The sequence below is a fragment of the uncultured Shimia sp. genome (assembly GCF_947493595.1).
Taxonomy (GTDB): domain Bacteria; phylum Pseudomonadota; class Alphaproteobacteria; order Rhodobacterales; family Rhodobacteraceae; genus Shimia.
This window is the reverse complement of the sequence record NZ_CANLRL010000002.1, coordinates 626083-683753: the sequence shown is the minus strand read 5'-3', so window position 1 is coordinate 683753 and position 57671 is coordinate 626083. Positions and strand designations below refer to the sequence as shown.

Sequence of the window (57671 nt, the reverse complement as noted above, 5' to 3'; positions counted from 1 at the left end):
CACCAGACTGTGAGAGAATTGCGCCACTTTCCAGCCCATTTCCTCCCATCAAACCAATTGGCGTACCTTCTGGGATCACTTCGCCCGCATCGCCATAGACCTGCGCCAACCCGCCCAACACAAAGAGTACGCCGGGTTGCGGCTCAAGGATCATCACATTTCCGTAGTCGAGCAGCGGGCCGCGAAACCGGATTGTCGCCGCCGTGGGCGCAACCACCAGCGCGCTTGGCCGTGTCGCCAATACCAAGCCCGGACGGCGAATCCCTGCGGCATCCGCTTCCCCGGCCCGGCGCAGCACGCTCGCATCCACCGGCAGAAGCAAACTGCCTTTGCGGTCCATCACATCCGGCAGATCAATTTCCTGCATACCCTCGACCTGCAAATCCACCAAGGCGCTGGCAAACCCTTCCAGCGTTTCCGTGGAGGCAATCATCAGAGCGGTTTGAACCGGGTCTTCGATAAAGCGCTTTGGCAAGTCGGTGCGGTCCGCAATGGCTTTGGACAACTCGGTGCGCGCGTCCTGAGCGCCTTCCAACCCGCCTTGCAACGTCTCTGCTGCGCCTTCTTGCAGGCTGCGCAGAATGGTCACCTCTTCCAAATCACGCCGCAGCTCCGCCGCGCTCTTTTCGAGTGCCGGCGTCACATCCGCCAAAATCATCCCGGACCGTGCCGTGCCCATAGGACCACCCGGATGCACCAAAATCACTTCGGGGGGCCCTTTGCCCATGCTCTGCAGCACGCCCAAAAGCCGGGCAATCTCAGCCTCTTGCGCCTTGAGTTGTTTGGACAACTGCGCTTCGCGAATGGCCGCGCGCCGCAATCCCGCCCGCAAAGCAGTCAAGCCAGTCTCATAGGCCTGCACCACACCGGTCAGGGATTTCACCCGATCACGCCCACCTTTGGCCTGAGCCAAGGCGACAGAGGCCGCCTCAAGCTGATCCACAGCCTCCCGCGCCGCCGTGGCCGGATCGGGCTCCGCCCAAGCCGGCCCTGCCATCAACGCCAAAGACGCCGCAAAGATATGCCTGCGCAGCTGTCTCAAACGATCAGGCTCTCTCCGGTCATTTCTTCTGGCTGTTCCAATCCCATCAGCTGCAACAGGCTCGGTGCCAGATCCGCCAGACGCCCGGCCCGCAGCCCAGCACCATCCGGCCCGTTCACCAGCACCACAGGCACCAGATTGGTGGTGTGTGCCGTGTGCGGCCCGCCGGTTTCGGGATCGACCATAACTTCGCAGTTACCGTGATCTGCGGTGACAATCATCGCACCGCCCACTTTTTCCAGTGCTGCCCGCACCTTGCCAAGCCCACGATCCACCGCTTCACAAGCCGCCATCGCCGCCTCAAGGCTGCCCGTGTGGCCCACCATGTCCGGGTTGGCAAAATTGGTCACAATCAGATCGTAACCATGTTCAATCGCCGCAACAAATTTCTCTGTGACCTCATCGGCACTCATTTCCGGCTGCAGATCATAGGTCGCCACCTTGGGGGAGAGCGGCATAAACCTGTCTTCGCCCTCAGCAGGCGTCTCTGCCCCGCCATTCAAGAAGAAAGTCACATGCGGGTACTTTTCGGTCTCCGCCAAACGGAACTGCGACTTGCCGTGTTTGGCCACCCATTCCCCCAGCGTATTTTTAATCTCTTGCTTTGGGTAGGCCGTGGTCATGTAGCCATTGTGCTGCTCGGAATAATCCACCATGCCCAGTACCGCCGCCCATTCAGGGCGTGCAGACGCATCAAAGGCATCAAAATCCGGCTGCGCCAGTGCCGCCAAAATCTCCCGCGCCCGATCCGCGCGGAAGTTCAAACAGAAGAACCCATCGCCGTCCTTCGCACCGGCATAATCGCCAATGGTGGTCGCCACGATAAACTCATCGCTTTCATCGCGCGCATAGGCCGCTTCCACGGCCGCAACACCGTCTGCCGCCTTGTGCGCAGCGTCACCCGAAACCCAAGCGCCAAACGCCTGGCTCACCCGCTCCCACCGATTGTCGCGATCCATCGCATAGTAGCGTCCGGTTACGGTGCCGACCTTCGCGCCCTCCGGGATCTGCGCCTGCAAGGTCTCAAAATACTCCAGCGCAGATTTTGGCGCCACATCACGTCCATCTGTGACCGCATGCAACACCATCGGCACGCCGGCATCCGCAATCGCCTTCATCGCCGCCAGCACATGGGTGATATGCCCATGCACCCCGCCGTCAGAAACCACGCCCATCAAATGCGCCGTCCCGCCGGTCTCTTTCAGCTTCGCAATAAACGCCTGAAGCGCCGCATTCTCAAAAAACGACCCGTCCTCAATAGCCAGATCGATCTGCCCCAGATCCATCGCCACCACGCGGCCTGCGCCGATGTTGGTATGGCCCACCTCGGAATTGCCCATCTGCCCACTTGGCAGCCCCACATCTGGGCCATGAGTAATCAAGGTTGCATGGGGTCCATCCGCCAGCATCGCATCAAAGTTAGGAGTTTTGGCCAGATAGGGCGCGTTTGCCTCAGTTTGATCGGACAGCCCCCAGCCGTCCAAAATGCACAATACAACGGGCTTTGGCGCCATGATCACTTGCTCCAATAGGTAAATCGGCCTCAATTACAGGCGTTCTACCGCGCAGGCTGCCGCGAAGGAACCGGTTTCTGATGGGAACAGGCGGAAAGAGGGAGAGGGGGCCAGCCCCCGCCGCCCATTCGGGCGACTCCCCCGGGATATATTGAGCCAAATGAAGCCGTGACGGTTTTACCGCTGGCCCTCACGCAGCCACCCCATCAAGATAAACCCGGACGCCATAAGCAGCACCAACCAGCCTGGCAACAACGGCGCGCGCGCCACATCCAGTGTCTCAAATGCCTCTCTCGGCGTCAGGCCAATCCAGTTGCGTCCTGCCGCCGGTCGACCTTCGCGCACATTTCGCACGCCCGGCACACCATCTTCTAGTTTCAGCACCCCACCACGTGTGCCCTCTAGCAAGGGCGACAAGACCTCCGCGCTGGCAATCGTGGTCTCAAACTCTCGCGGTGCCGCAGGGCCAAGCCCCACCACAGTTTCCATGTCATCCTGGGCAAGCCGATAAAGCCCCATTTCAGGCCCCTCATAGGTGGTCTCAAACTGCCCCGGCGTGCTCTCTCGCATCTCCAGCGTGACGGCCTCGCCGCTTGGCGTGGTGATGGTCATCGGCCCCACTGCCTCTTCCAGACTGCGCCGTACAATCCGCAGCGTCTGCCCGCTGGGCTCTGCCGAAAGCGCCTCTTCTTCCAACTCGGGCTCGCCCATCATCCAATGCGCCAACCGCCGCAGCAACTCCAACTGCGGGCCGCCGCCCTCGTATCCTCGCGCCCAGAGCCAAGCGTGATCGGAGGCCAAAAGCGCCACACGCCCCTCTTCCACACGATTGAGAACCAAAAGCGGACGGTCTTCGCTGCCGGTCATCAGCACATCTCCGGCCTCTGGTGTCACCTCAATCTGACGCAACCAGCGCCCCCAAGTGTCTTGGTCCGGCAATCCAGCCGTTACCGGATGGCGGGCCCCAAGCTCAGACACCACTGGCGCGTAAGCCTCATCCACCACCCGCGCGGTTGGGCTGGCGGGTAAGACCTCGGCCAATGGCGAGCGATAAATACTATCTGCGGAGGCATAGTCCGGCCCCGCAGCCACCAGCACAGCCCCGCCTTTGCGCACATAATCGGCCACATTTTCCAAATACAAAGACGGCAAAATTCCGCGCCGCTGATAGCGGTCAAAGATGATCAGGTCGAAGTCCTCAACTTTCTCCAGAAACAACTCCCGAGTCGGGAAAGCAATCAACGACAGCTCGCTCACCGGCACGCCGTCCTGCTTCTCGGGAGGACGCAGAATGGTGAAGTGCACCAGATCCACGCTGGCATCCGACTTTAGCAAGTTGCGCCACGTGCGCCCGCCAGGATGTGGTTCGCCGGACACCAACAGTACCCGTAACCGATCCCGAACCCCGTTGATCTGTACCAGCGCCGCATTGTTGCGATCCGTCAGCTCACCATCGGCCATCGGCACCGAAAACTGGATCACATTGCGCCCGCCATGAGACAGCGTCACCGGCAGATCAATATCACGATCGAGCGGCACAGAGAACCGCTGCGGATCGTCGCCGTCGATGGAAATATCCACCTCTACACGGTCTGCATCGGTGGGAGCTGCGCCGGTGTCTTCAATCCGGAGGGTCAGCGCCACCGGCTCCCCCAGAATGGCAAAGGCGGGCGCATTCTTGATGCTCAACCGCCGATCCCAATCGCCCTCACGCCCGGATTGCAGCAAATGGAATGGCGCTGGCAGGTCAGGAGCGCGGTCCATGTCATGCACCTGCCCATCACTCAGCGCGACAATGCCCGCAATCCGCCCGCGCGGCTCCTGCGCCAATGCCTCAGACAGCGCTGCCATCATCTCCGTGCCGCCATCACCATCCGCGTCCCGCACATCAATCCGGCGCACTTCGGTGTTGTCCCGTGCCGCCAGCCGCGCCTCCAAAGCCACCGCCGCGTCTTCGGTCTGCGCCTCGCGATCACTCAAGCGCTGACTGGCAGAGCCATCCACCAGCATCAGCACAATATCACTCAACGGGGCGCGATTTTCGGTCTGCAACACCGGCCCCGCCAGGGCCGCCAGGATCACAAGCCCCGCCGCCCCGCGCCAGGCCCACCCGGCCAATCCACGCCACAGCGCCACGGAAATGGCGAACGCACTCAGCACCGCCAAAACCGCCAAAAGCCAGAGCGGCACAATCGGATCAAACACCACGCCCGTCATTGGCCCAACCGATCCAGCAACGCAGGCACATGCACCTGGTCGCTCTTATAATTCCCGGTCAGCACATGCATGATCAGGTTCACTCCAAAGCGGTAAGCCAGCTCGCGCTGCCGCTCTCCGGCCCGTCCGCGTCCCACCGGGAACAGCGTGTTGCCACGTGTGTCCACCGCCCAGGCCGCACCCCAGTCATTGCCGCCAATCACCACCGGCGTGACGCCATCATTCAGGTTGCGAAACGGCATGCCTTCGATCTTCTCCGCATCCGCCGGGGCCGCCTCCACCCAGACATCGCGGCTCATGTAACGCCCCGGAAAATCCTGCAACAAGTAAAACGTGCGCGTCAGCACGTGGTCCTCTGGCAACGGGTCCAGCGGCGGAATATCCAGCCCTGCGGCCAGTTTCTGCAACTTCCGCCCCGTCGGGCTGCTTGCGCCAAACCGCGCCACATCACTGTCGCGCGTGTCAAATAAGATCATGCCCCCGCTGCGCAGATAGGCATTGAGTTTCGCATATGCCTCCCGCGACGGGCTGGGCTGATCCGGCGTGATTGGCCAGTAGAGGAACGGATAAAACGCCAGCTCATCAGTCTCCAAATCCACCGTCACCGGGTCCGCTGGCTCCACCGACGTGCGGAAATAGAGCACATTGCTCAACCCGCGCAGCCCGGCCAGGGCGACGTCATCCACCTCACGATTGCCGGTGCGCACATGGCCCAGCACCACCTCCTGCGCATGGCTTGCCGTAACTGAGGCCTCCTGCGCAAAACCGTCTGTGGCTGGCACCATCAACGCCAAAGCCACAACCGCCATCCTTGTGCCCCAAAGCCGACCAGAGACAAACAGCGAGGCCAAAACATCCAGCGCCAAAATCACCAAGGCCGCCGCGAGGAAATAGCCCGACAAATCCGTCGTGACCGCCCCGCGCAATCCTTCCACCGGCACTGTCACCGGCCAGGTCGCAGGCGCCAACTCTGTCTCTGGGTCCACCGCATGCAACGCCAAAACCTTTTCTCCGTCACGGTATAAACCGGGCCGTAGGTCCGGCCCCACGCGTCCTTCGGCCAAAGATTCCCCTGCCACACCGGGCAAGGTCTGCGCATCTTCCAAGCGGCCATACCCATCAAGCACCTTCAGCGGTTGCCAAGTGGTGCCCGCCAATCGCGCCTCCGCCTCTTCGCCCACCGCGCTTAACACCGCCAAGCGATCCAACATCTGCACAAACAAGCCGGACAGCGGCAAGCCCGACCACTCCGCATTGGCGGTCACATGAACCAGCACCACCTGCCCCTGCCCCACAGCCTTGCGGGTCACCAGCGGCGTGCCATCGCTCAAGCTGGCAATCACCCGCTCCGCCAAGGTGGGGTCCGGCTGCGCCATCACCTGCGCGGTCACCGTCACCTCATCGGGCACCGGCAAGCCATAAAACGGGCTCTCTACGTCAAACGGCGCCAGCGACTTAGGTTCGCCCCAGCTCATCGCGCCACCGACACTGCGCCCACCCGCGCGCAAGCGCACCGGCAACAGCGGGTCTTCCTCTGTGCGGCTGATCTCACTCGCCGCCAAACGTGGCCCAGCAAACCGCAGCAGCAAGCCGCCCTGCTCCAGCCAGTCAATCATCGCCGCCGTTTCACCCTCAGACAAAACCGCCACATCGGCCAAAACAATCACGTCCGGATTGGCCGGCAGGATATCCGTCAGCGCGCCCTCAATCACATCCGCTGTCGGCACCAAAGCCTGCCGCAGATAGTGCAACGGCGACAACAACTGCAGCCCCTCGCGGTCTTCCCGCCCGGCAATCAACGCCACCTCTCGCCGCCGCAAACTGTCGTCCGAGAGGGCCACTGCACCCGCCGAGCGCAGGCCCGCAACTTCAAACCGCGTCAACCGCGCGCGCAGCTCGCTCGGCAAGACAAGCGCGTTCTCAGTCGACTGCGCGCCTTCTTCAAACACCAACGGCAAGCTCGCCAAAACCTGCTCTGTGCCGCCCGGATCAGTGCCAATCGCCAAGGCCGTCACTTCGCGCGCCAGCGCCGCCTCGCTGCGCTGCGCCGACATCACCAGCTTGCCATCATCATAGGTCGGCGGCATCAGCGCCAAGGCCCCAAACCCAGTTTGCACAACCCGCACGTCGCCTTTGTTTTGCAACACGTCCAACAGCTCCGCACGGCTCGCGCGCGCCACACCGTCTGACAACCACACGGTGTCAAACCCCTCGGACTCCGCCAAGTCCTCGGCAAACGCGCGCACCGCCTCCGCGTCCGGCCCCCAGGCCTCCGGCAGCACGCCCGCCATACGCGATTTCCATGCATCCGCCTGTAGGAACAGCAACGGCTCTGGCGCGCTCAGCCGCTGCACCGCCGCCACGCGCCCATCCCGCGCCGCCTCGTCCAGCAACGCCGTGACCATATCCCGCCGCGCGTCCCAATCCGGCGCCGAGGCCCAACTGCCGTCCATCAATATCAACAGCGGCCCGCTGCCCGCCTCACGGTTCTGCGGGTTCAAAACCGGCCCAGCCAACCCAACAATCACCGCCGCCACCGCCAGCATGCGCAGCAGCAACAGCCACCAAGGCGTGCGATCGGTGACCGTATCCTCGTCGGTGAGGCCTAACAGCAGAACGACACCCGGAAACCGCCGCCGGATTGGCGCAGGCGGGATCGCCCGCAAAATCACCCACAAAACCGGCAAGGCAATCAGCGTCGCCAGCACCCAGGGGGCGGTAAATCCAATGGGAAGGCCAAAGATCATGCCCGCCGCTCCAATGCCTGATGCAACCACAACAGCGCGGTTTGTGCCGACTGCCCAGTGCTATGGTGACCATAGAGCCACCCAGTTGAACGACACAGGTCTTTCAATGCGGCCTGCCGCTCCGCCAACCGCTCCAAATAGCGCAGCTTCAAGTCGTCCGCCTTCTTGGTGTCGTGGCTCACAGTGCCGCCCATGCTCTCAAACACCGCCCGGCCCTTGAAGGGAAATTCCTCCTCCGCCGGGTCCAGCACCTGCAAACACGCGCCCACGACCCCACGATCCGCCGCTTTGGTCAGCGCCACCTGCACCGCGTCAAAATCGCCCATAAAGTCAGAAATAAACACCGCCCGCGCATGCGGCAGCATGGCCCGCGATTCCGGCGTGCCATAGTCTGGGACCTCACCATCCGCATCGTTGCGCAAAAACACCTCGGCCAGCCGCATGATCTGCAACTCACCCCTCCGTGGCGGCAGATCGGTCCCGGTCAACCCCACCCGTTCACCGCTGCGAATGAGCAGGATCGCCAGCGCCAAGGCCAAGAGCCGCGCCCGATCCGCCTTCTGCGGTGTGTCTTTGTCACTGGCAAACAACATCGACGGGGCCGTATCGACCCACATCATCACCGATTGCGCCACCTGCCATTCCCGCTGGCGCACAAACTGCGCGTCCGATTTGGCCGAGCGCCGCCAGTCAATCATGCGCAGGCTGTCACCTGGCTGTACCGGCCGGTATTGCCAGAAATCGTCGCCCATGCCCGCGCGTCGCCGCCCATGCTCGCCGAGCAAAACCGTACCCGCCAAATGCTCCGCATGGGCCAAAAGTGGCGGCAGGCTTGCCGCCTCCGTCTCAGCCTGGCTGCGCAGATAGGGGGCTGCACTCACGCGGCAGCTCCCACATTGTCGTAGCGCGCAACAGTCTCGGCAATCAGCCCCGCAAGGCTCTCACCCCGCGCCCGCGCCGCAAAGGTCAGCGCCATGCGGTGGCTCAACACGGGACCCGCCATATCCATCACATCCTGCGCATTGGGCGCGAGCCGCCCATGCAGCAACGCCTGTGCCCGCACCGTCATCATCAAGGCCTGCGCCGCCCGCGGGCCGGGCCCCCAAGCCACGCTTTCGCGCACGGCGTCAGTGGCGGTTTCATCATCCGGACGACAGGCGCGCACCAGATCAAGGATCAGCTCCATCACGCTTTCCCCAACCGGCATCCGCCGCAGCAGCGTTTGTGCCGCAATCAGCTCTTCCGCGGTGAACACCGCATGCGCCTCTTCCTCTTCCACACCGGTTGTGGCCAGCAAAATATCGCGCTCCGTATCACGATCCGGATAAGGCACATCAATCTGCACCAAGAAGCGGTCCAACTGCGCTTCGGGCAATGGATAGGTGCCTTCCTGCTCAATTGGGTTCTGCGTGGCCAGCACATGGAACGGCGCGTCCAGCGGACGGTCTGCACCCGCCACCGTAACCTGCTTCTCCTGCATCGCCTGCAACAGTGCCGATTGCGTCCGCGGGCTGGCGCGGTTGATCTCATCAGCCATCAACAATTGACAAAAAATCGGCCCCGGCACGAATCGGAACTCCCGCGCACCGCTCTCGCCGGTCTCCAAAACCTCAGAGCCGAGAATATCGGCGGGCATCAAATCCGGCGTAAACTGCACCCGGTTGCCATTGAGGCCCATCACGGTCGAGAGCGTATCCACAAGCCGGGTTTTGCCCAATCCGGGCAGGCCAATCAGCAGCGCGTGCCCCCCACAGAGCAAGGCCGAAAGCGTCAGATCAACAACCTGTTCCTGTCCGATAAAGCGCTTGGTGATCGCCGCCTTGGCCTCCGCCAATTTGCCGCCCAGCTCTTCGATCTCTGCGACAAGGTTGTCTGCATCCGCCATACTGTGTCTCCCGTAACGCTACCTGCTTACGTTGACAGTAACGCGCTCAGATGAAATGGCAAAAGCAATGAGGGAACAATTTCCTGTGAAAATTGACGCAGACACCATCGCCGCCTCCGCCACTGCCGCCGTAAAAGCGCGCGGCCCCGCGCCTGTGCACCTGTGGAACCCACCGCATTGCGGCGATCTAGACATGCGCATCGCGCGCGACGGCACGTGGTTTTACGAAGGCAGCCCGATCAATCGCCCCGCCATGGTGAAGATGTTCTCCAACATCCTGCGCAAAGATGGCGACAACTACGTGCTGGTCACGCCCGTCGAAAAAGTTGGAATCACCGTTGAAGACGCGCCTTTCATCACCGAAGATTTCGAGGTGACCGGCGAAGGTGACACCCAAGTTCTGACTTTTGAAACCCACGTAGGCGACTTTACCGCCGCAGGTCCGGACAACCCAATTCGCGTAGACATCGACCCAGACACGGATGAACCCGCTCCTTATGTGACCGTGCGCGCCAACCTCGAAGCCCGCATCACCCGCAAGGCGTTTTATCGCCTTGTGGAGTTGGGTATTCACCAGGACGTCAACGGCCAAAGCCTATTTGGCGTGATGTCTTCCGGCGTGTTCTTCCCATTTCTTCCCTCCGCCGAGCTGGGCTAAGCAACCTTCCGCCAAACCGTTCAAACTTGCGGAATTTCGGACTGTTTTCACGCAAGCAAAGCTGGAATAACCTTCATCAGAGGAGAACCCCATGCCCAAATTTGCCGCCAACCTGACCATGTTGTTTGCCGAATTTCCGGAGTTGGACCGCTATGAAGCCGCCGCCGAGGCGGGCTTTGAGGCGGTGGAAATCCTCTTTCCTTATGAGACACCCGCGCCGGAAACCCAGCGGGCTTTGCTGCGCAACGGGTTGTCGCTGGAGCTGATCAACTGCCCACCGCCCAACTACACCGGCGGCGATCGGGGTTTTGCCGCTGTGCCCGGCCTTGAGGATCGCTTTCAACGCGATTTCCGCCGCACCTTGCGCTACGCCGACATGCTGCGCGCCCGTATTGTGCACATCATGGCGGGGGCTGCTTCTGGCGATGAGGCCCGTACCACTTTTGTGGAAAACCTGAAATGGGCCTGTGCCTTTGCCCCCAAACAACAGCTCACCATCGAGCCGATCAACGACGTTGATATGCCAGGCTACTTCCTGAACAACTTTGATCTGGCGGCGGAGATTTTGGACGAGGTCAACGCCCCCAATCTGGCGCTGCAGTTTGACACCTATCACGCGCATAAAATCCATGGCGACGTGCTGGACTGCTGGGACAAGCACAAATCCCGTGTGCGCCATATCCAGATCGGCGGCCTGCCAGACCGCAACGAGCCGGTGAAGTCGAAACACTTCGACTACCCGGCCTTTTTTGAGATGCTGGATGAAAGTGGCTACACCGGCGCCGTCAGCGCCGAATACAAACCGGCAAAACGCACCGAACAGGGGCTAAGCTGGTTGAGCTGAGCCCTGTTGGGCGTTGCGCCACCCGCAAGGGCAGCGCAGTGGATATTTATAGTCAAATGAAGCAGGGCCATGGCGCGCCTTAATGCGCCTCCGCCCAATTGGCCCCACGTCCCGCATCCACAATCAACGGCACATCCAGCTTGATGGCAGGCTCAGTGGCCCGCTGCATCACATCCCGCGCCACTTCGATAGTTGCGTCCACCGCAGCGTCATCGACCTCAAAGATCAATTCATCGTGCACCTGCAACAGCATCTTGGCCGGCAGGTCTTTGATGGCCTCCGGCATGCGGATCATCGCTCGCCGGATGATGTCAGCGGCTGTACCTTGGATCGGCGCATTTATGGCTGCGCGATAGGCAAAGCTTGCCCGCGGGCCTTTGGCGTTGATCTCCGGCGTGTGGATTTTGCGGCCAAACAACGTCTGCACATAGCCGTGTTCTTTGGCAAAGGCTTTGGTGTCATCCATATAGGTGCGAATGCCCGGAAAGCGCTCAAAATAGCGGTTGATGAAGTCCTGCGCCTCGCCGCGCGGAATGCGCAGATTGCGCGCCAGACCAAAGCCGGAGATCCCGTAGATCACACCAAAGTTGATCGCCTTGGCGCGGCTACGCACCTCGCTGGTCATCTCCTCCATCGGCACATCAAACACTTCTGACGCAGTCATAGCGTGAATGTCCTGCCCATCCCGGAACGCAGCTTTGAGCGCATCAATCCCCGCCACATGTGCCAGAATGCGCAATTCCACCTGCGAGTAGTCCAGCGAGATCAGCGTCTTGCCTTCCTCAGCCACAAAGGCCTCGCGAATGCGCCGACCTTCCTCAGAACGCACCGGAATATTCTGCAGGTTGGGATCAGTGGAGGCCAGTCGCCCGGTGTTGGCGCCGGTTTGCACATAAGAAGTATGCACTCGCCCGGTGTCACTGTTGATGTGAGTCTGTAACGCGTCGGTGTAGGTCGACTTCAGCTTACTCAACTGCCGCCAGTCCAGCACCAACCCCGGCAGGGCGTGCTCAGTTGCGAGGTCTTCGAGAATATCCACACCGGTGGCATAGGCCCCGGTTTTGCCTTTCTTGCCGCCTGGCAGTTCCAGCTTATCAAACAGGATTTCACCCAGCTGTTTGGGTGAGCCAACGTTAAACGTACCGCCCGCCAGTTCGTGAATTTCCGCCTCCAGCGCCGCCATCTTCTGCGCAAAGGCATTGGACATCCGAGAAAGCGCGTCGCGGTCCACCTTGACGCCGTGTCGCTCCATCTGCGCCAGCACCGGCACCAAGGGGCGCTCCAAAGTTTCATAGACCGAGGTCACCTGCCGCCGGTGCAGCTTTGGCTTGAACAGCTGCCACAGGCGCAGCGTGACATCCGCATCTTCTGCCGCATAGGGCAGCGCATCTTCGATCGGCACCTTGTCAAAGGTGATCATGCTTTTGCCGCTGCCAATCAGCGTTTTGATCGGCACGGGTTGGTGGCTCAGATAGCGCTCGCTGAGCGCGTCCATGCCATGATTGTGCTCCCCCGCATGCAGCGCGTACGACAGCAGCATGGTGTCATCAATCGGCGCCACGGTGACGTTGTAATTGGCAAACACCTTGCAGTCATATTTGGCGTTCTGGAAAATCTTCAGCACCGACGGATCTTCCAGCATCGGCTTTAGCGCATCCAACACCTCGTTCAGCGGCATCTGCCCCTCTTGCAGCTCGTCGCCGCCAAACAGATCGTCGCTCGCGCCTTTCTTATGCCCCACCGGAATGTAGCAGGCCTCCCCCGGCTCCACCGACAGGCAAATCCCCGCCAGTTCCGCGACCATTTCGTTGAGCGAGTTGGTTTCCGTGTCCACCGCCACATAGCCACGTTTCATAATGGCGGCGATCCACCGGTCCAGTGCTGCGCGATCTTTGACCCATTCATATTTGGACGCATCAAACGGCACATCATCCGCCGCAGGTGCCTCATCGGCAACCCCTCCAACAGGCTCCGGAATACTTGGGGCCTCTACCCCCAGCTTGTCAGCCGCGCGCTTAATCTGTGTGCGGAATTCCATTTCCGTGAGGAAGCCCAACAGCACTTCCGGCTCCGGGTCTTGCACCTCCAGATCGTCCAGCGTGAAATCCAGCTCCATGTCGCAATCCAGCTGCACCAACCGTTTGGACAGCTCAATCTGGTCACGTTTCTCAATCAGCGTCTGGCGGCGTTTGGGCTGTTTGATCTCTTCCGCACGGTCCAACAGGCTTTCCAGATCACCATATTCGTTGATCAGCAACGCCGCCGTCTTGATGCCAATGCCCGGCGCGCCCGGCACGTTGTCCACGCTGTCGCCAGCCAGTGCCTGCACATCCACCACGCGTTCTGGCCCAACGCCAAATTTCTCAATAACCCCGTCGCGATCAATGCGCTTGTTCTTCATCGCGTCGAGCATCTCTACGCCGCCGCCCACCAGCTGCATCAGGTCTTTGTCCGAGCTGATGATGGTGCAACGCCCCCCGGCATCGCGCGCCTGACAGGCCAGCGTGGCGATGATGTCATCCGCCTCAAATCCCTCGACCTCTTTGCAGGCAATGTTAAACGCCTTGGTCGCCGTGCGAGTCAGCGGGAATTGCGGCACCAAATCCTCCGGCGCCGGTGGCCGGTTGGCTTTGTATTGGTCATACATCTCGTTGCGGAACGACTTGCCGGAATAGTCAAAAATCACCGCCACATGGGTGGGCGCATCTGGTCCGGAATTGTCCTCGATATAGCGCTGCAACATGTTGCTGAACCCGGCCACGGCACCAATTGGTAAGCCGTCTGACTTGCGCGTCAGCGGCGGCAGCGCGTGATAGGCCCGAAAAATAAAGGCCGACCCGTCGATCAGATGCAGGTGACATCCTTTGCCAAAACTCATGGCGCGCTCCCGTTTTGTTCTGCTTTGGCCCGTTGTGCCACGCCGCCCCGCGCGGTGCCAGTCGAAAACCTGCGCAAAGGGGGCGCTGCCCCCATCGCCGCAGGCGGCGACTCCCCCGGGATATTTAGAGAAGGAGAGGATGAAGGCAGAGAGTGGCGGGACCTGCCACGCAAAAGACGCGGCGGCGCGGCTCTTGCCATCGTCGCAAGGGGCTGATCTATGGAAAATCGAATATGAGGGGAACAGAGATGACGCATCTTTGGGTACGTGCCGAACAGAGGCAAAATGAGGAGCGGGTCGGTCTGACACCCGAAGGCGCAAAGGCGCTATTGGACAAAGGCATCCGCGTGACCGTGGAAGAAAGCTCTGTGCGGGCGATCTCGATTGACGGTTACAAGGCAGCTGGCTGTGACATCGCAGCAGAAAACAGCTGGCCCGAAGCCCCACGTGACGCGATCATCTTTGGCCTCAAAGAGCTGCCCGAAGACGGTACACCCCTGCCACACCGCCACATCATGTTTGGCCATGCCTTCAAGGGCCAGCACTCCGGCGTGGCGTTGTTGAAACGCTTCAAGGCGGGCGGCGGCACGCTGTATGATCTCGAATATCTGGTGGACGACACCGGCCGCCGTGTCGCCGCCTTTGGCTATTGGGCGGGCTATGCAGGCTCTGCGGTCACGCTGAAATCCTGGGCCGCGCAACAACGTGGCGAGCTCTGTGGCCCCGTTGGGGTCTACGCGGGCAAAGACGCCCTGCTGGCCGACCTCGGCGCGGAACTCGACGCGCTCTCCAAAGACCGCCCCTCCGCCATCGTGATTGGCGCGCTGGGTCGTGTAGGCACCGGTGCCGCCGACTTGCTCGAAGCCATGGGCTGCACCGTCACCAAGTGGGACATGGCGGAAACCGCCTCCGGTGGACCCTTCCCGGAAATCTTGGACCATGACCTGTTCCTGAACTGCATCTTTGCCCGCCCCGGCACGCCGGTGTTTGTGCCGCAAGAGGCGCTAAAGGCCGACCGCAAACTCACCGCCATTGGTGACGTGGCCTGCGACCCAGACAGCGATTACAACCCAGTTCCGGTTTATGACCGCGCCACCACTTGGGAGGCGCCTGCTCTGCGCGTGGCCGATGCTCCTGTGCTGGACGTCATGGCCATCGACAACCTGCCATCCATGCTGCCGGTGGAAAGTTCTGAGGACTACGCCGCGCAATTGCTCGAAACACTGATGAAACTCGATGACCTCAGCGACGGTGTCTGGACCCGCGCCGAGGCTGATTTCATCACCCATTCCAAAGACCTCTGAGGGGAGAAGAGACATGACAATCCATTGGTGTGGCACCGGCCTTTCCGCCATTCCCGGCCTGCGTCGCCTGATCGAAGATGGACGCGCGGTCACCGTCTGGAACCGAACCGTTGAGAAAGCGCAGGAAGCTGTTGGCGATCTGACAAAAGACATCCGCGCCTTTGACATCGCAGCTCTAGGAGCTGTGCTTGAGTCTGGCGACGTGGTCGTTTCGATGCTGCCCGGCGACTGGCACGTGCCGTTGGCCGAATTGTGCATCGAGAAAGGAGCGAACTTTGTCAGCTCGTCTTACATTGCGCCAGAGATGAAAGCGCTCAATGCCAAAGCCAAAGAAGCTGGCGTGGCATGCGTGAACGAAGTGGGCCTGGACCCGGGCATCGACCACTTGATGGCGCACGCCTTGGTGGCTGACTACCGCGCCTCTGACGCTTACGATGCGGACAACGCCATCAGCTTCATCAGCTACTGCGGCGGCATCCCCAAAGTGGCCAACCCGTTCCGCTACAAATTTAGCTGGTCGCCCCTCGGTGTGCTAAAAGCTCTGCGCAGCCCATCCCGCTCCATCCGTGACGGCAAACCGTTTGATGTGAACCGCCCTTGGGATGCGATCAGCAGCTATGAGGCCCCACTGGCAACGGCGGAAACTTTCGAGGTTTACCCAAACCGCGACAGCATTCCTTTCATGGAAGACTACAAGTTTGATCCGGACTGGAAAGTCGACACCTTTGTGCGCGGCACCCTGCGCCTGAACGGCTGGACCGAGGCGTGGTCTGACGTCTTTCGCGAAATCGAAACGCTCTCCGGTCCCGAAGGCGACGCACGGCTGAAAGAGATGTCCGATCAGTTCTGGGATGAAAACTCCTATGACGAAGGCGAGCCGGACCGCGTGGTGCTCTGCGTGGGCTTCAAAGCGGAAAAAGACGGCGCAGAGGTTTTCCACAAGACTTACGTGATGGACGCCTGGGGCGACGCACGTGGCACCGCCATGGCCCGCCTCGTGTCGATCCCTGTGTCCCTCGCGATTGAGGCCGTGCTGGACGGCAAAATTGCCCCCGGCGTGCACGCGGCGCCGTCTGAAGAAGCGCTGTTCTCCGAATGGCTCACACACATCGGCACGCTGGCACAGCACATGCAGATCGTCGATCACACGGCTTGATATTGCCTGAAAATCGATCAGCCTAGTTGCTTTTCCTTGCAGCTCAATCAATTTTGAGCTGCAAGACTTAGGAGCGGAATATGTTGGAAACCAAGCACTGGTCAGCACGTGTTGGCGCAAGCCCGGGCGTTTTGGAACAGTTGGTCGCAGCCGCACCTTTTGAACTGCCACAGGCCTATCTTGAGTTCCTTGCGGCAAGCAATGGCGGCGAAGGCCCCCTGTCGGAACAGCCATGTTGGCTGATCCTCGACTCCGCGGAAGATGTTTATGAGACCGAGATAAACCAGACTTTTCACGTTGATTTCCCGACTCTATTTGTCATTGGCGGAAACGGCGCAAGCGAGCTGTTTGCCTTTGCCAAAGACAACAGCGGGGCCCTGAAGGTGGTCTACTTCGACATGTACAATGTAGACCTCGAAACCAGCGTGGTGGAGATTGCACCCTCCTTTGACACGCTCATGGCATACCTCGAGCCCGCAACAACATAGAGTTTTGTCGCGCTGCCACCAACCGCGCGCCCACACCAATCCCCTTGCCAATTCCGCCTGACTGCGAAATCCTGCACCACAACTGTTGGGAGAGGAGCGCGACATGTCATTGGAAACCTGGATCGCGTTTGTTCTGGCCAGCGCCTTGGTTGTATTGATCCCCGGCCCCAACATTGTCCTGACCATCAACCACGCGGTGCGCTCTGGCAAACGCTCAGGCCTCGCGACCATTCCAGGCATCTCCGCCGGGGCCTTGGTCGGCATGTCCGTGTCCCTAATGGGCGCAGGTGCGATCCTCTCTGCCTCCACCACGCTTTTTACGCTGATGAAGCTCATTGGCGCGGTGTATCTGATCTGGCTCGGCATCAGCCTCTGGCGCGCACCCGCTGAGGGCATTGGCTCAAACACAGTGGATCAAAAGCCCCTCAAGCCGCTGTTCTGGCAGTCGTTCCTGATCAGCGCCCTCAACCCCAAAGGCCCGGCGTTTTACATCGCCTTTGTGCCGCAGTTTGTGACCCTGTCGCAGCCGGTGCTGCCGCAATTCGCAATCCTGATCGCCACCTTTGTGGGTGTCGCCACGCTCAACACCGTGTTCTGGCTGCTCTGCGCCAATGGGCTGCGCGGGCTGTTCCAGCACCCGCGCGCCATGCGGGGCCTCAACCGTGTGGGCAGCGGCTGTTTGATGGCGGCGGGCGTGGTGACCACACGGATCTCACGCCACACCTAGCTCAATTTAGGCCGCCTGCGCGCCAATCTCCGCCGCTTGCTTGATCCACTTGTCCACGGCCCCTTGCTTGGGGTCACTGGTGCCATTGAACTGTGTGACTTTCACCGGCTTGATGCCGACAAACTCCAAGATCTGCCGTTGAATCTGCACAATCATGGCGTTGCGATACATCAGCCGGAAGAACCACCCCGGCGTGTCCGAGAACAACAGCACCCGGCCCGTGCGCCCGGTCAACAATGGCGCCGGCAAGCCCAGCTTGGTGGTATTGCGCGTGTCAAACGTGCGCCCCGGCAACAACGCCCGGTCAAACAACCCTTTGAGCTTAGCTGGCAACCCACCCCACCACATCGGTGTGGCCACCACCACATGCTCAGACCACTCGATGTCTTGCAAGACCTGCTCCAGCTCCGGCTCCAGCGGTTTTTGGTTCACATAACCGCCAAAGCCATAGTCCGGATCAAACTGCAGATCATGCAGGTTGGTCATCCGCACCTGATGCCCCGCCTTACGCGCCGCTTGCGCGTAACTCTCCGCCACCGAACCTGTGAGCGACTCCGCCGCAGGGTGCCCGTTCAAGATAAAAATCCGTTTCTGTGTCATTGCGAATCTCCAAATATTGACCACGGTCAATTTCATCGCACACAAAAATGACCACGGTCAATTACAAATTTGACCACGGTCACAATTCGTGCCAAAACGGGCCATGGCCAAAGCAGTTCAACAACGCACCCTCAAAACCCGCGCCAAGCTTCTGGACGCGGCTCAAGCCGTGATTTCTGAAAGCGGATATGAAGCCATGCGAGTGGAAGAGGTGGTGCTGCGCGCTGGGGTGGCCAAGGGCACTTTTTTCTCTCATTTCAAAGACAAAGACGCGCTGATGGACCAACTCATTGGCGCGGAAATCGACCGTCATCTGGATGGCATAGACGCGCTGGATGCACCCACCTCCATCGCCGAGATGACCGACGCCATGATGCCGCTGATCACTTTTATGACCTGCGAACGCTATGTCTTTGACGTGATTCTGCGCCACTCAGGCGCGGCGGCCAACGCGGACATCGGCCCCATCGCCATGACCTTTGGCCGCCACGCCGAGGTCGTAACCAAATGGCTCTGGGACCAGCCATTTCGCAAAGACATCTCCGCCGAATTACAGGCGGAGGGCGTACAAGCCTTTATGGTGCAAGCAATCTCTCTGATATTTTGCAGCTTGCACAACTCGGTCGCCCCACGCGAACGTCTGGAAACCTATCTCACCGCGTGGCTGATGCCCACGGCCTGAAATCAGGCCGCCACACGCACCAAATCGCGAAACACCGGCCGCCCATCCACCATCTTGCGCCAAGTCTGCGCCTCATGCGCTTTCATGGTGGGCAAGGCCGTCTGCGTGAAACGCGGCTTCAACCAGGGCTTGGCCTCCAAAAGCTGATCCAACTCGGCCCGCGCTTCCGCGCCCAAGCTCTCCAACGCCTGATCGCCCAGAAACAGGCTCTCCGCCTCGGCCCCATTGGCCTCCACAATGTGATGCCGATCAAACATCAGATGCACATAGTCCACCCCGTCGCGCCATTCCCGCCCCGGAATACCCGGCTGTGGCGCCAGATGTTTGGCATGGGCAAAGGCCGCCTCAGTTGCCGCCAACATCTCCACCTGCCAGCCGCGCAGCGCAATCCGGTGTTGTTGCGACACCCACAAATCCTGCGCCGGCAACCCCGGTGCCAGGCTATCGGCATCAATACACACCGGCCGCAGCCCTGCGTTCCGCAACATCTCTGCATAAGAAAAATGGCTCTTTGCCACCCAGAACACCTTGGCTGGCTTGCCTTTGGCGACACAGACAAAATCGCCAGGCTGCAGGCTTTCCACCGCGCGCAGACCGTCTGGTGTCGCGATCATGGTGCCCGGCAGGAAACACACCGGCAAATCATCGGGATGACGATCCGGATGTTTGACCACAAATTCCTCATCCTCGAACTCATTCATATCCTCTTCGCTCGGATCCATCTCCGGAAAGAAAAACATGCGGGTTTCCTCACCCGGTTCAGGGTAGTCCTGGATCGAGATCACTGCGATTTCCTGCCCCCAGAACTGCTCTGGAATGTCATCGTCCTGCGGCACGGTTCCTGTCAGCTCAAACACAAAATCATGGGCCTCCCCATCGATCAGCACCTGCGTATCCGGGTCTGGTTTGTTGTTATTGTCCTCAAGCACCAGATCGCCATCATCCCCTTTAGGCGCAAAGGCGATTTCCTCGGCGGGATCATCAGTGGGTTCAAACTGTTTTTGATTGCCGTGATTGTCGTCAAAACGACCCCAGAAACTGGACATGGGCGACCTCCTTCTGAACGACAGACCTCTCAACGCCGCCCCATGGGTTGCAAGGCTCAGACACAAGACAAGAGGGCACCGCCCGCAAAACGCAGGGTGCGGATGTTTCTTTAGAAAACAGCGCGAAGTCAGTGGCTTGGGAAGCGCGCGGACGCGTCATCCCTCCCTCACAAGCGCACATAAGAAGGGGTGCTGAAAACATAAAGACCCGCGCCAAAGCTTGGCGCGGATCTCAAAACTGTTGGCATAAATTCGCAAATAAAACGGCCCAATCAGCCGTTATTCGCCAACTGCTTAGCCCTTCCGGACCAAGTCGTCCTCCTCATCAGATAACGATATGCCCAAAGCCTCCATTCCGTTTTCCAGATGATCGGACAGATGTGGCGACCCCAACAGGTAATCCGACGTCGGCACGGTGTTTTCGGTTTTGGCTGTCATAATCGCTTCGGCCAGATCGTCGGGCATGAAACTGTCACGCCCCACCCACATCACAGCCACAAGACTGGCTTGTTCATCTTCATTAAGCCGGTCAATAAACGCGCGAAGCTCGCCTTCGGCCCGGTCCAGCTCCCGCGACATCAGCACAACTTGCGCCACTTGCCATGCAGAAATCTCAAGCATTTTGTGCCTCCAATTTGGTTTGGCCCAGTGTCCCCACCAGCATGCCCCACGTCTTTGACATGGCGCAAACTGTTTCTGCTGGCCGGGGCGCTGCCCCGGACCCCGGGATATTTGCAGACTGTGAATGAAATCAGCTGTCTGGTTTGGTCAGCGGCACCACTTTGTCATCACCCGTTTGTGCAAGCTCTTCAAAATCAAAGTTGTCCAGACGCCGCGCCCGACGCCCCGCTTTGTCGGCACTGATTTTGATCTCGCTGATGTCTTTCGCGGCTTGTCCAAAGTGGCGATCGAGGTTTTCCACCCGTGTGCCCAAGCGCTCGACATCAGAATAAAGCATACCCAGTTCTTTGCGGATTGCGCCGGCTTGCTCTTGCATGCGCGCGTCTTTCAAGATCGCCCGCATGGTGTTGAGTGTCGCCATGCAAGTGGTGGGCGAGACAATCCACACCCGCGCGGCAAAGCCTTCGCGCACCAGCTCCGGGAAATTGGCGTGCAGCTCCGCGTAAACCGCCTCACTTGGCAGGAACATCAGGGCGCCGTCAGCGGTCTCGCCATCGATGATGTATTTTTCCGAAATGTCTTTGATGTGTTTCTTCACCGAGGTGCGCAGCATCCGCGCCGCTTCATTCAATTGCGCCTGGGTTTCTGCATTGCGCAACAGCTCATAAGCCTCCAGCGGGAATTTGCTGTCGATCACAATTGGGCCCGGCGGGTTGGGCAGATGGATCAAACAGTCCGCGCGTCTGCCGTTAGACAGCGTGTGTTGCAGCGCGTAGCTGTCACTTGGCAGCGCCTTGCCTACAATGTCATTGAGCTGGATCTCGCCAAACGCCCCGCGCGTTTGTTTGTTGCTCAGAATATCCTGAAGGCTCAGCACGTCGCCGCTCAGCCGGGTGATGTTTTCCTGCGCCTTGTCAATCGTGGCCAACCGCTCCTGCAACTGGGTGAGCGAGGTCGCCGTCTGTTTGGCATTGCCCGTCATCGACAGGTTCAGCTTTTCCTGCATGTCGTTGAGCGCGCCGCCGGTGCGCAGCTGCATATTGGCCATACTCTCTTGCATCTGCAGTTGCTGTGCCGCCAATGTATCCGCCATCTTTTGCTGCATGCTGGCGAGGTTTTCCCCCGTGCTGCGCTGCACCTTGGCGAGGTTTTCGTGCATATTGACCTGCACTTCGCCCAGCCGCTGTTCCATCAGCGTGGCGATCTGCCCCTGCGATTGCGCCTGCGCCTGCAGGTTGCCGTCCAGATGCGCCTGCCCGGTGGCCAGCTGATCCACCCGCTGCGCCATCTGTCCCATATGTTGGGCTATCACTGCCTCAGTCCGGTCCGCCCGCTTTTGCCCCGCCCCGCGCAGCAGCAAAAACAGCACCAACACCGCAAAGCCAATCCCAGCCGCCGCATACAGCGCCATCGCCTCCATATTGGCGATTGCTTCGTCCATACCTTCCATCACGTCCGTCCAAACAGCCGTTCAATATCGGCCAACTTGAGTTCCACATAGGTTGGCCGCCCGTGGTTGCATTGCCCCGAATGTGGCGTTGCCTCCATCTCGCGCAGCAGCGCGTTCATCTCTTCGCCACGCATGCGCCGCCCCGAGCGGATCGAGCCGTGACAGGCCACGCGACTCAAAATCGCTTCCAGCTTGGCCTGCACCAACATGCTTTCCCCCGCATCATCCAGCTCATCCAGAATATCAAGCACCATCGCCCGCGCATTGACCTCACCCAGCAGCGCAGGCGTTTCGCGCACCGCCACAGCGCCGCCGCCAAAAGCCTCAATCGTCAGCCCCAGCTTGGACAACGGCTCTGCCACGGTCATGATCCGCGCACAGTCTCCCTCCGACAGCTCGACAATCTCGGGGATCAACAAGGCCTGCGCCGCCACGCCGTTCTCCGCCATCTGATGTTTCAGCTTTTCATAGACCAACCGCTCATGCGCCGCGTGTTGATCGACAATCACCATGCCGGTTTGTGTCTGCGCCACGATGTAATTCTCATGCACCTGCGCCCGCGCCGCGCCCAGCGGCAACCCTTCAGCTGGCACCTCCTGAGGCATCTCGGTTTCCACCGGCTCCACCCGCGCGGAATAGGCCTCGGAAAGATCTGAGAAGCCGGGCTCCATCGCAGGGGACTGATGTGGTGCCTGCGCCTGATAGGCCGCCGTGCGTGCGCCCAAACTTGGCCGATCCATCTGATAGACCCGCGCTTGTCCCGGCGTTGGCGCGCTTGGTGTCGCCCCCAAAGCGCCCAGTGATGCCCCCATTGGTTCGGGCCGGAAAGACTGCAAGGTCGCCCCCGCAACTGTGGTCGACGCGCGGTGGCCCGCTTCCGCCAAAGCATGGCGCAGACTGGAGACAATCAGCCCACGCGCCAGCCCCGGATCGCGGAACCGCACCTCGGATTTGGCGGGGTGCACGTTCACATCCACCAGATGTGGATCACAATCGATAAACAGCGCCGCCGCCGGGTGCCGATCCCGGCTCAGGTAATCAAAATACGCCCCGCGCAGCGCACCAACGAGCAATTTGTCTTTCACCGGACGCCCGTTCACAAACAGATACTGCGCCACCGAAGACCCCCGCGAATAGGTCGGCAAAGCCGCATAGCCAATCAACCGCAGCCCTTCGCGTTCCGCATCAATCTTCAGCGCGTTTTCGGCAAATTCCTTGCCCAAAATCCGCGCCAACCGGCCGTGCAGCGCATCAAACAGGTCGCCATTCTCGGCCTCCACGCGGAAGGTCACGCGACCTTCGCCGCCACCGGTCACATCGCGCAACGTGAAGCCCACAAACGGCTCCGCCATCGCCAGCCGCTTGACCACATCGGTGATCGCCTGCGCCTCTGCCCGATCGGAGCGCATGAATTTCAACCGCGCGGGGGTGGCGTAAAACAGATCACGCAGTTCCACGATGGTGCCGCCAGACAGCGCCGCAGGCTTCACCACGCTCATCGCGCCGCCTTCCACGGAAATCTGCGCCGCAGGCGCTTTGCCCACCCGGCTGGTGATGCTCAACCGTCCGACAGCGCCCAAGCTTGGTAACGCCTCGCCACGAAAGCCAAAGGTGTGAATGTCGAGCAGGTCCGTGCCGTCAATCTTGGAGGTCGCGTGGCGCGACAGCGCCAACGGCAATTGTTCCTCGGTGATGCCACAGCCGTCATCCGTGATCCGGATCAGCGTTTTGCCACCATCGGCATAAGCAATCTCAATCCGCCGACTGCCCGCATCAATGGCGTTTTCCACCAGTTCTTTGACCGCAGAGGCAGGCCGTTCGACCACTTCACCAGCGGCAATCCGGTTGATCGCGGCATCATCAAGCTGCCGAATGACCGGCAAATCTTGGCTTATATTGGGGTTATCCACAGGCATAAGACGAAATCTAGCATGTTCCCCTTTGATTCTACCACCAAGATCGCGGTTCCTCTGCGTCGCTTTTTCCCAACCCGCTGTCGCTCTTTCTCTGGACAGAGTCTCACCACAACCCCATAATTTGATCAAATTTCAAAAACACGCAGGAATCACCCCTGCACCCAAGGGAGCACAGCCATGAAAGACGACAACTTCCTGACGGAAAACAACGCCCGCCATCTTTGGCATCCGATGGGCGCACCCGCGGACAGCCACAGCACCCCGCCCAAGATCATCAAGGGTGCCGAAGGTGTGAACATCACCGACATCGACGGCCACTCCACCGTGGACGCCGTGGGCGGCCTGTGGTGCGTCAACCTCGGCTATTCCAACGACGTGGTGAAAGAGGCCATCGCCAAACAGCTCTACGATCTGCCGTACTACTCTGCCTTTGCTGGCACCTCGAACCCACCGGCCATTGAAGCCTCTTATGCCGTACGCGAGTTTTTCGCTGAGGACGGCATGTCCCGCGTATTCTTCACGTCGGGCGGCTCTGATTCCGTAGAAACAGCCCTGCGTCTCTCCCGCCAGTACCACCGCCTGCGCGGCGAGCCGACCCGCACCAAATTCATCAGCCTTAAAAAAGGCTACCACGGCACCCACTTTGGCGGCGCGTCCGTGAATGGCAACAACCGTTTCCGCATCAACTACGAACCGCTGCTGCCCGGTTGCTTCCACCTGCCGTCGCCTTACCCCTACCGCAACCCGTTCAACGAGACCGATCCGGCCCAGCTGGCGCAAAACATCGCCGCCGCTTTTGAAGACGAGATCGCGTTCCAGGACCCAAAAACCATCGCCGCCTTCATCATGGAGCCTATCCAGGGCGCGGGTGGTGTGATTGTGCCGGACGCCTCTTTCATGAAGCTGATGCGCGAGATCTGCGACCGCCACGGCATCCTGATGATTTCTGACGAAGTCATCACCGGCTTTGGCCGCACCGGCGACTGGTCCGGTGCACGGCACTGGGGTGTGCAGCCTGACATGATGACCACCGCCAAAGGCATCACCTCCGGCTACTTCCCAGTTGGTGCCTGCATGGTCGGCGACAAAGTGGCCGACGTGTTTGAAAACGACCAAACCGGCGAAGCCGGCATCTTCCACGGCTACACCTACTCCGCCCATCCGGTTGGCTCCGCCGCCGTGATCGCCACTTTGGCGGAGACCACCCGTTTGGATGTCAAAACCAACGCCGCCTTCCGTGGCACACAGCTGTTCGAAGGTGTGAAAAAACTGGCGAACAAATACGACATCATCGGCGACGTGCGTGGCGGCCACGGCCTCATGACGGGCATCGAGCTGGTCTCTGACGCCACCGCCAAAACTCCGATGGACATGGCCACCATGAAAAAGATCCACGAGGCCACCTATCAGGCCGGCTCCATGGTGCGTCTGGGCGCACACAACATCCTGATGTCCCCGCCGCTGACCATCTCCGAGGACGAGGTGAACACCATTCTCTCCGCTTTGGACACCGGCTTCGCGGCCGCCTAAAACCTCTGCGGCTCGGGGCACATCGCTCCGGGCCGCACGCACGACAGGCCGTTAACCTGACGTGAGCGTCACTTTTTGCACCTCCGCAAAACAGTCGCGATACCGACGCAATACCGACGCGCCATTTGTTCGATTTGACTGCGTTAACCTTTGAGCCGAGCCGCTATTTTCCGACAAGTTTTCCTGTAAGGGTTTTCTTATTCCATTTTTGGAATATATAGAGCGCAACCGCGACTCTCATGAGGCCCCAATGCCACAGCAGCTCAAGCGTTACTTCCCCATCCTTCAATGGGCAAAAACCTATGACCGTCAGATACTTGGCGCCGATCTCATGGCCGCCGTGATCGTGACCATCATGCTGATTCCACAGTCCCTGGCCTACGCCCTGCTTGCCGGTCTCCCGCCCGAAGTGGGTCTCTACGCCTCCATCTTACCCTTGGTCGCCTACGCCATCTTCGGCACCTCCCGTGTGCTCGCCGTCGGCCCGGTCGCCGTGGTCTCCCTGATGACCGCCGCCGCCCTCGGAAACCTCGCTTTACAAGGCACAACAGAGTACCTGATTGCGGCGATTACATTGGCCTTCATGTCCGGCGTCATGCTCACCCTCATGGGCCTCTTACGCCTTGGTTTCCTTGCCAATTTCCTGTCCCATCCGGTGATCGCAGGCTTCATCACCGCCTCCGGAATCCTGATCGCCACAAGCCAGTTGAAACACATCCTCGGCGTCACAGCCCACGGCCACACCTTGCCCGAATTGCTCACCTCACTGGTGACCCATTTGCCAGAAACCAACCTCTACACGTTGGCCCTCGGCGCAACCGCTTTGGCCTTCCTGTTCTGGACCCGCAAAGGCCTCAAACCGCTCCTGCTCAAAACCGGCGTCGGTCCTCGCCTCGCGGACGTGCTCACCAAAGCCGGCCCCGTCGCCGCCGTCGCCGCGACCACGTTGTCCGTCTATGCCTTTGACCTTGCAGGGAAAGGCGTGGCAATTGTCGGCACCGTTCCAACCGGCCTGCCGCCACTTTCCGCCCCCAGTTTCTCCCCGGACCTGTGGTCCCAACTCTTCTTGGCCGCACTGCTGATCTCCATCATCGGCTTCGTTGAAAGCGTCTCCGTTGCGCAAACCTTGGCCGCCAAACGCCGCCAGCGCATCGACCCTGATCAAGAGCTCATCGGCCTCGGCACCTCCAACATTGCCTCAGCGATTTCAGGTGGTTACCCGGTCACTGGCGGCTTCGCCCGCTCTGTTGTGAACTTCGACGCAGGCGCACAAACTCCCGCCGCCGGGGCCTTCACCGCCGTTGGCATCGCGGGCGCTGCGCTCTTCCTCACGCCCCTGCTATTCTTCCTACCCAAAGCCACCCTCGCCGCCACCATCATCGTCGCCGTGCTCAGCCTCGTGGACCTCTCCATACTGCGCCATGCCTGGGGCTACTCTCGCGTTGATTTTGCCGCCGTTGCCACCACAATTGCGCTCACATTGGGACTTGGTGTTGAAGTCGGTGTCAGCGCCGGTGTGATCCTCTCCATCGCGCTGCATCTTTACAAAACCAGCCGTCCGCATGTGGCAGAGGTCGGCCTTGTGCCCGGAACACAGCACTTCCGTAACATCCTGCGCCATAAGGTTAAAACCGCGCCACATCTGGTCACGTTACGCATTGATGAAAGCCTGTATTTCGCCAACGCACGCTTCTTGGAAGACTACGTCTATGACCGCGTGGTCTGTGACCAACCGATCACCGATGTGGTGCTCATGGCCTCGGCTGTGAACGAAATCGACATGAGCGCGTTGGAAAGTCTGGAGGCGATCAACTCCCGCCTCAAAGAGCTCAACATCCGCCTGCATTTCTCAGAGGTCAAAGGCCCCGTCATGGACCGCCTCAAGCGCAGCCACTTCCTCGATGACCTCAGCGGCGAGGTCTTCCTCGCGCAATACGACGCCTGGACCCGCCTCGCCGGGGACAACACCCAACAAGCGGCCTAAACCGCAGGCGCCCCGCTGCGATGTCGGTGGGGTGCAAAACACGCGGCCAATGCAAGGATAATGCCGGATACCGTCGCGATCATCCCCGCTGCGCTGACCGCATTGTCAAAGCCCAGCCACAGTGGCCCGTACCCCGCGATCACATAGCCTAAAACCGCAGAAAGCACTGCAAAAACAACGCTCCAGGCAACTTGACGTTCCAAACGATTGGTCATCAAACGGGCCGCTGCTGGTGGACAGATAAACATCGCAATCACGATGATCGACCCCACCGCATCAAACGCCGCCACCGCCGCCAAAGCTGCCACCATCACCAGCGCCACACCCAAACGATTGGTCGCGATACCCATGGCTTGTGCAAAGCTCTCGTCAAACGTCGACAGCACTAAAGGCCGCCAGAATAGCCACAAGAAAACGCAGACACCGAGCAACGCCACAACCACACGCCCCAATTCCGGCGGCAATCCCGCCAAGGCTACTGGGTCAAGCAAGCTTGACCAGCCAATCGCATCCAACCAGATTAGGCTTTCCAGATTGCCATAAAGCGCGTGCTCCACGTCCAGATGCACCGAAGACGTATCACTTTGTTCCAAAAGCAAAACACCTGCTGCAAACAACGTGGTGAACGTCAAGCCCATCGCCGCACCCGGCTCGATATTGCCCAGCCGTCGAATGGCTTCGATCATCACCACGGAAACCAACGCGGCCCCAGCTGCGCCCAACATCATTGGCGCAGCAGCCACCACGCCAGTAATCAAAAACGCCACCACGATGCCCGGCAGCACCACATGGGAAATCGCATCCCCAATCAGCGCCTGCTTGCGCAACACCAGAAAGTTGCCCGGCAAAGCACAAGCCACGGCGGCCAACACGCCAATCAGCATCGGCGTCAATGACAGCGGCACAAACTCTTCACCACTCATGACGTCACCCCCTGTGGCCCACCAATGCGTTGATCTATTTCCGAAATTTGGTCTCCGGTCAGCACAGTCTCAATGTCGCGCAGCCCGTCATAGAGCGCTGCGGCACTCTCAAAGGCCTGGTCCGCCCGCACCAGCTCCCAGCGTTTTTCGTCCCGCAAAGCTTTTGCTGCCCGTGCCCGCCCCGCGTCGGTGGCAACGCCGTCGGCCTGCGCCAATCCCGCCCGTTGCAAAAGACGCAAGGTAAAGCCCTCATAAATCGGTTGCCCCTGCGCCAAAGCCAGCAGCCCTTGGCGCATATGCACCCGCCGCTGAAACCGTACGTGCCTCAGGTAGACCGCCAACACACCCCGATTGGGCGCCAGCAATAGCGACAATACAAACAGCGCAAAGCTCGACAAAACAATGATAGGTCCCGTTGGCATGGCAGGCGCCACGGCAGACATCGCTGCGCCAATCCAGGCTGCCAATCCGCCACAAAGCCCTGAAATCAGAATCATATGGTCTGTACGCTCGGTCCAGAACCGGGCTGTAACCGGCGGAATGATCAGCATGGCGACAATCAGGATCAGCCCCACAACCTTGAGCCCAATCACCGTGACCGCCAGCGCCAGCGCCATAATCGCAAGGTCCATGCGCCCGACATTGACACCTCGCGACGCCGCATATTCCGGATCAAACGCCAATAGCGTCATTGGCCGGCGTAAGATCACAACCGCCAAGAGCGTCAACGCACCCCCGCCCGCAATAACCAAAGCATCGTTGAACAACATGCCTGCCGTGGAGCCCAACAGAAAGCCTTCCAAACCGGCCGCACGTCCCGCGCCCATGGTTTGAATCACCGTCAGCAACACAATGCCAAAGCCAAAGAATACCGACAAAACAGCGCCAATCGCCGCGTCCTCGGACAGCCGTGTAAACCGTGTGAGCCAACTCACACACAACAAGCCAATCCAGGACGATACCGCCGCCCCCAAAAGCAAACCTGGCAAGGCGCGCCCGTCACCACCAAGCAGCACCATCAGCATAAAGGCAATCCCCACACCTGGCAGGGTCGCGTGACTGATCGCATCACTGACCAATGCACGCTTGCGTAAATAGAGAAAAGTCCCGGTCACACCTGCCGCAATGCCAAGCAAGGTCGCACCAATAGTCACCAGCGTGGCGTTGTAGCCAAGCTGCAAAGTCAACGCATTCCAAAACATAGGTTAGCCCGCCAGCTCCAGCTGGTCGATCTGGCCTGTTGCCAACCGCCCGCCGTAAGTCTGGTTCAGATGTTCTGGCGTAAACGCTTCATCCACCGTGCCTTCCGCCATCTTGCGCGTATTAATCAAGAACACCCGGTCAAAATAGCTGCGGACCGTGGTCAGATCATGATGCACCGCGACAACGGTTTTGCCTTCAGAGCGCAGGGATTTCAGCACATCAATGATGGCTTTTTCGGTGGCCGCATCAACACCGGCAAAAGGCTCATCCAGCAGATACAAATCTGCTTCCTGTGCCAACGCCCGTGCAAGGAACACACGTTGTTGCTGTCCGCCGGAGAGCTGCCCGATCTGACGATCAGCAAAATCGGTCATGCCTACACGTTCCAAACAGGCGCGTGCCTTTTCAATGTGGTGCGGATGGATACGGCGCAGCAAGCCCAACTCGCGATAGAGTCCCATCAGCACCACATCAATCACCCGCGTGGGGAAGTCCCAGTCCACACTGGCACGCTGCGGCACATAGGCAATGCGATGCCGTGAAGCTTTCAAGGGCTTGCCATAGACCAGCGCCTGCCCAGCCAGCGGCTGCACAATGCCCAATGCGGCTTTTAACAAGGTCGACTTGCCCGCACCGTTGGGACCAATGATGGCTGTCATTGAGCCTTCGGTCACGGTCATATCCACCGAGAACACCACCGGTTTCTGTCCGTAAGACACCGTCATGCCGCGGATCGCCAACGGGCTGTCCGCCGGGATCTCTGCTTTGGGCGCTGCCCCCATGTTTGCTGCCAACTCTAGGCTCATGTTCTTGTCCTCAAGATCCCGCCGACAGGCGTCCGTTCATGCCGCGTTCCGGCACATCTCCGCCAAGCGCATCACTGATCACGGTGATATTGTGATCGATCATGCCAACATAAGTGCCCTCGTAGGTGCCATCCGGCCCCATCGCGTCCGAGTACAGCTCCCCGCCGATTGCCACACCATGACCTTTGGCCGCCGCGCCCTCGACAAGCGCCCGCACGGTGCGATCTGACACAGAACTCTCCACAAACACCGCTTTGATGTCGCGCTCGATCAATGTGTCCACCAGGCTGCTAATCCGATTGAGGCCAGCTTCGCTCTCGGTGGAAATGCCCTGCACCCCCAGAACCGAGAAGCCATAAGCGGCCCCAAAGTAGCCAAAGGCATCATGCGCGGTCAGCAGAATGCGCGCCTCTTCCGGCACCGTGGTCAAGGATTTCTCCGCATAGTCGCTCAAGTCAGACAGTTCCGCGAGGAAGGCCTCTGCGTTGGCCACAAACTGTGCCTTGGCTGCAGGCATTTTCTCGATCAGCGCGTCACGCACACGCTCAGTCACAAACACCCAAAGCCGTGGATCCATCCACACATGCGGGTCGAACTTGTCCACATAATCGTCATGCCCGCGCAGCACATCACGTGGCATGGTATCGGTTACCGCAACCACGGTGCCGCGCTTTTCCAGCTTGTGGAAGAAGTCTTCCATCTGCGCCTCAAGATACAAGCCATGCCACAGAACCAGGTCCGCTTTGGTCAATGCCACAATATCCGTGCGGGTCTGGCGATAGGCATGTGGGTCCACACCCGGCCCCATAAGGCCCTTCACCTCAACCGCATCGCCGCCAATGCGCCGCGCAGTGTCTGCAATCATGCCTGTGGTGGCGACAACCTGCAATTTTCCACCCGCATAGGCTGGACTTACGCCGGTCAAACTGGCCGCAGCCGTTGCCACAATAAAACCTCGACGAGAGAATCGCATTGATCACCTGTGCTGTTGCTCCACCTGAATATGAGAACCATTCGCAGAAGTGTCAACGCAATTGCGACTTATTCTCATCTTTTTGTTGACTAAATGGTCAAAAAAGTAGCTGGAGTGTCGTTCTGAGACTTGCCAAGACCAGTGCTTCTGAGGCATTTTCACCCCTGTTTTCCGCAACAGGATGGATTGATGCAAACGCCCACCATGACCGCCGAAGGGCATCAACTGCCCACCGCGCTGGAACCGCGCAACCCTGGGATGGCGCTGGACCTTGATTGGGTTCGCACCGTGCAAGCCAACACCTCGGCCATTGAACGCCGCGCTAAGACCTTGTCGGGTCGCCGCTCGGTCAAGAAAGACTATCAGGCCGCATGGTTGTGCAAGGCGATCTCCCTGATTGACCTGACCACCCTGTCAGGTGACGACAGTGAAGGCCGCGTGGAGCGCCTCTGCGCCAAGGCCAAACAGCCGGTGCGCTCCGACATTCTCGATGAACTAGGCATGACCGGCCTGACCACCGGTGCAGTCTGTGTCTATCACGACATGATTGAAACCGCTGTTTCCTCACTCAAAGGCACAGGCATTCCTGTAGCGGCTGTGTCCACCGGCTTCCCAGCAGGTTTGTCCCCGTACCACCTGCGCATCACCGAGATAGGCGAAAGCGTGAAAGCAGGTGCAGAAGAAATCGACATCGTGATCACCCGCCGCCACGTGCTGCAAGGCAACTGGCAGGCGCTTTATGACGAAATGAAAGAGATGCGCGAAGCCTGTGGCGACGCCCACGTCAAAGCCATTCTGGCCACCGGCGAGCTGGGCACGTTGCGCAACGTCGCCCGTGCGTCCTTGGTGTGCATGATGGCTGGCGCCGACTTCATCAAAACCTCCACCGGTAAGGAAAGCGTAAACGCCACCCTGCCCGTCTCCCTTGTGATGATCCGCGCCATCCGCGACTACTATGACCGCACCGGTTACCGCGTGGGCTACAAACCGGCGGGCGGCATTTCCAAAGCCAAAGACGCGCTGGTGTATCTGTCGCTGATGAAAGACGAGCTGGGCGACCGCTGGCTTCAGCCGGATCTCTTCCGCTTTGGCGCGTCCTCCCTGCTCAACGACATCGAGCGTCAGCTCGAGCACCACGTCACCGGCCACTACTCTGCCGGCTACCGCCACGCGATGGCCTAAGGATACCTCTGTGAGCGCAGCCCCAAACACCAACGCTCCGATCCCGGATCAACACCTTCTACGAATGAAGGTCTGGTCCCAACGGACGTGGGTCGCTCGATGTGACGATCACCAGTCCGGTGTCGGTTTGGAAGCTCGCCTTGCCGACTTCCTGCAAGAGGCTTTTGAACACGCGCACACGCAGCCGGACCTGCTCGACAAAACAACCGCCCAAATTGCCGAAGCCGTCATGGCCGGCATTTTACACAGCGAAACAGTGCCGTCCGAAGAGCTTCAGACCGCGCTTCACAAGATAACCTCGTAAGGGGAAGACAAATGACCGTTAAAGAGATTTTTGACACCATGGACTACGGCCCCGCCCCCGAAAGCGCCGCAGATGCGCTGGCCTGGATTGTTGATCAAGGCGCGGCCTTTGGCCATTTCATCGACGGCGACTGGACCACTCCACGCAAGGACTTCCAGTCCAAGAACCCCGCCAACGGCGAAACTCTGGCTGATCTGACGCAGGCCTCGCAGGACGAAGTCAACGCCGCTGTCAAAGCTGCGCGCAAAGCCCAAGCCAAATGGGAAGGTCTCGGCGGCCATGGTCGCGCCAAATACCTCTACGCCATTGCGCGCCTGTTGCAAAAACACAGCCGCCTGTTTGCGGTTCTGGAAACGCTGGACAACGGCAAACCAATCCGTGAAAGCCGCGACATCGATATCCCGCTGGTGCAGCGCCATTTCTACTACCACGCTGGCATGGCGCAGCTCATGGAAGCGGAATTGCCCAACGCGCAAGCGCTGGGTGTCTGCGGTCAAATCATCCCATGGAACTTCCCGCTGCTGATGCTGGCCTGGAAAGTTGCGCCTGCGCTGGCGATGGGCAACACCGTTGTTCTTAAACCAGCCGAATACACTTCTCTCACGGCCATGGCCTTTGCCGACATCTGTCAGCAAGCAGGCTTGCCCGCCGGTGTGGTCAACATCGTCACCGGTGACGGCGCCGTGGGCGAAATGATCAGCGCGCATGAAGACATCAACAAAGTCGCCTTCACCGGCTCCACAGATGTCGGCAAGCGCATCCGCGCAGCCACCGCAGGCTCCGGCAAGTCGCTGACTTTGGAACTGGGCGGCAAATCCCCATACATCGTTTTCGAAGATGCCGACATTGACTCCGCCATCGAAGGTCTGGTCGACGCCATCTGGTTCAACCAGGGTCAGGTCTGTTGCGCCGGGTCTCGTCTCCTGGTTCAGGAAGGCATTGCAGAGACGTTCTATCGCAAGCTTAAGACCCGCATGGACGGTCTGCGCATCGGCAACCCGCTGGACAAATGCATCGACGTGGGTGCTGTGGTCGATCCGGTCCAGCTGCAAACCATCACCGACATGGTTGCAGGCAACACCGATGGCGAAACTTACCACGCTCCGATCGACATGCCAGTCGAGGGCTGCTTCTACCCACCAACCCTTATCACCGGCCTCGCCCCCTCTTCCAAGCTGATGCAGGAAGAGATCTTCGGCCCAGTGCTGGTCTCTACCACCTTCCGCACGCCGTCCGAGGCCGTGCAGCTGGCGAACAACACCCGCTACGGCTTGGCGGCGACACTCTGGACCGAGAATGTGAACCTCGCGCTGGACATCGCACCAAAGCTCGTGGCCGGCGTGGTCTGGGTCAACGCCACCAACCTGTTTGACGCCGCTGCTGGCTTTGGCGGTGTGCGCGAAAGTGGCTACGGCCGCGAAGGCGGATGGGAAGGTCTGGCGGCCTATACCCAACCCAAAGGCGCGCCCAAGGCGCTCAAGCCTGTCGAAGCCTTCACAGGCGATAAAGGCCCAACCGATCCATTGGACCGCACGCCAAAGCTCTACGTTGGCGGCAAACAGGCGCGTCCAGATGGTGGCTACAGCCAGAACATCTACGGCAAATCCGGCGCGCTTCTGGGCCAGGCCCCGATTGCCAATCGCAAAGACGTCCGCAACGCGGTTGAGGCTGCTCATGCGGCCAAAGGCTGGTCCGGCACCACAGGTCACCTGCGTGCGCAAATCCTCTACTACATCGCGGAAAACCTCTCCGCCCGCAAAGACGAGTTTGCCACACGCGTGAACCTTCTGACCGGCGGAAAGACCGGCGCTGCAGAGGTTGAAACCTCGATCCGCCGCCTCTTCACCTACGCCGCATGGGCCGACAAATATGACGGTCAGGCGCATGGCGTGCCAATCCGCGGCGTGGCGCTGGCGATGAAGGAACCCGTGGGCGTGATTGGTGCGCTCTGTGCAGATGACGCGCCACTTCTGGGCCTGATCTCCGCAATGGCGCCGGCTATTGCGATGGGCAACCGCACTGTACTGGTCGCTTCAGAAGCCTTCCCTCTGGCCGCCACCGACTTCTATCAGGTGCTCGAAACCTCCGATGTACCGGGCGGTGTGGTCAACATCCTCACCGGCTCCCACGCCGAACTGGCCGGTCCATTGGCTGGTCACTTGGATGTGGACGCGGTCTGGTCGTTCTCCTCCTCAGATGTCTCTGCCGAGATCGAACACGCCAGCGCTGGCAACCTCAAGCGCACCTGGGTCAACAATGGCCTCGCGCGTGATTGGATGGGTACAGAAGGCGAAGGGCGCGAGTTCCTGCAGGCGGCGACCGAAGTCAAAAACATCTGGGTGCCCTACGGCGAGTAAGCACAAACCAAACACAAAAAAGCGCCGGCGGTTCCCCGCCGGCGCTTTTCTTTTTCTACATCTGACCGGATTAGGCGGCGGCCCAAGCCTCGTCATCGCCATCTTCGTCAAACATCTCCACATCACCGGTCTGCGGCGCCTCAGCTGCCACACGGAACCCGGCCAGCGCATCGACCAAACGATCCACCGCCATATCCAGGCTGGACGTCGCTGCAGAGGCCTCCTCCGCCCGCGCCGCGTTGGCCTGCGTCTCGCTGCCAATGGTCTGCATACTGCCGCGGATTTTCTCAACCGACTGCGCCTGTTCGCTGGACACATCGGAGATTTCTGCCACATTGCCGGACACTTGGTTCACATCCCCCAAGATCGCCTCCAGCGCCTCGCCAACCTGCCGCACCAAGGCCACGCCGTTGGTTACATGGCCGTTGCTCTCCGAGATCAGCTTGTTGATGTTCTGCGCTGCTTCCGCTGAGCGATGCGCCAATTCCCGAACCTCGGAAGCCACGATTGCAAAGCCTGCACCAGCTTCCCCGGCCCGCGCCGCTTCCACACCGGCATTCAACGCCAACAGGTTGGTCTGAAAGGCGATGTCTTCGATCAGCGTCACAACGTGGTCAATCTGAGACGACGACGCCTCGATCTCATCCATGGTGCTCACCGCCTGACGCACCACTTCTGCGCCGTTGCTGGTCATATTGCGGGTGTGGTCAAACCGTTCCTGCGTAGACTTGGCTTTCTCCACAGCCCCGTTCATCGCATCGGCAATCTGCTCCACCGCATCGGTCACACCTTGCAGGGCACCCGCCTGTTTCTCGGTGCTGTGCGCCACGCTGTTGGAGACTTCCGCCAACTCACGACTGTCGACCTCAATCTGGCTCGATACCGAGGTCACAGATGTGATGATCCCGCTCAGCGAAGACACCGCATCATTGAAGCTTTTGCGCAGGGCTTCATAGCTCTTGTCAAACGAGTGGTTGATCGAGGCATCCAAATTGCCATTGGCAATACGGGTCAGCCGCTCGTGCAGCGTGCTCACCACATCGGCCTGCGCCTTTTCACGCGCTTCGATTCCGGTCTTCTCGGCCTTGAGCGCTTCCATGGTCTCAGAAAGCACCGCCTGCTCTTTGTTGCGCTCGTTCATCTGGCGCAGCGTGGTCATCACAGACGTCAACAAAATGCCGGTCTCAGCAATCACTACCACCGCGTGCAGCACGGTCCGACCAATGTTTTCCATAAGATCCACGGAGGGGTAAACCATGGACGGCCAAAAGAATGTCAGCGCCAAGTGGTGCACCGCGGTCACGCCTGCCCCCACCAGCAGTGATGCCGGACAGGTCATCAGCGTCAGCATCGCCAGCGCAGCAAAGAACACCATGTGCACATCCAGCTGCCACGCATGCCCAGCCATCGCAGCCAGGATCACAGCAATCTGTCCGATCACCGCCACGGTCACACTTAAACGCGCCGCCAGATTGCCACCCAACCGAAAGGCGTAAAACGCTAGCGCAGCAAACACTCCAGCCGAAGCGCCAACCACCACAAGTTGGCCGCTCCGCATAAAGGCAATGGTCGTCGCGGTAACGCCCAGAACAGCGGCCACAATGGCCAAAACCTTCACGCCCGTCTGGCGGGCCTTTGTCAATTTCAGATCATCTGTCATGTTGTCTCACCACACAGCCAGGCCAGCGCTTCGCCGTCCAGAATGGCCCAGGCCCCGTTTTGTTTCAGTCTCTGTTCAAATCCGTCGTCGTCTGACACCCCCATAACCGCCAGCGGTGCACGCGCTACGCCCACCACCCAGCCGCCAGAAGCCTCAACCAGTTCTGTCAGGTCTGTCCCAGGACGCGCGACAACCAAGACCGGCCCACCCGCTTTCACGGGTGCGCTGACAATTGCCAAAACCGGGGTTACGGTCAGGCAAAAGACAACAGCAAGAATCGCCGGAAGATATTGCGCACGTTGGGTCATCTTGCCCTTCTTCGGACAAAACTGTTTCCAGTGGCTTAATTGTCAGGGTCAATTTAGTTTGCGCATTAAAATTACCTCGCGTCAGAGTCGGGCGAGACAGGCCTCAACAAAAAAAGCGCGCGGGTCAAACCAGCGCGCTTTTCCTACATCTCAATTTGGTCAGATGGACCGATTTTAGCCCGGCAATTTGGTGGTGCGCAGGTATGGGAAGTGTGTTGTGAACTCACCGTATTTGGCTTTCGCATCTTCGTCGCTCACCGCAACCGGGATCACAACATCACCCCCGGGGGTCCAGTTTGCTGGCGTGGCCACATTCTCTTTTGCTGCGGTCTGTAGACCATCCAGTGCACGCAGCACTTCGGCAAAGTTCCGACCCACGTTCATCGGGTATGTCATCGACAGCTTCAACTGCTTGTCCGGCCCAATGATGAATACAGAACGCACAGTGGCGCTGTCCGCAGGGGTACGGCCATCCGGCAAATAGGCCTCCGCTGGCAGCATGTCGAAGGCTTTAGAGACAGCCAGGCCATCATCGGCAATAATCGGGAAACCCGCGCCAGTGCCCGCATAAGACTCAATGTCTTTCTTCCAGCCCTTGTGGTCTTCCACCCCATCCACGGACACACCAATTACTTTGGTGCCGCGTTTCTGCCACTCCTCTGCAAGCTGCGCGACTGCGCCAAATTCGGTGGTGCAGACTGGGGTGAAGTCTTTTGGATGGGAAAACAGAATGGCCCAGCTGTCGCCGATCCAGTCGTGAAAAGTGATCGTACCCTGATCCGTCTCGGCGGTGAAATTTGGCACAACATCATTGATTCGCAAGCCCATGGGTTTCTCCCTCTCTGTGGGTCGCACACGCCGCCTTGCAACGTCAGGCGAGACAATTCTCGCGGCTCCGGCGGGATGTAAAAACGGTTCTTTGTCGAATATCGACATTGCGCAGACTACATCTGTCTTTTTTGAACGCCACCCCTTTACCGGAAGAAATAATTTGATCAAATTAATTGTGACCGCGCGTCGCCCCACTTGCGGCTCCTCGTTTAGCCGCGCAGACTGACGCCAAGATCGAGAGGGAGTGAACACCATGATCGAGAAACGCCAATTCTACATCAACGGCCAATGGGTCGACCCCGTTGCCGCCAATGACCTGCCCGTCATTGACCCCGCCACCGAAGACACCTGCGCCGTGATTTCGCTCGGCGATCAAGCAGACACCGACGCGGCTGTGGCGGCCGCCCGTGCAGCCTTCCCAGCCTGGGCCGACACGGCTTTGGAAGAGCGTGTGGCGAAGGTTAAAAAGCTTCGCGAAATCTACATGGCCCGCCGTCATGACATGGCCGAAGCCATGCGCCTCGAAATGGGAGCGCCAACCGATCTCGCCAAGAACAACCAATGGGGCGCCGGTGTCTGGCACCTTGATGGTTTCCTGGAGGCCCTCGAAAACTTCGAATTCGAATACGCCATGGGCGCAGACCGCATGCGCAAAGAGCCGATTGGCGTCTGCGCCATGATCACACCATGGAACTGGCCGATGAATCAGGTCTTCCTGAAAGCCATTCCGGCATTGCTGGTCGGCTGCACCATGGTGCTAAAGCCATCCGAAATCGCGCCGCTCTCCTCCATTGTCTTCACCGAGATGATGGACGAAGCCGGCTTCCCGGCAGGCGTCTTCAACATGGTCAATGGGGACGGCGTTGGCGTCGGCTCTCAGCTGTCGTCCCACCCCGATGTGGACATGGTCAGCTTCACCGGCTCGACCCGCGCTGGCATCGCCATTTCCAAAGCTGCCGCAGACACGCTCAAACGCGTCAGCCTGGAGCTCGGCGGCAAAGGCGCCAACATCATCTTTGCCGATGCTGACGAAAAAGCCGTGAAGCGCGGCGTGATCCACTGCATGCAGAACTCTGGCCAATCCTGTAACGCGCCAACCCGCATGATGGTCGAAAGCAGCCGCTATGCCGAAGCTGTGGAGCAAGCCAAGGCTGCAGCGGACGCCACCCAAGTTGGTGCCACCACAGAGTCCGGCCGTCACATCGGCCCTGTGGTTTCCGAACTGCAATTCAACAAAATCCAAGGGCTGATCGAAACCGGCATCAAAGAAGGCGCCACTTTGGTGTCTGGTGGCTTGGGCCGACCCGAAGGCATGAACAAAGGTTTCTATGTTCGTCCAACCGTCTTTGCCGACGTCACTCCGGACATGACCATCTACCGCGAAGAAATTTTTGGTCCGGTGCTGGCAATCTCACCGTTTGAAAGCGAAGAACAGGCGGTTCAGATGGCCAATGACACGGTGTACGGCCTGACCAACTACATCCAGACACAGGACGACGACAAGCGCCTGCGTGTGGCACGTCAGGTCCGTTCCGGCATGGTAGAAACCAACGGCGTGTCGCGCATCAATGGCTCGCCTTTTGGCGGATATGGTCAGTCTGGCAACGGCCGCGAAGGTGGCACTTGGGGCCTGGAAGAGTTCTGCGAAACCAAATCCATCAGCGGCGTGCCCATGGCGTAACGCCGCCCTCGCTACCTTGAAAGTGAAACAGCCGCAGACCCTCGTCTGCGGCTGTTTCTTTTGCCTTAAGCGGCGGACTTGCGCGGCCGGTTGCGCCGACGACGTCCTGCCCCCGGCTTGCCCCCGGCGTTCCCGCCCGGTTTGCCACCCGGTTTTCCGCCAGGTTTGCCACCGGCGTTTGCCCCACCACGGCCACGGGATTTCTGACCCTGCCCAGCAGCCGCCCGCGCGTCCCGCGCATATTGCTTACTGGACTCGGCAGGTTCCCACTCCGGCCGGTCAAACTTACGGCCAATCAGCTTCTCAATGTCTTTCAGGTAATCCCGCTCATCCGAGGCACAGAAAGAGATGGCCTGCCCATCACGCCCGGCCCGCGCGGTGCGGCCGATCCGGTGCACATAGCTTTCCGCAACATTGGGCAGATCAAAGTTGATCACCAGCGAGATCGCCGGAATATCAATGCCCCGCGCCGCCACATCTGTGGCCACCAGAATGGTCACGTCACCATCGCGGAAGGCCTTGATCGCCCGATCGCGTTGACCCTGGCTTTTGTTGCCGTGGATCGAGGCCGCATTGAAGCCCTCAGCCACCAGCTGCTTCATCATCCGCTCCGCACCATGTTTGGTGCGCGAGAAGATTAGCGTGCTCTTATCTTTGTTTTCATTCAGGATTTCACGCAGGCGAACGCGCTTCTCGCCCTTTTCGTGGTATTCCACCGACTGGGTGATCTTATCCGCTGTCTTACCGGGAGGGGCACATTCCACCCGCTTTGGGTTGGTCAGATAGCTCTGGCTCAACTCATTCATCTGCTTGGGCATAGTGGCGGAAAACAGCATGGTTTGACGCGGTGTGCCCAGGTGTGGCGCAATTTTGCGCAAGCTGTGAATGAAGCCCATGTCAAGCATCTGGTCCGCTTCATCCAGCACCAGATAACCAACGGTGGACAAGTCAATTTCGCGGCGGTCCAACAGATCAATCAACCGCCCTGGCGTGGCCACCAGAATATCGCACCCGCGCTTCAGCAACCCAATTTGGCGATTGATCGACTGACCACCCACCACAGTCATGACTTTCATTGGCGTGCCTTGCACCATTGGGCGCAGGTTGTCAGCGATCTGATTGACCAACTCACGCGTTGGCGCCAGTACCAACGCCTTGACAGATTTGGGCAAAGGGCGACCCGGTGTCGCCAAAAGCCGATCCATCATCGGCAGACCAAAGGCCAGCGATTTGCCGGTACCGGTCTGGGCCAGCCCCATAATGTCATGGCCCTTCAAGGCCAAAGGAATGGCTTTCTCCTGAATCGGAGTCGGCTTGTCAAAACCAGCCTTGTCCAAGCCTTTTAGCAGTGTGGACGACAGGCCCAGCTGTTCGAATGTTGACACAAAATGTCCTTTCACGCCGCGCAGGCCCTCGGCGCCACGCAGCAAAACGTCATCGGCCCCACTTGGAGCCGCAATCGGGTTCGGCAGCACCGCCACGGCACAAATCATTTTGCGCACGCCCGGCCTGTCCGTTGGAACCCTGCGTGATGGGAACGAGAGGTGTCGCTGATGCGCCTGTCAGGTCTCTTAGGATAAGACAAACCCCGGCGCGGCATGCTCACGCGGCTGCGCAACGACACGCTCCACATATAGTGCCCGCTGCCAAAGTCAACCTTCGCAGCAAAAAGGACCGATGCTTTTGCACCGGTCCTGATTTCATTTCTTACTGGATTTTGCGGTGGCCCCGCTCCGCGAGATCAAGCCCTGCCTTTCCATGGCACCAGATATTTCTCGGCCCAGCGCATCAACATATCAATTCCAAAGCCAATGATACCAATCAGGATAATGCCCATCAAAACGATGTCGGTGTCCTGAAACTTAGATGCAGCCACAATCATCTTACCCACACCTTTTTCCGCCGCAACAAGCTCTGCGGCCACAACCGTGCCCCAACAGACCCCCATTGCAACCCGGGCAGCTGTGAAAATCTCTGGCAATGAGTTTGGAATGATCACATGACGCAGGATCTGCTTTTTGCTTGCCCCAAGAGAATAGGCTGCGTGCACCTTGGTGATATTAACGCCGGACACGCCGGAGCGCGCGCCAATCGCCATGATCCACAGTGCGGCAAGGAACAACAGAATGATTTTGCCCTGCTCGCCAATCCCGGCCCAGATGATCACCAGAGGAATCAGCGCCAAAGGCGGCACCGGGCGCATGAATTCCACAATTGGATCAAACCAGCCGCGGAACCAATTGGACAGGCCCATGGCATAGCCAAGCGGAATGCCAACCGCCGCACCCAATGCAAAACCGACAATCACGCGGAACAGTGAATAGCTCAGGTGCTCTGCCAATGTGACGTTCTGATACCCGTCCTGGCTCACCGAGATCAGCCGCTTCCACACGCTTTCCGGCGCAGGCAACCAGATGTTCTCCATCTGCCAGCCCTTGGAGGGTTCAAAGTTCAGCGTGCCTTTGTCGGTCAAAGCCACGCGGCCAAAACCGACCTGCACATCGGTGTCCCGATCAATCGGTTGCCCATCCACGGCAATGATTTTAGCACCGCCCTTACGGGTCACCTCATCATTGGCATCCCAGCGCAGCAGTTTTGACCGGTAAGCCTGCACCACAAGGACGTCATCTTTGGCAATCCCGTCATTCTCCGCGGCAACAGGCGCCTCGGGTTTTTCGCCCGCTTTGTGCACCAGAACATTGACTGTCGCGTCGGCCTTTTGGCCGTCTTCGGCTTCCACCGTGTAGGTGAACGTCGCCTCACCGACAAACGGACCAGGTGCGTGCAGGAATTTGGGCAACAATGATGATCCGGTAAAGGCTCCCCAAATCACAAAGATCAACACAATGGATATCACCGAGGCCGCTTTGTTGGAGATAACCGCACTTTCGTCTCCAAAGGTAACCGTTTTCAGCGACGTGTAATCCTGCGTTGCCGCAAGGCGTTGCTTGACCTGCGTATAGAGGAAAGAGGCCAACAGTATCAGCCCCACATAGAGCGCCACATACGGCAGCGCGCCCACCACCGAAATCAAAAGCGTAATCAGCTCACCGCCAAGATCTGCAAAAATCTGTCCCATCTTATGCATTCTCCTCAGTGCGGCCCATGATCTCTTCTTCCATGTTCCAAATCATGTTGAGGATCTCTTCGCGGGTTGGCGCGTAGTCGGGATGTTTTTTCACCTCCCGCAAATCCGCGCCCACGCCCATATCCGCAAACGGCAGGCGGTATTCCTTGTGGATACGTCCCGGTCGTGGCGCCATCACCAACAGCCGCTCTCCCAGCAAAAGCGCCTCTTCCACCGAGTGGGTGATCAGAATGATGGTCTTGCCGGTTTCTTTCCAAAGCTTGAGCACAAGACTTTGCATCTTCTCCCGCGTCAACGCGTCCAGCGCCCCCAATGGTTCATCCATCAAGATCACGTCTGGGTCATTGGCCAAGCACCGCGCCAAAGCCACACGCTGCTGCATCCCGCCAGACAGCTCGTAGACCATCTTTTCCTTGAAGTCCTGCAAGCCCACCACGTCGAGTAGATGATCCACAATCTCGGCGCTCTCCGACTTGGGCATGCCCTTCATATCAGGGCCAAATCGCACATTGTCACGCACGCTCATCCACTCAAACAACGCACCTTGCTGGAACACCATGCCACGCTCGGCATCCGGCCCAAACACTTGGTGCCCGTTCAGCACAATTCGCCCTTCCGTGGGCGCCAAAAATCCTGCCACAATGTTCAACAATGTGGTTTTGCCGCAGCCCGAAGGCCCCAGCACGCTCAACAATTCGCCTTGCTTGAGATCAAGGCTCACGTCCTTTAACGCCTGAACATGGCTGCCGTTGGGCAGGTCAAAGCGCATGGACAGATTTTCGATGGATAAACCCCGGTCCGACGTGTCTTTTTCTGATGTTACACTCATGGTCCCTATCTGACGTTGGGCATCGCCCCCGCGACGCACGGCGGTTTTCCCGCCTGTTCTCATTGGGAAGTCGTTGAAAACAAAGCCCACATCCAAAGGTGCAGGCTTTGTCATTCTTTGTGCTTACATGCCTTTGGCAGCGTCCAACGGGCCAGTGTTCACCGCGCCATCATAGCTGTCCAATGCGCTTGGGATCGACCCCGCGCCAACAAACACGCCCGCAACACCTTTCATGAAGTCCTGCGCTGTGCCGCCCAGCCAAGCGCCGCTCAGCTGTTCATCCACAGTTGGGAATTTGAAGGTCGCAAGTGTGGAGGCCGTGTCTTCCTCTGTCATACCGGCATCTTTGGCAATCACAGGCAGCATCTTCGCCTGATTGTCTTTGTCTGCCCACATTGCGTTGGCTTCGGCTGTCACAGCGAGGAACTTGGCCAGCATCTCGCCTTCTTCGGCAATGTAAGATGCAGGCGCTGTGGTGGCGTCAAACACCAGAATGCCCAGCTCTTCTTTCTCAGCCCCGGTCAAAAGCACGTTGCCATGCTCGGTCATACGACGCAGCGCGCCGCCCCAGCCACAGGCCATGTCCAGCGATCCCTGTGCCAGTGCCGCAGCACCTTCCGCAGGCGCCATGTCCACCACTTCCATGGAGGCCACATCCACACCGAAGTGGTTCATTTGGCTCAGGAAACCGTAATGCGCCGCAGTGCCCAATGGCACGGCCACTTTCTTACCGGCCAGCTCCGCCGCACTGTCTTTGTCGATCTCAAGACCCGCCGCCACTACGCAGTTGTCGTTGTCGGAATAGCTCACGGCCACATCTACAATCTGGATGTCCTGACCCGCCGAGGCTGCAACCACAAACGGCGGCACACCTTGGCTCACAGAAATCTGCACGTCACCAGAGGCCATTGCCGCACTCATCGCGGTGCCGGTGTCAAAGCTCACCCAATTGATCTTGGTGCCCATGGCTTCTTCATACATGCCGGTCTGCTTGGCGTATTGGAACGGCATCGGCCATTCAAGGAAGTAGGCCACCGTAATCTCGTCGGCCATTGCCGCCTGCGCTCCCAGCAACATAGCGGTCGAGGCCGCCGCACCCATCAGCGTCGTTTTCAAGCTCATAATCATTTCTCCCGTTGTCGATTCTGGCGCGAAATTCGAGCCGGGGTCGTCGGGCCTTGAGCCTCTTTTTTGATCACCGGCAATGCGCGTCCTCCTTGAGGGGAGCGGAAATTTGGACACCGATCAATGTTTTTTTCAGCAATTCGCCAACACGAACCCGTGTCTTTGGCCATACAAAAAAATTTGACCGTTTGGTTGAAATCGTTATAAATTAGGGTTTTGAAGCCATCTTCACCTCTTTTTGGACGCATGCCGTCAGAATACTGGCCTTACACAGGCAAATTTTCTGGCCCTATAATCTTGCTTGAAAAAGTCGCGAGGATGGATTGGAAATCGTCACAACGGGCGTGATCCGCGTCCACACAGCAACTTAAAGTAGACTCGATACTAGGGAGACTCGCGCCATGGATGGCACATTGAAAGACAACGACCTCAGCCATGTCGTGAACGCAGACAAAGCGCACGTATGGCACCATCTTGTGCAGCACAAGCCGTTCGAAACCAATGATCCTCGCATCATCATCGAAGGCAAAGGCATGCGCGTATGGGATCAAAACGGCAAAGAGTACATCGACGCCGTCTCCGGCGCGGTCTGGACCGTTAACGTCGGCTATGGCCGCGAGCGCATCGCCAATGCGGTACACGCCAACCTGATGAAAATGTGCTATTTCGCCAACGCCGCAGGCAACGTGCCAGGTGCGCTCTATGCCGAGAAGCTGATTGAAAAAATGCCCGGCATGAGCCGCGTATACTACTGCAACTCCGGCTCAGAAGCGAATGAGAAAGCCTTCAAACTGATCCGCCAGATTGCCCATAAGAAGTACGGCGGCAAGAAAACCAAAATTCTCTACCGCGACCGCGACTACCACGGTTCCACTTTGGCCGCGATGTCCGCCGGGGGACAGGACGAACGCAACATGCAATACGGCCCGTTCGCGCCAGACTTCGTGCGTGTGCCACATTGCATGGAGTATCGCAAAGACGAGTTGGGGCTCGGCCATCTGTCCGGACGCGAGTTCGGAATCGCCGCCGCAAACCAGATCGAAGAGGTGATTCTGCGTGAAGGCGCAGACACCGTCGGCGCCCTTTGCCTTGAACCCGTGACCGCAGGCGGTGGCGTGATCACCCCGCCCGAGGGCTATTGGGACCGTGTGCAGGAAATTTGCAAACAGTACGACATCCTACTGCACATCGACGAAGTGGTCTGCGGCATCGGCCGCACCGGCACCCACTGGTTTGGCTATCAGCACTACGGCATCAAGCCAGACTTTGTGACCATGGCCAAAGGGGTGGCCTCAGGCTACGCGGCGATCTCCTGCATGGTCACCACCGAAGAAGTCTTCGAGATGTTCAAGTCTGACCCGTCTGACAAGCTGGACCACTTCCGCGACATCTCCACGTTTGGTGGCTGCACCGCTGGCCCTGCCGCAGCGCTGGAAAACATGGCGATCATCGAAGAAGAAGGCCTGCTGGAAAATTGCACCGCCATGGGCGAGCGCATGATGGCCAACCTTCAGGCTCTGATGGAGAAGCACGAGGTCATCGGCGACGTGCGCGGCAAAGGCCTGTTCCTTGGGTGTGAGCTTGTGAAAGACCGCGAGACCAAGGAACCGGTGGACGAAGCCGACATCGCCGCCATTGTTGGCGATTGCGGAGCGCAAGGCGTGATTATCGGTGCGGCCAACCGCTCGGTACCGGGCCGCAACAACGTGATTGCTTTCTCCCCGGCACTGATCGCCACCGCAGATGACATCGACGCCATCACCGATGCGGTCGACAACGCGCTGACCAAAGTGTTTGGCTAAAACAGAACTGCAACGTCAGGTGACGGTGTCCTCCCGCCGTCACCCCGCGCCGCTTGCCTCATGGGGCGGGTGGCGCTTGTTTCTGTGAAAGGAAAATCCATGTGGCCCGCCCCAGTCTCTTTGTCTGGCACATATGTGTCACTGGCCCCGCTTTCTCAGGACCACGCCCAAGATTTGGCAGAGGCCTCCGCTGACGGTGATCTGGCTTCTCTTTGGTACACCATGGTGCCCGCCCCCAGTGACGTGCCCGCCAACATTGACGCGCGGAACGCAACTTCTGGCATGACGCCCTTTGCCATCCTTGATCCGAAGGGCAAAGCCGTGGGCATGACCACCTATATGAACGCCGACGCAACCAATCGGCGGGTGGAAATCGGATCCACTTGGTATCGCGCATCGGTCCAGCGCGGGCCTATGAACACCGAATGCAAACTGCTGATGCTGCGCCACGCCTTTGACGATCTGGCCTGCATCGCAGTGGAGTTTCGCACCCATTTCATGAACCGCGCCTCACGCAACGCCATTGAGCGTCTTGGTGCAAAATTTGACGGTGTTTTGCGCAACCACATGATCATGGCCAACGGCACTTTGCGTGACACTGCGGTCTACTCGATCTGCCAACACGAATGGCCTGCAGTACGCGCAAACCTAGAGCACAAGCTAACGGCTGCGACTCAAAAGTGAAAGTCCAGTTTGCACGCCACATAAGTCCAGTATAGCCTCCCCAAATGGCCATATCTGTCGAAACCTTCTTTCTTGCACCCGGTTTTCAGGGAACACTGCAGGCGCAAATTCAGCAACTCATCGCCGAAGGCATTCTCTCAGGTCGGTTTCGACGTGGCGAGAAACTGCCCTCATCGCGCAAACTGGCCACGCACCTCGGCGTGTCCCGCATCACTGTGACGCTCGCCTACACCGAACTACTGGCCAATGACTACCTGACCTCCCGCGGTCGATCCGGTTACTACGTCAGCGAAAACGCCCCAGTCCCGCCGTCTTTTGATCCGCCCAAACCGCGCGAAGACCGCATCGATTGGGCCCGCGCGTTGGGACGTCGCTATACCGGCGGCGATACGCCGGACAAACCCAAAGATTGGGCCAATTACCGCTTTCCCTTTGTCTACGGACAAACCGATCCAAGCCTGTTTGACCACGCCAATTGGCGGCTCTGCGCCTTGCAGGCTTTGGGGCAAAAGGACTTCACCGCGCTCACCGCCGACTACTACGACCAAGACGATCCAGAATTGGTCGAATTCATCGCCCGCAACACCTTGCCCCGCCGTGGCATCATCGCCCGCCCCGAAGAAATCCTGATCACCCTAGGCGCCCAAAACGCCCTCTGGATCGCGGCACAAATCCTGCTGACCCAACGCCGCACCGCCGCTATTGAAAATCCCTGCTATCATGCGCTGCGCGACATCCTGAACCAATCACGCTGCCACGTGGACGCCATTGACGTGGACCGCGACGGGCTCAACCCCGCACTGATCCCAAACGAAGCCGATGTGATTTTCACCACACCCAGCCACCAATGCCCGACCACCGCCACCATGCCGATGGACCGCCGTCACGCCCTGTTGGAACACGCCCGCAACATCGACGCCTTGGTGGTTGAAGACGACTACGAATTTGAAATGTCCTTTTTGGACGCGCCCTCTCCCGCGCTGAAATCACTCGATACCGAAGGCCGCGTGATCTATGTTGGCAGCTTCTCAAAATCGCTCTTCCCCGGCCTTCGCCTTGGATATCTCGTAGGCTCCGAAGCCTTCATCCGCGAGGCCCGCGCCCTGCGTGCCTCCGTTATTCGCCACCCGCCCGGTCACATCCAACGCACCGCCGCCTATTTCCTGTCGCTGGGCCACTACGACGCCCTCATCCGCCGCATCCGCGAAGCCCTAAAGGCCCGCCGCGCCGTCATGCAGGATGCAATTGAGCACTATGGCTTAACGGTCGCAGGCCAAGGCGCCTTTGGCGGATCCTCTTTCTGGATGCAGGCCAATTCTGAGGTGGATACCGAAGCACTTGCACAGACGCTTAAGTCTGATGGCGTGCTCATTGAGCCCGGCCACTCGTTCTTCACAAACGAATCCCCACCCAAAAACTTCTACCGTCTTGGCTATTCCTCCATTCCGTCTGAGCGCATCCCCGAAGGTGTAGCCCGCATCGCCCGCGCGCTCAGCCAAGGTTAAACTGGACACATCCGGCCACCCCATCTGGCCCTAACCCCAGATTGCCGCAGTTCGTACTTTCCTTGCAAAAGAAACGCCCACCGAAAGAGTCGGCGCAGCATGGAGTTTGCCTCATGAAAATGACCACCGAAGAAGCCTTTGTGAAAGTGCTTCAGCGCCACGGCATCGAGCATGCCTTTGGAATCATTGGCTCCGCCATGATGCCTATCTCGGACCTCTTCCCCAAAGCGGGCATCATGTTCTGGGACTGCGCCCACGAAGGCTCCGCTGGCATGATGAGCGACGGCTACACCCGCGCCACCGGCAAAATGTCGATGATGATCGCGCAAAACGGCCCCGGTATCACCAACTTCGTGACCGCCGTAAAAACCGCCTACTGGAACCACACCCCACTCCTGCTGGTCACCCCACAGGCCGCGAACAAAACCATCGGTCAGGGTGGCTTCCAGGAAGTCGAGCAGATGAAGCTGTTTGAGGACATGGTGGCCTATCAGGAAGAAGTGCGTGACCCCTCCCGTGTGGCCGAAGTCCTCACCCGCGTAATTAGCCAAGCCAAGCGCCTCTGCGGCCCGGCCCAACTCAACATCCCCCGCGATTTCTGGACTCAAGTTGTTGATATCGAGATCCCAGATCCCATCGCATTTGAAGCCTCCTCTGGCGGCACAAACTCCGTGGCAGACGCAGCCAAACTGCTGTCCGAAGCTAAGAACCCGGTGATCCTCAACGGCGCTGGCACCGTTCTGTCCGAAGGCGGCATCCCAGCATCCATCGCGCTGGCCGAACGCCTCGATGCGCCTGTCTGTGTGGGCTATCAGCACAACGACGCTTTCCCGGGAAACCACCCGCTGTTTGCTGGCCCTCTGGGATACAACGGCTCCAAAGCGGGCATGGAACTCATCAAAGAGGCCGACGTTGTTCTGGCCCTTGGCACCCGCCTGAACCCATTCTCCACTCTGCCAGGCTACGGCATGGAATACTGGCCAGCCGACGCCAAAATCATCCAAGTCGACATCAACCCCAACCGCATCGGTTTGACCAAGAAAGTCGAAGTCGGCATCGTGGGTGACGCCGCCAAAGTGGCCACTGGCATTCTGGAGCAGCTCACGGATACCGCAGGCGACGCAGGTCGCGAGGACCGCAAAGCCCGCATTTCCAAAACCAAATCGGCCTGGGCACAACAGCTGTCCTCGATGGACCACGAAGACGACGATCCGGGCACAACCTGGAACGAGCGCGCCCGCGCCGACAAACCGGACTGGATGTCCCCACGTATGGCCTGGCGTGCGATCCAATCCGCCCTGCCGCGCGAAGCCATCATCAGCTCCGACATCGGCAACAACTGTGCCATCGGCAACGCCTACCCCTCTTTTGAGGAAGGCCGCAAATACCTCGCACCCGGCCTGTTTGGCCCCTGCGGCTACGGCCTGCCCGCTATTGTTGGTGCCAAAATTGGCCAGCCGGATGTGCCAGTCTGCGGCTTTGCCGGTGACGGAGCCTTTGGCATCGCGGTGAATGAGCTGACCGCCATTGGCCGCGGCGAATGGCCTGCAGTGACGCAAATCGTCTTCCGCAACTACCAGTGGGGCGCGGAGAAGCGGAACTCCACCCTGTGGTTTGACGACAACTTTGTGGGTACCGAACTCGACACCCAAGTGTCTTACGCTGGCATCGCACAGGCCTGTGGCCTGCAAGGCGTTGTTGCCCGCACCATGGACGAGCTGACCGCCGCGCTGAACAAAGCCATCGACGATCAGATGAACCACGGCAAAACCACCCTGATCGAAGCCATGATTAACCAGGAACTGGGTGAGCCTTTCCGTCGCGACGCGATGAAAAAGCCTGTTTCCGTGGCCGGTATCGACTCGGCTGACATGGTCAAACAGACCGGAAGCTGACCCCTTGAAGCCGCTCCGCCAAATACTTGGTGCCGCCAGCGGCTCTGACAAAATCATCGCCCTTGCTGAGGGCGATGATCCCCGTGTGGTTGAGGCCGCACTTTTGATCCGTGAAGAACAGGTTGCACGGGTCCTTTTGGTTGGCGATCCAGCCACAATTGCGGAGCATCTTGCCGCCCACGGCACCACCCCCGAGGAGGTTGCCGCCACAATCAAGATCCACGACCCCAACAACTCGCCGCTTTTTGATGACTTCCGTGACGCCTTGGTGTCACTGCGCGCCCACAAAGGCATGACACCCCAAATTGCGTCCGAGCAGGTCCGCAACCGTCTGACCTATGCCGCTCTCTTGGTGCAAACGGGCCGCGCCCACGGCACCGTCGGCGGCGCTGCTGAAACCACATCCGACACCGTGCGCACCGCACTTCAGATCATCGGCAAAGCGCCAGATGCTGCCATGGTCTCCTCCTTCTTTTTCATGCTCTACTGCAAGGAGCACCACACCGTAAAAGGCGCACACATTTTTGCGGATTGCGGGCTTGTTGTGGATCCTGACGCAAATGAAATGGCCGAAATCGCCCGCGCCTCTGCGGCGTCTTATCGGGCTCTGACCGGCGAGACGCCACGCGTCGCCATGCTGTCTTTCTCCACCGCAGGAAGCGCCGATCATCCCAAAGTGTCCAAGGTGGTGGCGGCAACCCATCTGGCCAAAGTGGCCGATCCCGACCTGATCATCGACGGAGAGCTTCAGTTCGACGCAGCCTTTGTGCCCGAAGTTGCCGCCTCAAAGGCCGGCAAATCCGCCCTTGGCGGCGCAGCTAACGTCTTTGTCTTTCCAAGCCTGAACGCAGGCAATTTGGGCTACAAAATCGCGCAACGTGTTGGGGGGGCAACGGCCATCGGTCCTGTGCTGCAAGGTCTGGCAAAACCTGCCAATGACCTGTCTCGCGGTTGCTCAGCCGAAGACATCCTGCACATGGTCGCGGTCACCGTTGCCCAGTCCGATGCATTGGATCAGGCCAAAAAGGCATCGGAGGGGGCCGCATGACCCCCGCCCCTGCATCAGTCCAGCGCCAGCGTCACAATGGTCGCGGCAACAATATCCTGCGCGCTTGCACCACGACTGAGGTCGCAAACCGGCTTGCGGAATCCTTGGAGAATTGGCCCCAAGGCTTGCGCTCCGCCCAGAGCAACCGCCAATTTGTAGGCAATGTTGCCCGCATCCAAATTCGGGAACACCAGAACATTTGCATCACCGCCCCCCGCGCCCTTACGCGCGGCAACATCGGGGATCAGCGCGGCGTCACCTTGCACCGGCCCTGTGAAACCGCTCAACTCGGCCGCCTCACGCACTTTGTCGACACTGGCGCCCGCACCGCTGGTGCCGGTGGAAAACGACAACAACGCCACCCGCGCCTCGCCCAGCAACGCTTCTCCGCTGCGCGCCGAGGCTGTGGCAATCGCCGCCAAACCTCCGGCATCGGGGTCCACTGTCAAACCACAGTCGGCAAAGACCAACGACCGGCCATCCGGGAAATTCATCAGGAAGAAGCTCGACGGCACGCTCACCCCTTCGGCCAAGCCAATCGCCATGGAAGCCGCCTCGATCACACGCCGCGTTGGCGCTTCAGCACCCGCTGTCATGGCGTCCGCCTCTCCGGCCGCGACCATCGCGGCCGCCCGATAGAGCGGCTTCTCGACAAGACGTCGAGCGATCCGCTCTTTCATGCCGCGCGTTTCGATCAACGCCTGCACATAGCGTTCTGTGTTATCACCAAGTGTCACAGGCCGGCACAGGCCATCCCGATCCAACGCCCGCATGGCTTCGGCTGTGCGCGGCTCTTTGTGTTCGGGGAACACAACCCGCGCGTTTTTCGCTGCCACTTTGGCCGACAGCGCATCCATAAACTTCATGTATACCTCCGTATACGCAACAGGAGCCATCCGTGACCGAAAACGTCAAGATCAACCGCGGCCTCAAGGGCATTTATTTCGAGCGTTCTGGCGTCTCCCACATCGATGGCGCCAAAGGCGAATTGTCTTATCGAGGCTACTCCATCCACGATCTCGCCACGCAGTCCACCTTTGAAGAAGTCTGCTATCTGCTGATCCACGGTGAGCTGCCTTCCGAAGCAGAATTGGCCACGTTTGACGCCGCTTTCAAGGCAGCCCGCGAACTGCCAGATCAGGTCTACGACATCATCCGCGCCACCAAAGACGGTCACCCGATGGACGTGCTGCGCACCGCCGTCTCCGCCCTCGCTGCGCTGGAGGCCGACAGTCAAAACACAGGCCCCGACGCTTTCCTGACCAACGGCCTGCGCCTGACTTCTCAGGTCCCGATGATCATTGCCGCGCATGAAAACATCCGCAACGGTCGCGACCCTGTTCCCGCCGACAAAACCCTATCGCACGCCGCCAACTGGCTCTGGATGCTGAAGGGTGAAAAACCCTCCGAAGATGCCGCCAAGCTGGCCGACGTCGACTTCATTCTGCACGCCGAACACGGCGCCAACGCCAGCTCCTTTGCCGCCCGCGTCACCATCGGCACCGATACCAATCTGCACGGCGGCATCGTCACCGCGCTTTCAACGCTCGCTGGCCCCGCCCACGGTGGCGCAGCCGAAGACGTGATGAAAATGGTGCACGAGATCGGCACGCCCGACAACGCTGCTGCCTACGTGAAAGCCAAACGCAAGAACCGAGAAGCCGTGACCGGCTTTGGCCACCGCGTCTACCGCGCCGAAGACCCCCGCGCGCGCCACATGCGCGACGGCGTGAAAAAACTTGGCGAGGAAATGGGGGCGCCCGAGTGGTACGAAATCCTGCAAGGCGTTGTTGACGCAATGAAGCCCTACGCCCGCCATGGCCTCAACGTGAACGTCGATTTCTACTCCGGCGTGATCTACCAACTGCACGGCATCCCAATGGACCTCTACGTGCCCATCTTTGCCATCGGCCGCATGCCCGGCTGGATCATCCAATGTATCGACCAACAGGAGAGCAACATCCTGATCCGGCCCCTGACGCTCTATAATGGCCCTGACATGCGCGCCTATACACCAATGAAAGAGCGTTCATGATCGACGCTCTCGCCCTGCCAACAGATCACTTTCTCTGGCTCACCCTGATTTGCTTCGTCGCCGGTATGGTGCGCGGGTTCTCAGGCTTTGCCCTGTCGGCAGTTGTGATGGCCGTGGGCGTGGTTTTCTTGCCGCCCATCGCTCTGATCCCGATCCTGTGGTTTCAGGAAATGACCGCCTCACTCCTGATGGTACGCGGTGGCTGGCAAGAGGCCAATCACCGCACAGTGCGCGGACTGGTGATTGGCTCGGCCATTGGCCTGCCGATTGGACTCGCTCTCACGCTATCTTTGCCGGTTGAAACATCAAAGCTCGTCGCCCTCAGCGTGATTGTCACCCTCGCAGCGACACAGCTCACCAAACTGCGCCTGCCCTTTCTCGCGTCTCGCTCTGGCCTTTGGGGATCAGGTGTTCTGGCAGGCATCGTCACCGGCCTTGCCCACGTCGGCGGCATGGTGGTGGCCCTCTATGTACTGGCCTCCAACGCTCCGGCCCGCGAAATGCGCGCCTCACTGGTGCTCTACCTCTTTGTCTCCTCAATGGTCTCGCTGATCACCCACTTGTTGTTTGGCGTCATGACGAGCCAATCCGCCCTTCAAGGCCTGGCGCTCGCTCCTGCCTCAGCCCTTGGCGTGATCGCAGGGAAAGCTCTTTTCCGCCCCAATTGGGAGCCTTATTACAAACCGTTCTGCCTCTGCCTGCTAATTGGGCTCGCCACCCTTGGCATCCTCCGCCAAGGCATGGGCGCGTGAACCGACGTTGACGGATGACAACAATGTTCTACTGTGAATCATCATTTGAGAATGACCTCCCGTCTGTGGGTAGGCATTCGAAAGAAACCACCCACCCCTCCTTAGAGGCACTCACCCGGCACTTTGGCTGGAAAGGCACCCTTCATGGCTGACGGACAACCGCAACTCGATCTTTCTCCCAAAGTCTCCGACGAGGTCCGCAAGACCACCTGCTACATGTGCGCCTGCCGCTGCGGCATCAACGTGCACATGAAAGACGGAAAAGTGGCCTACATCGAAGGCAACCGTGACCACCCGGTCAACAAAGGTGTGCTCTGCGCCAAAGGCTCCGCAGGCATCATGCAAGTCAACGCACCCTCGCGCCTAAAAAAGCCTCTCAAACGGGTGGGTCCACGTGGCTCCGGTGAGTATGAGGAGATCAGCTGGGAAGAGGCCATGAGCACAGCTGTCGGCTGGCTCACAGAACTGCATGAAACCGCGCCGCACAAACTCGCGTTCTTCACTGGCCGCGACCAATCGCAAAGCTTCACCAGCTTTTGGGCGCAACACTTCGGCACGCCCAACTACGCGGCCCACGGTGGCTTCTGCTCGGTCAACATGGCCGCAGCGGGCATCTACACCATGGGCGGCGCCTTCTGGGAATTTGGCCAACCGGATTGGGACCACACCAAGCTCTTCATGATCTTTGGCGTGGCAGAAGACCATGACAGCAACCCAATCAAAGCGGGCATTGGTAAAATCAAGGCCAATGGTGCGAAAGTCATCGGCGTGAACCCAGTGCGCTCCGGCTACAACGCTGTGGCCGATGAATGGGTTGGCATCACACCCGGCACCGACGGTCTATTCATTCTCGCGCTCATTCATGAGCTGATGAAGGCGGGCAAGATCGACCTGCACTACCTCGCGCAATACACCAATGCCGCCGTGCTGGTGGACGCTGAAACTGGCCTACTTTTGCGCGATGTCGACGGCAAACAGTTGGTGATCGACCGCACCACCGGCAAGCCTACACCGTTTGACCAAAAAGGTGCACGCCCCGATCTGTCGGCCACCTACCGCCAAGCGGGCGTCACCCACCACACGGTGATGCACCTGATGGCCGAGAAGTATCTCGACCCACAATACGCGCCGGAAAACGTCGCTGAGAAAACCGGCATCTCCGCCCAAAAGATCAAAACCATCGCTGCCGAATTGGCCCGCGTCGCCTTTGACGAAGCCTTTGAGCTTGATCAGGAATGGACCGATTTCCGAGGCGAAACTCACAAGACCATGACGGGCCGCCCGGTCAGCTTCCACGCCATGCGTGGCATTTCTGCCCATTCCAACGGCTTCCAGACCTGCCGCGCCCTACACGTGCTGCAAATCCTCTTGGGCACCGTCGAAGTTCCCGGCGGCTTCCGCTTTAAACCGCCTTATCCAAAGCCGGTAGAGGCCCACCCGACGCCCCACGGCTACGGCCGTCCCGGCAAACCGCTCGCAGGCCCACACCTCGGCTTCCCGCGCGGCCCCGAAGACCTGCAAATCAACGAAGACGGCTCCGCCTGCCGCATCGACAAAGCCTTCACCTGGGAAAACCCCATGTCGGTGCATGGTCTGATGCACATGGTGATCTCCAACGCCCACGCGCAGGATCCCTACCCGATCGACACGCTGTTCATGTACATGGCCAACATGTCGTGGAACTCTTCGATGAACACCTCGGGTGTGATCAAGATGCTGACCGACCGCAATGACGACGGCGGCTATCGCATCCCACGCATCATCTACTCCGATGCATACAGTTCCGAGATGGTCGCCTATGCCGACTTGATCCTACCGGACACCACCTATCTGGAACGCCACGACTGCATCTCGCTGCTGGACCGCCCAATCTGCGAGGCTGACGGCGCCGCCGACGCAATCCGCTGGCCGGTGATTGAGCCTGACCGCGACGTGCGTGGTTTCCAATCCGTGCTAATCGAACTTGGCGCTCGCATCGGCTTGCCGCATTTCCTCAATGAGGACGGCACGCCAAAGTGGAAGGACTACGCCGACTACATCGTAAACCACGAACGTCGCCCCGGTGTAGGCCCGCTCGCTGGATTCCGCGGTGAAGATGGCGATCAATTTGGTCGCGGTACAGTCAATCCAGAGCAACTAGACAAATACATCGAAAACGGCGGCTTTGCGATTGAGCACGTGCCAGACGCCGCCCGCTACATGAAACCCTGGAACCAAGACTATCAGGATTGGGCGGTCAAGATCGGGCTGTTTGATGCGCCTCAGCCCTATCTGTTCCAACTTTACGTAGAACCAATGCGCAAATTCCAACGCGCCGCCGAAGGTCACGGCGACATCCAACCGCCAGATCACATGCGCGACCGCCTCAAGGAGGTCATGGACCCGCTGCCGATCTGGTACGCCCCGCTGGAAGACAGCAGCGTCGATCCGGACGAGTTTGACGTGCACGCCCTCACCCAGCGCCCGATGGCGATGTACCACAGCTGGGGCACCCAAAACGCCTGGCTACGGCAATTGCATGGAGAGAACCCGCTCTACCTCCCAACCAAACTCTGGCAGAAGCATAGCTTCTCCGAAGGCGACTGGGCACGTGTGACCTCGGTCCATGGCGAAATCACCGTGCCAGTGGCCCATCAGGCCGCGCTCAACGAAAACACCGTCTGGACCTGGAACGCGATTGGCAAACGCAAAGGCACCTGGGCTTTGTCCGAAGACGCGCCGGAGAGCAACACAGGCTTCCTGCTCAACCACCTGATTCACGAGTTGCTGCCGCCCAAAGGCGACGGCTTGCGATGGGCCAACTCTGACCCAATCACCGGCCAAGCCGCTTGGTTTGATCTACGCGTGAAAATCGAAAAGGCAGACCCGCCAACTGAAAGCCAACCGGCCTTCGATCCTATCAAGTCACCGGTCCCACAAGGCCCGGATCATTTGGAATGGAAGGTGGGCAGATGAACACACCAACCGCTTTCATTTGGCCTCAAATATCCCGGTGGTCTGGGGGCAGAGCCCCCATTCATCGAGCCAAAATACGCACCTCCGCGATACAGTCGCAATACAGACGCAATACCGACGGGGCAAAATGACCAATTTACCCACCAAAACCGACCGTACCCTCGGCCTTGTGATCGATCTGGACACCTGCGTCGGCTGCCACGCTTGTGTGATCTCCTGCAAAGGTTGGAACACCGAAAACTACGGCGCGCCTCTGTCCGATCAGCGTCCCTATGGCACCGAACCAATGGGCACGTTTTTGAACCGCGTGCACAGCTATGAGGTCCAACCAGAGCAAGGCCACGCGCAAACCGTGCATTTCCCAAAGTCTTGTTTACATTGCGAAAACGCCCCCTGCGTTACCGTCTGCCCCACCGGCGCAAGCTACAAACGCGTC

At 59.4% G+C, this 57671-nt stretch carries 46 protein-coding genes (2 of these 46 only partly in view); 22 read left to right on the top strand and 24 right to left on the bottom strand.

Annotated elements, in window-relative coordinates; all coding sequences use genetic code 11:
• The 6 genes from Q0955_RS08770 to Q0955_RS08745 all read right to left on the bottom strand — a co-directional run.
• Window positions 1-997, bottom strand: partial view of a peptidoglycan DD-metalloendopeptidase family protein gene (locus Q0955_RS08770; RefSeq protein ID WP_299423239.1) — the 5' portion only. Its footprint begins 104 nt before the window's first position; the window shows 997 of its 1101 coding nt (coding positions 1-997); the start codon lies at window positions 995-997; the stop codon falls past the left edge of the window.
• A 41-nt stretch (window positions 998-1038) separates the two neighbouring features.
• On the bottom strand, window positions 1039-2559 hold the full coding sequence (gene gpmI / locus Q0955_RS08765; RefSeq protein WP_299423237.1) for a 2,3-bisphosphoglycerate-independent phosphoglycerate mutase: 1521 nt from the start codon (window positions 2557-2559) through the stop codon (window positions 1039-1041).
• A 174-nt stretch (window positions 2560-2733) separates the two neighbouring features.
• The gene (locus Q0955_RS08760) at window positions 2734-4773 is read right to left on the bottom strand and encodes a hypothetical protein (RefSeq protein ID WP_299423149.1); all 2040 of its coding nucleotides are present in this window, start codon (window positions 4771-4773) and stop codon (window positions 2734-2736) included.
• Complete coding sequence (locus tag Q0955_RS08755; protein ID WP_299423146.1) at window positions 4770-7520, bottom strand: DUF4159 domain-containing protein; 2751 nt, start codon at window positions 7518-7520, stop codon at window positions 4770-4772. Before Q0955_RS08755 ends, Q0955_RS08760 begins: the two co-directional genes overlap by 4 nt.
• The gene (locus tag Q0955_RS08750) at window positions 7517-8401 is read right to left on the bottom strand and encodes a DUF58 domain-containing protein (RefSeq protein ID WP_299423143.1); all 885 of its coding nucleotides are present in this window, start codon (window positions 8399-8401) and stop codon (window positions 7517-7519) included. Before Q0955_RS08750 ends, Q0955_RS08755 begins: the two co-directional genes overlap by 4 nt.
• Window positions 8398-9405 carry a MoxR family ATPase gene (locus Q0955_RS08745; protein ID WP_299423140.1) on the bottom strand — a complete coding sequence of 336 codons (1008 nt, stop codon included), beginning with the start codon at window positions 9403-9405 and terminating at the stop codon, window positions 8398-8400. Before Q0955_RS08745 ends, Q0955_RS08750 begins: the two co-directional genes overlap by 4 nt.
• 55 nt (window positions 9406-9460) lie before the next feature.
• Here Q0955_RS08745 and Q0955_RS08740 point away from each other — a divergent pair, with 55 nt between their 5' ends.
• The gene (locus Q0955_RS08740) at window positions 9461-10063 is read left to right on the top strand and encodes a DUF1285 domain-containing protein (protein WP_299423137.1); all 603 of its coding nucleotides are present in this window, start codon (window positions 9461-9463) and stop codon (window positions 10061-10063) included.
• Window positions 10064-10154: 91 nt separating this feature from the next.
• Window positions 10155-10907 (top strand): TIM barrel protein, encoded by a 753-nt coding sequence (locus Q0955_RS08735; protein WP_299423135.1) that lies wholly within the window; start codon window positions 10155-10157, stop codon window positions 10905-10907.
• Window positions 10908-10986: 79 nt separating this feature from the next.
• On the opposite strand, the gene polA is transcribed toward Q0955_RS08735, so the two are convergent.
• Complete coding sequence (polA, locus tag Q0955_RS08730; RefSeq protein ID WP_299423132.1) at window positions 10987-13785, bottom strand: DNA polymerase I; 2799 nt, start codon at window positions 13783-13785, stop codon at window positions 10987-10989.
• A 248-nt stretch (window positions 13786-14033) separates the two neighbouring features.
• On the opposite strand from polA, the gene Q0955_RS08725 reads away from it, so the two are divergent.
• From Q0955_RS08725 to Q0955_RS08710, 4 genes are all read left to right on the top strand, one after another.
• On the top strand, window positions 14034-15089 hold the full coding sequence (locus tag Q0955_RS08725; RefSeq protein ID WP_299423129.1) for a saccharopine dehydrogenase: 1056 nt from the start codon (window positions 14034-14036) through the stop codon (window positions 15087-15089).
• A gap of 13 nt (window positions 15090-15102) precedes the next feature.
• Complete coding sequence (locus tag Q0955_RS08720) at window positions 15103-16245, top strand: saccharopine dehydrogenase family protein (protein WP_299423127.1); 1143 nt, start codon at window positions 15103-15105, stop codon at window positions 16243-16245.
• Window positions 16246-16325: 80 nt separating this feature from the next.
• Window positions 16326-16733, top strand: coding sequence for an SMI1/KNR4 family protein (locus Q0955_RS08715; RefSeq protein WP_299423124.1), 408 nt, complete (start codon window positions 16326-16328; stop codon window positions 16731-16733).
• 103 nt (window positions 16734-16836) lie between these two features.
• Entirely contained in the window at window positions 16837-17460 is a 624-nt protein-coding gene (locus tag Q0955_RS08710) for a LysE family translocator (protein ID WP_299423121.1), read from the top strand.
• 6 nt (window positions 17461-17466) lie between these two features.
• Here Q0955_RS08710 and Q0955_RS08705 read toward each other — a convergent pair whose 3' ends face one another.
• Entirely contained in the window at window positions 17467-18060 is a 594-nt protein-coding gene (locus Q0955_RS08705) for an NAD(P)H-dependent oxidoreductase (RefSeq protein ID WP_299423118.1), read from the bottom strand.
• A 103-nt stretch (window positions 18061-18163) separates the two neighbouring features.
• On the opposite strand from Q0955_RS08705, the gene Q0955_RS08700 reads away from it, so the two are divergent.
• Window positions 18164-18742, top strand: coding sequence for a TetR/AcrR family transcriptional regulator (locus tag Q0955_RS08700; protein ID WP_299423115.1), 579 nt, complete (start codon window positions 18164-18166; stop codon window positions 18740-18742).
• A gap of 2 nt (window positions 18743-18744) precedes the next feature.
• Here Q0955_RS08700 and Q0955_RS08695 read toward each other — a convergent pair whose 3' ends face one another.
• The 4 genes from Q0955_RS08695 to mutL form a co-directional block, all read right to left on the bottom strand.
• A complete protein-coding gene (locus Q0955_RS08695; protein WP_299423112.1) occupies window positions 18745-19788 on the bottom strand; it encodes a Hint domain-containing protein in 1044 nt (347 codons plus the stop codon).
• A gap of 294 nt (window positions 19789-20082) precedes the next feature.
• A complete protein-coding gene (locus tag Q0955_RS08690) occupies window positions 20083-20409 on the bottom strand; it encodes a DUF3775 domain-containing protein (protein ID WP_164644176.1) in 327 nt (108 codons plus the stop codon).
• A gap of 130 nt (window positions 20410-20539) precedes the next feature.
• Window positions 20540-21859, bottom strand: coding sequence for a DNA recombination protein RmuC (gene rmuC, locus Q0955_RS08685; protein ID WP_299423102.1), 1320 nt, complete (start codon window positions 21857-21859; stop codon window positions 20540-20542).
• Window positions 21859-23775 (bottom strand): DNA mismatch repair endonuclease MutL, encoded by a 1917-nt coding sequence (gene mutL, locus Q0955_RS08680; protein WP_299423100.1) that lies wholly within the window; start codon window positions 23773-23775, stop codon window positions 21859-21861. Before mutL ends, rmuC begins: the two co-directional genes overlap by 1 nt.
• 177 nt (window positions 23776-23952) lie before the next feature.
• Between mutL and Q0955_RS08675 the strand changes: the two genes are divergently transcribed.
• Together Q0955_RS08675 and sulP are read left to right on the top strand one after the other, a co-directional pair.
• Entirely contained in the window at window positions 23953-25305 is a 1353-nt protein-coding gene (locus Q0955_RS08675) for an aminotransferase class III-fold pyridoxal phosphate-dependent enzyme (RefSeq protein ID WP_299423097.1), read from the top strand.
• A gap of 250 nt (window positions 25306-25555) precedes the next feature.
• Window positions 25556-27289 carry a sulfate permease gene (gene sulP, locus Q0955_RS08670; RefSeq protein ID WP_299423094.1) on the top strand — a complete coding sequence of 578 codons (1734 nt, stop codon included), beginning with the start codon at window positions 25556-25558 and terminating at the stop codon, window positions 27287-27289.
• Here the strand turns inward: sulP and Q0955_RS08665 are convergent.
• From Q0955_RS08665 to Q0955_RS08650, 4 genes are read right to left on the bottom strand one after another with little or no spacing between them, the layout of a single operon-like run.
• On the bottom strand, window positions 27286-28212 hold the full coding sequence (locus tag Q0955_RS08665; protein WP_299423091.1) for a metal ABC transporter permease: 927 nt from the start codon (window positions 28210-28212) through the stop codon (window positions 27286-27288). The genes sulP and Q0955_RS08665 overlap by 4 nt on opposite strands.
• Complete coding sequence (locus tag Q0955_RS08660) at window positions 28209-29414, bottom strand: metal ABC transporter permease (RefSeq protein ID WP_299423088.1); 1206 nt, start codon at window positions 29412-29414, stop codon at window positions 28209-28211. Before Q0955_RS08660 ends, Q0955_RS08665 begins: the two co-directional genes overlap by 4 nt.
• A 3-nt stretch (window positions 29415-29417) precedes the next feature.
• Window positions 29418-30221: a metal ABC transporter ATP-binding protein gene (locus Q0955_RS08655; RefSeq protein WP_299423084.1), complete on the bottom strand. Its 804-nt coding sequence runs from the start codon at window positions 30219-30221 to the stop codon at window positions 29418-29420.
• Between the two features lie 10 nt (window positions 30222-30231).
• Entirely contained in the window at window positions 30232-31194 is a 963-nt protein-coding gene (locus tag Q0955_RS08650; protein WP_299423081.1) for a zinc ABC transporter substrate-binding protein, read from the bottom strand.
• Window positions 31195-31383: 189 nt separating this feature from the next.
• Between Q0955_RS08650 and deoC the strand changes: the two genes are divergently transcribed.
• The 3 genes from deoC to Q0955_RS08635 are packed head-to-tail and all read left to right on the top strand — an operon-like array spanning window position 31384 to window position 35037.
• The gene (deoC, locus tag Q0955_RS08645; RefSeq protein ID WP_299423078.1) at window positions 31384-32376 is read left to right on the top strand and encodes a deoxyribose-phosphate aldolase; all 993 of its coding nucleotides are present in this window, start codon (window positions 31384-31386) and stop codon (window positions 32374-32376) included.
• A gap of 10 nt (window positions 32377-32386) precedes the next feature.
• A complete protein-coding gene (locus tag Q0955_RS08640; protein WP_299423075.1) occupies window positions 32387-32680 on the top strand; it encodes a hypothetical protein in 294 nt (97 codons plus the stop codon).
• A gap of 11 nt (window positions 32681-32691) precedes the next feature.
• Entirely contained in the window at window positions 32692-35037 is a 2346-nt protein-coding gene (locus tag Q0955_RS08635) for an aldehyde dehydrogenase family protein (protein WP_299423072.1), read from the top strand.
• A 70-nt stretch (window positions 35038-35107) separates the two neighbouring features.
• On the opposite strand, the gene Q0955_RS08630 is transcribed toward Q0955_RS08635, so the two are convergent.
• The 3 genes from Q0955_RS08630 to Q0955_RS08620 form a co-directional block, all read right to left on the bottom strand.
• Entirely contained in the window at window positions 35108-36697 is a 1590-nt protein-coding gene (locus Q0955_RS08630; RefSeq protein ID WP_299423069.1) for a methyl-accepting chemotaxis protein, read from the bottom strand.
• Window positions 36694-37005: a hypothetical protein gene (locus Q0955_RS08625; RefSeq protein ID WP_299423066.1), complete on the bottom strand. Its 312-nt coding sequence runs from the start codon at window positions 37003-37005 to the stop codon at window positions 36694-36696. Before Q0955_RS08625 ends, Q0955_RS08630 begins: the two co-directional genes overlap by 4 nt.
• Window positions 37006-37179: 174 nt before the next feature.
• A complete protein-coding gene (locus tag Q0955_RS08620) occupies window positions 37180-37833 on the bottom strand; it encodes a peroxiredoxin (protein WP_299423063.1) in 654 nt (217 codons plus the stop codon).
• 256 nt (window positions 37834-38089) lie between these two features.
• Between Q0955_RS08620 and Q0955_RS08615 the strand changes: the two genes are divergently transcribed.
• Window positions 38090-39517, top strand: a complete 1428-nt coding sequence (locus Q0955_RS08615) for an aldehyde dehydrogenase family protein (protein WP_299423061.1) — start codon at window positions 38090-38092, stop codon at window positions 39515-39517.
• 65 nt (window positions 39518-39582) lie between these two features.
• Here Q0955_RS08615 and Q0955_RS08610 read toward each other — a convergent pair whose 3' ends face one another.
• The 4 genes from Q0955_RS08610 to Q0955_RS08595 all read right to left on the bottom strand — a co-directional run bounded on the left by Q0955_RS08610 (window position 39583) and on the right by Q0955_RS08595 (window position 44556).
• A complete protein-coding gene (locus tag Q0955_RS08610) occupies window positions 39583-40902 on the bottom strand; it encodes a DEAD/DEAH box helicase (protein ID WP_299423234.1) in 1320 nt (439 codons plus the stop codon).
• A 356-nt stretch (window positions 40903-41258) separates the two neighbouring features.
• Window positions 41259-42596, bottom strand: coding sequence for an ABC transporter permease (locus tag Q0955_RS08605; RefSeq protein ID WP_299423058.1), 1338 nt, complete (start codon window positions 42594-42596; stop codon window positions 41259-41261).
• Between the two features lies 1 nt (window position 42597).
• On the bottom strand, window positions 42598-43434 hold the full coding sequence (locus tag Q0955_RS08600; RefSeq protein WP_299423231.1) for an ABC transporter ATP-binding protein: 837 nt from the start codon (window positions 43432-43434) through the stop codon (window positions 42598-42600).
• A gap of 123 nt (window positions 43435-43557) precedes the next feature.
• Window positions 43558-44556, bottom strand: a complete 999-nt coding sequence (locus tag Q0955_RS08595) for an ABC transporter substrate-binding protein (protein WP_299423055.1) — start codon at window positions 44554-44556, stop codon at window positions 43558-43560.
• 404 nt (window positions 44557-44960) lie between these two features.
• On the opposite strand from Q0955_RS08595, the gene Q0955_RS08590 reads away from it, so the two are divergent.
• From Q0955_RS08590 to pta, 5 genes are all read left to right on the top strand, one after another.
• Complete coding sequence (locus Q0955_RS08590) at window positions 44961-46361, top strand: aminotransferase class III-fold pyridoxal phosphate-dependent enzyme (RefSeq protein WP_299423053.1); 1401 nt, start codon at window positions 44961-44963, stop codon at window positions 46359-46361.
• Window positions 46362-46460: 99 nt separating this feature from the next.
• Window positions 46461-47045, top strand: coding sequence for a GNAT family protein (locus Q0955_RS08585; protein ID WP_299423050.1), 585 nt, complete (start codon window positions 46461-46463; stop codon window positions 47043-47045).
• Window positions 47046-47089: 44 nt separating this feature from the next.
• Window positions 47090-48550 carry a PLP-dependent aminotransferase family protein gene (locus Q0955_RS08580; protein WP_299423047.1) on the top strand — a complete coding sequence of 487 codons (1461 nt, stop codon included), beginning with the start codon at window positions 47090-47092 and terminating at the stop codon, window positions 48548-48550.
• A gap of 113 nt (window positions 48551-48663) precedes the next feature.
• Window positions 48664-50445 (top strand): sulfoacetaldehyde acetyltransferase, encoded by a 1782-nt coding sequence (xsc, locus tag Q0955_RS08575; protein ID WP_299423045.1) that lies wholly within the window; start codon window positions 48664-48666, stop codon window positions 50443-50445.
• Window positions 50446-50449: 4 nt separating this feature from the next.
• Window positions 50450-51493 carry a phosphate acetyltransferase gene (gene pta / locus Q0955_RS08570; protein ID WP_299423042.1) on the top strand — a complete coding sequence of 348 codons (1044 nt, stop codon included), beginning with the start codon at window positions 50450-50452 and terminating at the stop codon, window positions 51491-51493.
• Window positions 51494-51507: 14 nt separating this feature from the next.
• On the opposite strand, the gene Q0955_RS08565 is transcribed toward pta, so the two are convergent.
• The gene (locus Q0955_RS08565; RefSeq protein ID WP_299423040.1) at window positions 51508-52359 is read right to left on the bottom strand and encodes a phosphate acyltransferase; all 852 of its coding nucleotides are present in this window, start codon (window positions 52357-52359) and stop codon (window positions 51508-51510) included.
• A 32-nt stretch (window positions 52360-52391) separates the two neighbouring features.
• Here Q0955_RS08565 and Q0955_RS08560 point away from each other — a divergent pair, with 32 nt between their 5' ends.
• The 4 genes from Q0955_RS08560 to Q0955_RS08545 form a co-directional block, all read left to right on the top strand.
• Window positions 52392-53528 (top strand): citrate/2-methylcitrate synthase, encoded by a 1137-nt coding sequence (locus tag Q0955_RS08560; RefSeq protein ID WP_299423037.1) that lies wholly within the window; start codon window positions 52392-52394, stop codon window positions 53526-53528.
• The gene (locus Q0955_RS08555) at window positions 53525-54280 is read left to right on the top strand and encodes a sulfite exporter TauE/SafE family protein (protein WP_299423035.1); all 756 of its coding nucleotides are present in this window, start codon (window positions 53525-53527) and stop codon (window positions 54278-54280) included. The genes Q0955_RS08560 and Q0955_RS08555 overlap by 4 nt, the downstream gene beginning before the upstream one ends.
• A gap of 144 nt (window positions 54281-54424) precedes the next feature.
• Window positions 54425-57235 carry a molybdopterin oxidoreductase family protein gene (locus tag Q0955_RS08550; RefSeq protein WP_299423032.1) on the top strand — a complete coding sequence of 937 codons (2811 nt, stop codon included), beginning with the start codon at window positions 54425-54427 and terminating at the stop codon, window positions 57233-57235.
• A gap of 127 nt (window positions 57236-57362) precedes the next feature.
• On the top strand, window positions 57363-57671 hold the beginning of the coding sequence (locus Q0955_RS08545) for a 4Fe-4S dicluster domain-containing protein (protein ID WP_299423030.1). 453 nt of this gene lie beyond the right edge of the window; 309 of the gene's 762 nt are visible here — the first part of the coding sequence; it begins with the start codon at window positions 57363-57365; its stop codon lies beyond the right edge, outside the window.

Coding starts and splice junctions, on each gene's coding strand:
- Q0955_RS08630 (WP_299423069.1), bottom strand. CDS start 36,697: ATGACAGATGATCTGAAATTGACAAAGGCCCGCCAGACGGGCGTGAAG.
- deoC (WP_299423078.1), top strand. CDS start 31,384: ATGCAAACGCCCACCATGACCGCCGAAGGGCATCAACTGCCCACCGCG.
- Q0955_RS08635 (WP_299423072.1), top strand. CDS start 32,692: ATGACCGTTAAAGAGATTTTTGACACCATGGACTACGGCCCCGCCCCC.
- Q0955_RS08745 (WP_299423140.1), bottom strand. CDS start 9,405: ATGGCGGATGCAGACAACCTTGTCGCAGAGATCGAAGAGCTGGGCGGC.
- Q0955_RS08555 (WP_299423035.1), top strand. CDS start 53,525: ATGATCGACGCTCTCGCCCTGCCAACAGATCACTTTCTCTGGCTCACC.
- Q0955_RS08720 (WP_299423127.1), top strand. CDS start 15,103: ATGACAATCCATTGGTGTGGCACCGGCCTTTCCGCCATTCCCGGCCTG.
- Q0955_RS08665 (WP_299423091.1), bottom strand. CDS start 28,212: ATGAGTGGTGAAGAGTTTGTGCCGCTGTCATTGACGCCGATGCTGATT.
- Q0955_RS08715 (WP_299423124.1), top strand. CDS start 16,326: ATGTTGGAAACCAAGCACTGGTCAGCACGTGTTGGCGCAAGCCCGGGC.
- polA (WP_299423132.1), bottom strand. CDS start 13,785: ATGAGTTTTGGCAAAGGATGTCACCTGCATCTGATCGACGGGTCGGCC.
- Q0955_RS08655 (WP_299423084.1), bottom strand. CDS start 30,221: ATGAGCCTAGAGTTGGCAGCAAACATGGGGGCAGCGCCCAAAGCAGAG.
- rmuC (WP_299423102.1), bottom strand. CDS start 21,859: ATGGAAGGTATGGACGAAGCAATCGCCAATATGGAGGCGATGGCGCTG.
- Q0955_RS08550 (WP_299423032.1), top strand. CDS start 54,425: ATGGCTGACGGACAACCGCAACTCGATCTTTCTCCCAAAGTCTCCGAC.
- Q0955_RS08725 (WP_299423129.1), top strand. CDS start 14,034: ATGACGCATCTTTGGGTACGTGCCGAACAGAGGCAAAATGAGGAGCGG.
- Q0955_RS08705 (WP_299423118.1), bottom strand. CDS start 18,060: ATGACACAGAAACGGATTTTTATCTTGAACGGGCACCCTGCGGCGGAG.
- Q0955_RS08675 (WP_299423097.1), top strand. CDS start 23,953: ATGAAAGACGACAACTTCCTGACGGAAAACAACGCCCGCCATCTTTGG.
- Q0955_RS08580 (WP_299423047.1), top strand. CDS start 47,090: ATGGCCATATCTGTCGAAACCTTCTTTCTTGCACCCGGTTTTCAGGGA.
- Q0955_RS08600 (WP_299423231.1), bottom strand. CDS start 43,434: ATGAGTGTAACATCAGAAAAAGACACGTCGGACCGGGGTTTATCCATC.
- Q0955_RS08650 (WP_299423081.1), bottom strand. CDS start 31,194: ATGCGATTCTCTCGTCGAGGTTTTATTGTGGCAACGGCTGCGGCCAGT.
- Q0955_RS08565 (WP_299423040.1), bottom strand. CDS start 52,359: ATGAAGTTTATGGATGCGCTGTCGGCCAAAGTGGCAGCGAAAAACGCG.
- sulP (WP_299423094.1), top strand. CDS start 25,556: ATGCCACAGCAGCTCAAGCGTTACTTCCCCATCCTTCAATGGGCAAAA.
- Q0955_RS08700 (WP_299423115.1), top strand. CDS start 18,164: ATGGCCAAAGCAGTTCAACAACGCACCCTCAAAACCCGCGCCAAGCTT.
- Q0955_RS08585 (WP_299423050.1), top strand. CDS start 46,461: ATGTGGCCCGCCCCAGTCTCTTTGTCTGGCACATATGTGTCACTGGCC.
- mutL (WP_299423100.1), bottom strand. CDS start 23,775: ATGCCTGTGGATAACCCCAATATAAGCCAAGATTTGCCGGTCATTCGG.
- xsc (WP_299423045.1), top strand. CDS start 48,664: ATGAAAATGACCACCGAAGAAGCCTTTGTGAAAGTGCTTCAGCGCCAC.
- Q0955_RS08695 (WP_299423112.1), bottom strand. CDS start 19,788: ATGTCCAGTTTCTGGGGTCGTTTTGACGACAATCACGGCAATCAAAAA.
- Q0955_RS08755 (WP_299423146.1), bottom strand. CDS start 7,520: ATGATCTTTGGCCTTCCCATTGGATTTACCGCCCCCTGGGTGCTGGCG.
- Q0955_RS08740 (WP_299423137.1), top strand. CDS start 9,461: ATGGCAAAAGCAATGAGGGAACAATTTCCTGTGAAAATTGACGCAGAC.
- Q0955_RS08625 (WP_299423066.1), bottom strand. CDS start 37,005: ATGACCCAACGTGCGCAATATCTTCCGGCGATTCTTGCTGTTGTCTTT.
- Q0955_RS08735 (WP_299423135.1), top strand. CDS start 10,155: ATGCCCAAATTTGCCGCCAACCTGACCATGTTGTTTGCCGAATTTCCG.
- Q0955_RS08660 (WP_299423088.1), bottom strand. CDS start 29,414: ATGTTTTGGAATGCGTTGACTTTGCAGCTTGGCTACAACGCCACGCTG.
- Q0955_RS08760 (WP_299423149.1), bottom strand. CDS start 4,773: ATGACGGGCGTGGTGTTTGATCCGATTGTGCCGCTCTGGCTTTTGGCG.
- Q0955_RS08590 (WP_299423053.1), top strand. CDS start 44,961: ATGGATGGCACATTGAAAGACAACGACCTCAGCCATGTCGTGAACGCA.
- Q0955_RS08615 (WP_299423061.1), top strand. CDS start 38,090: ATGATCGAGAAACGCCAATTCTACATCAACGGCCAATGGGTCGACCCC.
- Q0955_RS08605 (WP_299423058.1), bottom strand. CDS start 42,596: ATGGGACAGATTTTTGCAGATCTTGGCGGTGAGCTGATTACGCTTTTG.
- Q0955_RS08595 (WP_299423055.1), bottom strand. CDS start 44,556: ATGAGCTTGAAAACGACGCTGATGGGTGCGGCGGCCTCGACCGCTATG.
- Q0955_RS08690 (WP_164644176.1), bottom strand. CDS start 20,409: ATGCTTGAGATTTCTGCATGGCAAGTGGCGCAAGTTGTGCTGATGTCG.
- Q0955_RS08620 (WP_299423063.1), bottom strand. CDS start 37,833: ATGGGCTTGCGAATCAATGATGTTGTGCCAAATTTCACCGCCGAGACG.
- Q0955_RS08710 (WP_299423121.1), top strand. CDS start 16,837: ATGTCATTGGAAACCTGGATCGCGTTTGTTCTGGCCAGCGCCTTGGTT.